The organism is Aquimonas voraii (assembly GCF_900101825.1).
Lineage (GTDB): Bacteria > Pseudomonadota > Gammaproteobacteria > Xanthomonadales > Xanthomonadaceae > Aquimonas > Aquimonas voraii.
In genome coordinates, this window is record NZ_FNAG01000003.1 from 115343 (window position 1) to 173013 (window position 57671).

Here is a 57671-nt window from a genome sequence, read left to right on the forward strand (position 1 = left end):
AGCGCTTCGATGACGGCGACCCCATCGACATGGCGCTGTTCGAGCGCGCGATCGGCACGGTCGAGCAGCGCCTGCCGCGCAGCGGCCTGCCCGGCCAGGGCCGCCTCAAGGAGGCTGCCCAGCTGCTGGCCGAGCTGACCCGCGCCGACAGCCTCGAAGACTTCATCACCCTGCCGGCCTATGGCCGCCTTGATCACGCCTGAGCTGTACCGCTTCGACACCCCCGACCCCGCGAATACGAAAAGGACACCGCCATGAGCCATCACCTGCCGACCGCCGAAGAACTGCAGCGCGACTGGGACACCAATCCGCGCTGGAAGGGCATCACGCGCAACTACAGCGCCGCCGATGTGGTGCGCCTGCGCGGCACCGTGCACATCGAGCACTCGCTGGCCCGTCGCGGCGCCGAGCGCCTCTGGCGCCAGCTGCACGAGATGCCCTTCGTCAATGCGCTGGGCGCGCTCACCGGCAACCAGGCCATGCAGCAGGTCAAGGCCGGCCTGCAGGCGATTTATCTCTCGGGCTGGCAGGTCGCGGCTGATGCCAACATCGCGGGTGAGATGTATCCCGACCAGAGCCTCTACCCGGCCAACTCGGTCCCGCAGGTGGTCAAGCGCATCAACAACTGCCTGGCCCGCGCCGACCAGCTGCACCACGCCGAGGGCAAGGACGACATCGACTGGTTCGCGCCGATCGTGGCCGATGCGGAAGCCGGCTTCGGCGGCGTGCTGAATGCCTTCGAGCTGATGAAGGCGATGATCGAGGCCGGTGCCGCCGGCGTGCACTTCGAGGACCAGCTGGCCTCGGTGAAGAAGTGCGGCCACATGGGCGGCAAGGTGCTGGTGCCCACGCGTGAGGCCGTGGAGAAGCTCAACGCCGCGCGTCTGGCCGCCGACATCATGGGTGTGCCGACGCTGATCGTCGCCCGCACCGACGCCGAAGCCGCCGACCTGCTGACCTCGGACATCGATCCGAACGATCGCCCCTTCACCACCGGCGAGCGCACGGTCGAAGGCTTCTTCAAGACCCACAATGGCCTCGACCAGGCGATCAGCCGCGGCCTGGCGTACGCGCCCTATGCCGACCTGGTCTGGTGCGAGACCGGCAAGCCGGACCTGGAATTCGCGCGCAAGTTCGCCGAGGCCATCCACGCGAAGTTCCCGGGCAAGATGCTCGCCTACAACTGCTCGCCGAGCTTCAACTGGAAGAAGAACCTGGACGACGCCACCATCGCCAAGTTCCAGAAGGAAATCGCGAGCTACGGCTACAAGTTCCAGTTCATCACCCTGGCGGGTTTCCACAGCCTCAACTACTCGATGTTCAACCTGGCCTACGGCTACGCACGCAACCAGATGAGCGCTTTCGTCGAGCTGCAGGAAGCCGAGTTCGCCGCCGCCGAGCGCGGCTTCACCGCGGTCAAGCATCAGCGCGAAGTCGGCACCGGCTACTTCGATGCGGTGACCCAGACCATCCAGGGCGGGCAGAGCTCGACCACGGCACTCAAGGGTTCCACGGAGGAAGAGCAGTTCCACGATGGGGCGAAGCGCGACGCGGCCTGAGCGGGCGCATTCGCCGGACGCCTGAACGGACCCGGTGACGCGCCTCAAGAGGTTTTCCCATCGCGCTGATGCGCAAGGCAAAGGGCGCCCTCGCGGCGCCCTTTGCATTCGTATGCGCTGGCGCGCGCGCATGGACATTCGCAGGACATCGCGCTGCGAGACACTTCCCAGGCGGATTCCTCTTGCTAGAATCCACGGCCCCCACGACAGCCACCTTGCCCACGCGCTCCGCGCGTTCGGGCCTGCCGCCGGTTTTGTCGAGTGCCGCTGCTGGAGCTTTCCGTGAACCTTCTCACCTTGCGCAATGAGTCCAACCAGGGCAGCGGACAGGACGCGGCGCTCGACGGCGAGGGCACCAGCGGTTCACCGCTGCGTAGTGCAGTCTCGCGCGCTGTTGCGCGCTACCTGAAGGACATGGACGACCACGCCAACGGCGACCTGTTCGCCCTGCTGATGGCCGAAGTCGAAGCGCCCATGCTGGCCGAGGTCATGCGCCACTGCGAGGGCAAGCAGGTGCGCGCCGCCGAGGTGCTGGGCATCAACCGCGCCACCCTGCGCAAGAAGCTGCGCCAATACGGGCTGGCCTGACACCCCACAGAATCCACCTCACGCGCTGCGCGATCGAGGTGCGGCGCGAAGGTCCCCCGCCTTTCCCTTCCGCCGAGTCCACCGATGACCGCTTCGCTGCAACCGATCCGCCGCGCCCTGCTCTCCGTTTCCGACAAGACCGGGCTGATTCCGCTGGCCCAGGCGCTGGCCAAGGCTGGCGTTGAACTGCTCTCCACCGGCGGCACCGCGTGCGCCCTGCGCGAGGCCGGGCTCGCCGTGCGCGATGTCTCCGAGCTCACCGGCTTTCCCGAGATCATGGACGGCCGCGTCAAGACCCTGCACCCGCGCGTGCACGGCGGACTGCTGGGCCGCGAGGGCATCGATGCCGACGTCATGGCCGAGCACGCCATCGCGCCGATCGACCTGCTGGTGGTGAATCTCTATCCCTTCGAGGCCACGGTCGCCAAGCCCGACTGCAGCTACGAGGATGCGGTCGAGAACATCGACATCGGCGGCCCGGCCATGCTGCGTGCCGCCGCCAAGAACCACGAGCGCGTGAGCGTGGTGGTGGACCCCGCGGACTACGTGCGCATCGAAGCCGCGCTCGCTGCCGGCGGCACTGACGCCGCGCTGCGACGCGAGCTGGCCGCCAAGACCTATGCCCACACCGCGCACTACGACGGCCGCATCGCCGAGTGGCTGTCGCGACGTGCCGCCGACGTGGCGGTGCCGGCCGAGTGGCCGAGCACCCTGCATCTCTCGCTCAAGCACGCGGCCAGCCTTCGGTATGGCGAGAACCCGCACCAGCGCGGCGCGCTGTATCTGGAGCCGAACGCCGGCGCGGGCCGCGTTGCGACCGCGCGCTTCCTGCAAGGCAAGGAGCTGTCCTACAACAACCTCGCCGACGCCGATGCCGCGCTCGAATGCGTGCGCCAGTTCGAGGCGCCGGCCTGCGTCATCGTCAAGCACGCCAATCCCTGCGGCGTGGCGGTGGCCGAGTCGCTGGGCGCGGCCTATGACCTGGCTTATGCGACCGATCCGACCTCGGCCTTCGGCGGCATCATCGCCTTCAATCGTGATCTGGATGCGGCCACGGCGGCCGAGATCCTGCGCCGTCAGTTCGTGGAAGTGGTGATCGCGCCGAACGTGGACGAGGCCGCGCTGGCCGAGTTCAAGAAGAAGCCGAACGTGCGCGTGCTGGCCTGCGGCGATCTCGCGGGTGCAGCGATGGGCCTCGAATACAAGCGCATCAACGGCGGCCTGCTGGTGCAGGACGCCGACACCGACGCGCTCACCGTCACCGACCTGCGCTGCGTGACGAAGAAACAGCCCGACGCGAAGCAGCTGGCCGACCTGCTGTTCGCCTGGAAGGTGGCGATGTACGTCAAGTCGAACGCCATCGTCTATGCGCGCGACCTGCGCAGCATCGGCATCGGTGCCGGCCAGATGAGCCGCGTGGTCAGCGCGAAGATTGCCGGACTCAAGGCGGAAGAAGCCGGACTGGTCGTGCCCGGCTCGGTCATGGCCTCGGACGCTTTCTTTCCTTTCCGCGATGGCATCGATGCCGCGGCGGCTGCGGGCATCGCCGCGGTGATCCAGCCGGGCGGCTCGATGCGCGATGCCGAAGTGATCGCGGCGGCGGATGAGCACGGCATGGCGATGGTGTTTACCGGGCGGCGGCATTTCCGGCATTGATCGTTGAGCCTCTCTCCCGAAGGGGGAGAGAGGGCGGGCTCGCCGCGAGCATTCAATCCCTCAAACAACCTGCCTTCGCTCCCAGCAAGCGAAGCCAAAAACAAGAGCGTCGCGCACGGGCCTCGCGCCCACACTGATTCGTACTTGAGGAGAGCGGCATGAAGGTTCTGGTGATCGGCGGCGGTGGCCGCGAACACGCGCTGGCCTGGAAGCTGGCGCAGTCGCCCAAGGTCAGCGAGGTTCTGGTGGCGCCCGGCAATGCCGGCACCGCGCGCGAGCCGCGCTGCCGCAACGTGGCGGTGTCGGCGACCGACATCGACGGCCTGCTGAAGCTGGCCAAGGAAGAGGGCATCGGCCTGACCGTGGTCGGCCCCGAGGCGCCGCTTGTGGCCGGCGTGGTCGATCGCTTCAGCGCTGCCGGCCTGCGCTGCTTCGGACCGAAGCGCATCGCCGCCCAGCTCGAGGGCAGCAAGGCCTTCGCCAAGGACTTCCTCGCGCGACACAACATCCCGACCGCACACTACGGCGTGTTCACTGAGCTGAAGCCCGCGCTGGCCTACCTGCACAAGGTCGGCGCGCCGATCGTGGTCAAGGCCGATGGGCTGGCCGCCGGCAAGGGCGTGGTGGTGGCGCTGACGCTGGCGGATGCCGAGCAGGCCCTGCACGACATGCTCGGCGCGCACTCGCTGGGCGAGGCTTCGGCGCGAGTGGTGATCGAGGAGTTCCTCGAAGGCGAGGAGGCCAGCTATATCGCGCTCTGCGACGGCCAGCACTACCAGCCGATGGCGACCTCGCAGGACCACAAGCGCCGCGACGAGGGCGACCTCGGCCCCAACACCGGCGGCATGGGCGCCTACTCGCCGGCGCCCGTGGTCACGCCCGAGGTCGATGCGCGCATCCGCCGCGAGGTGATCGAGCCGACGCTGGCGGCGATGGCCGCCGAAGGCGCGCCGTTTACCGGTTTCCTTTATGCCGGCGTGATGATCGACAAGACCGGCGCGCCCAAGGTGCTGGAGTTCAACGTGCGCTTCGGCGACCCCGAAACCCAGCCCATCATGCTGCGCCTGCGCTCGGACCTGGTCGAACTCGTCGAGGCCGCGCTCGATGCGCGCCTTGATCGGATCCAGGTCGACTGGGATCCGCGGCCCTCGCTGGGCGTGGTGATGGCGGCCGGTGGCTACCCCGCGCGTCCGCGCGGCGGCGACGAGATCCAGGGCCTTGACAACACGCTGCCGCTGGATGCCCAGGTGTTCCACTCCGGAACGGTCGAATCCGAGGGTCGCGTGCTGACCTCGGGCGGCCGTGTGCTGACCGTCTGCGCGCTTGGCGCGACCGTGGCTGAGGCCGCGGAGCGTGCGTACGGCGTGGCCCGCGGCATCCGCTTCGAGGGCGGCTTCTACCGTCGCGACATCGGCTATCGGGCGATTGCACGCGAGCGGGCATAGGGTGGGCCCCGGCCCACCATGAGCTCGACTCTCGCCCCGGTTTCGCTTGGTCGCTTGAAGCGAAGAGCAAGAGCTTTCGGTCCGTCCTTCGGCCGGCCCGAGTCACTTTTCTTTGAGTGGCCAAAGAAAAGTAACCAAAAGAAAGGCCACCCCTCGTCCGCGCCCTTCGCGCATCCGTGCGCGAAGGGTTCGCGTGAGTCGATCGGGGTTTTCGGACAGGCCGTCCTTGGCCTGTCGAAAACCTTGGCCGCATCCCTGCGGCCAACCCTGCGGGCTGATCGACCGCCTCCCGCCGCTCCCCAGGGGCCCCGTGGAAGAGCGCGGGCTCCTGCCCGCAAGAGCGCAGAGCTGAAGCGGAAAGCCGGAGTCTGAGCGCTCAGAGGGTGGGCCCTGGCCCACCATGAGCTCGACTCTCCCCCGGTCTCCATCGAAACCTGAAAGTCAGCGGCAAGGACAGCGGCATCGCCTCTGCCGAAGACAAGATCCGCCCCGAGCGTCCCTGCCCGGGTGCGGGGTGCTGCTGCGAGTCGCCCGTCCGCGGCGGCTCGTTCCGGTGCATTGCTTTCAAAGCAATCGACGTCCGCTGTCGCGCCGCAGTTCCGGCGGCGGCCCGTCCGTGGGCGGCGAGGTGCCGAACCTCGCCGCGGGTCGCATCCTGCGACCGCTGTGGAAACGGCGTTCGATGCAGGCGCCCCTGGGCCTGCGTCGAAGCGAGGTGTCAGGCGTTACCGTCGAAAGCGACCCGCTGCAGCTGTGCGCCGCGCAGGCCGCAGGTGCTTTCGGCGTAGCGCGGGCGCTCGTCGAGCAGCAGGGCGCCGTGCTGCGCCGCAGGCTCGGGCGGGGTGTGCGCAGGCTCGTTCGCCGGCAGGCCGCCGCTCAGCAGGGTCAGGACCAAGCCCAGTGCATTGAGGGCCAGCTGGTGCAGGACTTGGATCAGGGATTCGAACATGGCGGTGCTCCGCACTTGGGTGTCGAGCTCAGTACAGCAGCAACCGTGCCAACCTCGGCATCCCAGCTAAATCAATTGCTTGCGCTGCTGTTCGGCTGTCCGTCCGCGTTCGCCTGTCCGCCTCTGCGGACAGCGCGCTGCAGTGGGCGTCCGGATCCGGGCAAGCGCCCCGCACGCGGCAGGCGGGCGCCGTCGCCCGCCGCACCAGTTGCAGTCCGCTCCGTACAGGCGCGAACAGGCTGGATCATGGGGGGATGCACCGACACAATACGGGTCCGTCTGAAGAGCCGAAGGAGTGTCCATGGCCATCGTTGAAGCGCGCGTTCCCGATATCGGCAGCCACACCGATGTGCCCGTGATCGAGCTGCTGGTCGCGGTGGGGGATCGCGTCGGCAAGGACCAGGGCCTGGTCACGCTGGAATCGGACAAGGCGACCATGGAGGTACCATCCTCGGTGGCCGGCGTGGTCAAGGAGCTCAAGGTCAAGCTCGGCGACACCTTGTCGGAAGGTTCGGTGGTCGCACTGATCGAAGCTGATGAAGCCGGTGCTGCAGCCACCGCACCTGCCCAGCCCGCCGCATCTGCGCCCGCCAAGGTCGAGGCGCCCAAGGTCGAGGCGCCGAAACCCGAGCCGGCCAAGCCAGAAGCCCCCGAACCTGCCGCGCCCGCTGCTGCCGAAGCGCCGCGCAGCCCGCCGGTCAGCTTCAGCGCCGAGAGCGTGCTGCCGCAGAACGTTCCGCATGCCAGTCCCGCCGTGCGCCTGCATGCGCGCGAGCTCGGCGTCGATCTGTCCAAGGTGTCGGGCAGCGGCCGCAAGGGCCGCATCACGCGCGAGGACGTCAATGCCTTCGTCAAGCAGGCGCTGGCGCGTCCGGCGTCGGCGGCCTCCACCGCGACCGGCGGTGGTGGCCTGAACCTGCTGCCCTGGCCCAAGGTCGATTTCGCCAAGTTCGGCGCGGTCGAGACCCAGCCGCTGTCGCGCATCAAGAAGATTTCCGGCGCCAACCTTGCCCGCAACTGGGCGATGATTCCGCACGTCACCCAGTTCGAGCAGGCCGACATCACCGAGATGGAGGCCTTCCGCAAGCGGATGGGCGAGGAAAACCCCAACCAGAAAATCACCCCGCTGGTGTTCCTGATCAAGGCCGCGGTGGCTGCACTGAAGGCCTTCCCCAGCTTCAACGCTTCGCTGGACGAGAGCGGCGAAAACCTGGTGTTCAAGAAGTACTTCCACATCGGCATCGCGGTCGACACACCCGATGGCCTGGTGGTGCCGGTGATCCGCGACGCCGACTCCAAGGGGCTGCTGCAGCTGGCCGCCGAACTCGGCGAGATCTCGAAGAAGGCGCGCGACAAGAAGCTCGGCCCGGCCGACATGTCCGGCGGCTGCTTCTCGATCTCCAGCCTGGGCGGCATCGGCGGGACCAGCTTCACGCCGATCATCAACGCGCCCGAAGTCGCGATCATGGGCGTGTCGAAGAGCGAGATGCGGCCGCTGTGGAACGGCAAGGAGTTCGAGCCGCGGCTGATGCTGCCGCTGTCGCTGTCCTACGACCACCGGGTCATCGACGGTGCCGAAGCCGCGCGTTTTGCCAGCTTCTTCGCCAGGCAGCTCGGGGATATCCGCCGGCTGCTGCTGTAAGCATCCACGGCCAAGCCTGTCACCCGCGCGCCCGCCCGTCGTTTCGACCGGGCGGGCGTCTGCGTTCTGGAGTCTGGAAAAGCCCACTTCATCGCACTCTGTGGATCCGCGTTCCGCGAAGCGATTCCCTGTTTCCATGACCAAAGGCATACTCGCAGCGCCCTCCGCTGCCGCTGCAAGGCTGTGACGGAGGGTGGCCGCGGCGGCACGGAGCCACCGTCGCGGGGGGATCCGAGCGAGCGCATCACGCGAAGGCTGCAAGGCCCGGAACAGGGCGGGGCGGGGCGATGCCGGGGGGCGTCGAGTGCCGCAGGGGCCGGAGTGGATGCGCAGCGCCGGGGGTGGCTTCACTCACTCATGCTGCGGGGAATTCGGATGGAAAACATGTATCGACGTGGGCCGCGGGCCCACCGTCTGGCGGGCGCACTTCGTCTCGCCCTGATCAGCGGCTGCATCGTCGGCGCGGCGAGCCTGCTGCCGGCGTCACCGGCCCGGGCCCAGGACGAAGCACCGTCTGCGGACGAGGCCAAGTCGCTGGAGGTCATCTCGGTGCTGGGCTCGCGCAAGCAGCCGCGTAGCGAGGCCAACTCGCCGGTGCCGGTGGACATCATCAGCGGCGAGGAATTCCACAACCAGGGCCTGACCGACGTGCTGGACCAGATCCGCACCGTGGTGCCCTCGCTCAACGTCAACCTGCAGCCGATCAGCGACGCCGCCACCCTGGTGCGCCCGGCCAACCTGCGCGGCCTGCCGCCGGACAGCACGCTGGTGCTGGTCAACGGCAAGCGTCGTCACCGCTCCGCGGTCATCACCTTCCTCGGCAGCGGCCTCTCCGACGGCTCACAGGGCCCGGACCTGTCGGTCTTCCCCTCGATTGGCCTGTCCCAGGTCGAAGTGCTGCGCGATGGTGCGGCCGCGCAGTACGGCTCCGACGCCATCGCCGGCGTCATCAATTTCAATCTGAAGTCGGACAGCGAAGGCGGATCGCTGGAAGTCATGAGCGGCCAGCACTACGCCGGTGACGGCACCACCGCCCAGATTGCCGGCAACATCGGCCTGCCCTTCTCGCCGCAGGGTTTCGCCAACCTGAGCTTCGAGTACCGCGAGGCCGACCCCACCGACCGCAGCGTGCAGCGCGGCGATGCGGCCGAGGTCGCGGCCAGCGGCAATCCCTTCGTGCCCGACCCGGCCCAGGTGTGGGGCAGCCCGGAAGTCAAGCGTGACTTCAAGCTGGTCGCCAATCTGGGTCTTGAGCTGAACGATGACCTCGACTGGTATCTGTTCGGCAATGCCGCTTCGCGCGACATCGATGGCGGCTTCTACTACCGCAATCCGGTCTCGCGTGCCGGCGTGTTCTCGGGCGACGGCGGCGAGAGCCTGTTGATCGGCGATCTCAGCGGCGCCGGCTGTCCGAGCATCGCCCTGCGCGATGCCGCCGGCAACCTGCGGCCCTTCAGTGCGGTGAACGCCCAGGTCAGCGCCCTACCATCCAACTGCTACACCTTCTTCCGCGATTTCCCGGGTGGCTTCACCCCGCGCTTCGGCGGCGTGGTCCGCGACGGCTCGCTGGTCACCGGCGTGCGCGGCACCACGGCCGGCGGGCTGCGCTGGGACCTCAGCGCCTCGCAGGGCCGCAGCGAAGTCGACTTCTACATCTACAACACCGTCAACGCCTCGCTGGGCCCGAACCAGCCCGACGGCTATCGCTTCAATCCAGGCGCCTACGAGCAGACCGAAACCAACTTCAACCTCGACCTGGTCAAGGTGGTTGACGCCGCCTGGACCCAGTACGGCCTGAGCGTGGCCGGCGGTCTGGAATGGCGCGAGGAGCAGTTCGAGGCCTTCAATGGCGACCAGGCCAGCTTCGAGATCGGTCCGCTCGCCTCCCAGGGCTTCCTGATCGGTTCGAACGGCTTCCCGGGCTTCAGCCCGCGCGATGCCGGCAGCTGGAGCCGCAGCAACTACGCCGCCTATGTGGACCTGGAAGCCGACCTGACCGATCGCCTGCTGCTGGCGACTGCTGTGCGCTTCGAAGACTTCGAGGACTTCGGTACCACCACCAACTGGAAGCTCACGGGTCGCTTCCAGGCCACCGATGCCTTCGCCCTGCGCGGCGCGGTGAGCACCGGCTTCCGGGCGCCCACCCCGGGCCAGAGCAACGTCCGCGCGGTGACCACCCAGTTCATCGGCGGCGAACTGCGCGACACCGCCACCCTGCCGCCGACCAACCCGATCGCCCGCCGTTTCGGTGGCCAACCGCTGCAGCCCGAGGAGTCCTTCAATCTGTCCTTCGGCGCGGTCTACAGCCTCGATGCCTGGCTGTTCACCGCCGACTATTACCGCATCGACGTCGAGGATCGCATCGCCCAGAGCGCCAACTTCGCGCTCAGCGCGGAGGATCGCGCGGCCCTGGTCGCGCAGGGCGTGCAGGAGGCGATCAGCCTCGACAGCGTGCGCTTCTTCATCAACGACTTCGACACCAAGACCGACGGTGTCGACCTGGTGACCAGCTATCAGAGTGACCACTTCGGTGGTGACACGACCTACTCGCTGGCGATGAACTGGAACCGCACCGAGGTCACCGACTTCTCGCCCGAGATCATCGGCGAGGCGCGCGTGCAGATCCTCGAAGACGCGCTGCCGCGCACCAAGGGCAGCTTCAGCATCAATCACCAGCGCGAGCGTTGGCACGCGATGACGCGCCTCAACTACTACGGCAGCTTCTACGAGGACCACGTGGACAGCGGCTGCGTGGTCGGGCCTGACTGCCTGCCGATCTACGGTGACGCCGCCCTGATCGTGGATGCCGAGGTCGGCTACAAGTTCGGCAACGGCGTGTTCGTCAACGTCGGTGCGCAGAACCTGTTCGACAAGGAGCCCGAGCTGAACCCGTATGGCGAGGACGTGGTCGGGGCCAAGTTCCCGCCGCTCACCCCGTATGGCTTCAACGGCGGCTTCTACTACGTCCGCATGGGCTGGAGGTTCTGAGCCCACAGCCCACGGCGACGGCTTTGCGCCGTCGCCGTGGGCTGGCAGGATGCGGGGCCATGACCGCCGCCGACGCCAGCCCACTCGTCCTCTCCCTTGCCTGTGAGCCCGCCCACTTCGAGGGCATCCTCGATCTGCAGCGGCGCAATCTACGGCAGAGCCTGAGCGAGGCCCAGCAGGCGCAGGACGGTTTCGTCTACGTCGAGCACGACCTGCCCCTGCTCACCCGCATGGCCGCGCGATCGCCGCAGGCGATCGCGCTTGCAGATGCCCGCGTGGTCGGCTACAGCCTGTCGATGCGCCCCTCGATGGGCGAGTGGCTGCCGGCGCTCCAGCCCATGTTCGAGCAGTTCGAACGCATGCAGTGGCGCGGCCGGCGCCTGGGCGACTTCAGCTACGTGGTGGGCGGCCAGGTCTGCGTGGACCCGGCCTGGCGTGGCCGCGGTCTGATCGGCGCGCTCTATACCTGCATTCGCGATGCGGCAGGCCCCGACGTCGAGCTGTGCATGACCGAAATCGCGCTCCGCAATACCGTTTCGCGCCGTGCGCACGAGCGCATCGGCTTTGTCGAGGTCGGTCGCTATTCGGACGCCCACGAAGACTGGTCGGTGGTGGCCTGGCCCTGGTGGGATGCGCGCTGAAGTCTTCAGGAGGACGCGCCGCCGCGCTCGCGACTACAGGCGGATGTGCGGCAACAGGCCCAGCACGCCGACCACGATCAGGTAGATCGCGACGATGAAGGCCAGCAGCTTCGGACGGATCAGGATGAGGATGCCGGCGAGCAGGGCCAGCAGGGGTTGCAGGGGGATCGAGCCCACGAGTCGTTCCTTTGTCGGTGGAGGGGATTCAGCTGCGCAGGCCGACGCCGCGCTTGAGCAGGGCGAGGCCCAGCCAGCTGAGCGCCACGGTGAAGCCCAGCATCACCACGAAGCTCAAGGCCAGGTCGATGCTGCTGGAGCCCAGCAGGCCATGGCGGAAGGCAGCCACCATGTAGACGATCGGGTTGGCGAGCGTCAGGGTCTGCGCCCAGCCGGGCAGGGCATCGACCGAATAGAAGACACCGCCGAGATAGGTCAACGGGGTCAGCACGAAGGTCGGGATGATCGCGATGTCGTCGAACTTCTTGGCATAGACCGCGTTGACGAAGCCCGCCAGCGAGAACACCACCGCCGCCAGCAGCACGCTGGCGAGCGTCACCAGCGGATGCGGGATCGACACCTTGGTGAAGAACATCGCGATGACCAGCACGATCGCGCCGACCATCAGCCCGCGCAGCACGCCGCCCAGCACATAGCCGAGCAGGATCACCCAGTTCGGCATCGGGCTGACCAGCAGCTCTTCGACGTGACGGCCGAATTTGGCGCCGAAGAAGCTCGACGAGATGTTGCCGTAGGCGTTCTGGATGACGCTCATCATCACCAGGCCGGGGACGATGAAGTCCATGTAGCTGTGCCCGCCCATCTCGCCGATGCGGCTGCCGATCAGGCTGCCGAAGATCAGGAAATAGAGGGTCATGGTGATCGCCGGCGGCACCAGGGTCTGTCCCCAGATGCGCAGGATGCGGTTGACCTCGCGGCGGACGATGGTGTGCAGCGCGGTCAGGTTGGCCTGGGCGGTGGTGGGCGTCGACATCACGCGGCCTCCTGGCCGGTCAGGCGCACGAAGAGCTCTTCCAGACGATTGGCGCGGTTGCGCATGCTGCGAACCTGGATGCCGGCCGCGCTGAGCGCGGCGAAGATGGCGTTGAGATTGGCCGCGCGCGGGGTTTCGAGCTCCAGGGTGTTCTCGTCACTGCGTTCGATCTTGACGCCCGCGATCTGCGGCAGCGTGCCGCGGAAGGGCTCGGTCAGGTCGAGCACGAAGCCCTCGACGTCGAGCTTGGCGAGCAGCGACTTCATGCTGCTGTGCTCGACGATGCGGCCCCGATCGATGATGGCGATGTTGCGGCAGAGGTTTTCGGCCTCTTCGAGGTAGTGCGTGGTCAGGATCACCGTGGTGCCACGGGCATTGACCTCCTTGAGCGTCTTCCACATGCCGCGGCGGATCTCGATGTCGACGCCGGCGGTGGGCTCATCGAGGATCAGCAGCCGCGGCCGGGTGATCATGGCGCGGGCGATCATCAGCCGCCGCTTCATGCCGCCGGACAGGGTGCGCGACATCACATGCGCCTTCTCCCAGAGCTGGGCGGCGCGCAGCTCGGCCTCGGCGCGTTCGGCAGCCTCTTTGCGCGGCACGCCGTAGAAGCCCGCGTAGTTCACGCAGATGTCGAAGGGCTTCTCGAACATGTTGAAGTTGATTTCCTGCGGCACCAGGCCGATCTGGCGCATCGCTTCGCTGCGCTGCTTGACCAGGTCGATGCCGCAGACTTTCACTTCGCCGGCGCTGGCATTGACCAGCGAGCTGACGATGCCGATCAGGGTGGATTTGCCGGCGCCGTTCGGGCCGAGCAGGGCGAAGAAATCGCCTTCGGCGACGTCCAGCGAGATGCCCTTCAGGGCTTCCACGCCATTTGCATAGGTCTTGCGCAGATCGTGCACGGACAGCGCTGCGGTTGCGCTCATTCGACAACGGCCTTTGGGAGCCGGAGGGCTCTCGGGTCGGGGGAGGGGAATTCCGTGCAGGGCCCTCGCCAGGATGCGAACAGGCTGCACACGGGCGGCGGCTACTATACACCCCCGCTTCCGCGCCCCTTGAGAGGCTGAAGACACGATGATCGCGCCACCGCCCACCGTGCCGCTCCGGCTCGTCGACAGCCAATGGCTCACTGCCAGCGTCCGGCACTTCGCCTTCGAGCGCTGCGATGGCGAGCCCGTCGCCTTCCTGCCCGGGCAGTTCGTCCGGGTGCGCGTCAGCGAGGGCGAGGCGCCCGAATTCCGCAGCTACTCGATCGCCAATCCCAACGACCCCGGGCGCAGCGATGCGCGGCGCATCGAGCTGGTGGTGAGCTTCGTCGAAGGTGGCCTCGGCAGTGCCTTCATGCGCGCCCTGCAGCAGGGCGATGAGATCCATGCCACCGCGCCCAACGGCCGCTTCTGCCTGCTGCCTGAGGACGATGCCAAACGCTACGTACTGCTCGGCACCGGCACCGGCGTGGCGCCCTACCGCGGCATGCTGCCGCAGCTGGAAGCGCTGGCCGCGCGCGGTGTGCAGGCCCTGCTGCTGCTGGGCAACCGCACGCCCGCCGAGCAGCTCTATGCCGACGAGTTCCGCGCGGCAGCCGCACGAATCCCGGGCTTCACCCTGCGTTTCTGCCACTCGCGCGGGCTGCCGGAGACCCCGACCGAGCTGGACGTGCACGCCTACGTGCAGGACGCGCTGGACGCGTTTGCCATCGACCCCGAAGGCGACATCGCCTATCTCTGCGGCAACCCGCACATGGTCGATGCCGGCTTCGAGCGTCTGAAGGCCGCCGGCCTGCACCTGCGCCGGATCCGCCGCGAGAAGTATCAGACCCCGCGCCTGCCGGGCGCTGTCACACCGGCGCCCAAGCCCGGTCCCTAGTCGCAACCCGCGGCCGGGAGGGCTGCGGAAGGAGAGTCCGATGCAGTACCGATGGATGGGCCTTGCCGGCCTTGTCGCCCTGGCGCTCGCTGCACCCGCGCAGGCCCAGCGCCGCCTTGGCAGCCTGGAGTTCGAACCCTGCACGCTGACCGCGCCGCTCAGCGTGCTCAACGTCGAAGCGCAGTGCACGCGCTTCGAGGTCCCCGAGAATCCCGCCGAGCCCGAGGGCCGCACGATCGCGCTGGCGGTGGCCTGGGTGCCCACCGAAAACACCGCAGGCGCCGAGGATCCCGTCTTCATGATCGCCGGCGGCCCGGGGCAGTCGGCGCTGGAGAGCTATCCCTCCTTGCACAACGCGTTTCGCGAGATCCGCAAGAACCGCCACGTCGTTCTGGTTGACCAGCGCGGTACCGGCGGCTCGAACAAACTCACCTGCAGCACCGAGGCGGGTGAGCCCGGCGTTGTCGAAGACATGGCCGAGGACGACCCGGCCGCCTGGCGTGCCTTCGCCGAGCGCTGCCGCGACGCGCTGGCCGAGAAGGCGGACCTCAGCCAGTACACCACCAGCGTCGCCATCACCGATCTGGACGCGGTCCGGCAGGCGATCGGCGTCGAGAAGATCAATCTGCTGGGCGTGAGCTACGGTACCCGCGTCGCCCAGCAGTACATGCGTCGCTACCCGCAGCACACGCGCAGCGTGGTGCTCGATTCGGTCGTGCCGAACACGCTGGTGCTGGGCGCCGAGCACGCCCGCAACCTCGAGGATGCGCTGGACCTGCACTTCGCCCAGTGCAAGCAAGACCCGGCCTGCGCCACGCGCTTCGGCAGCCCGCGCGACGCGCTCAACACCCTGCTCAGCGAGCTGCGCGAGACGCCGCGGCCCGTGCACTGGCGGGATTCGATCAGCGGCGAAGAGAAGCACGGTGAGCTGACGGCCGGTCACGTCAGTGCGGTCGCGCGCATGTACGCCTACGCGCCGGCGCTGGCCGCCATGCTGCCGCTGTCGCTGCACGAGGCCGCGGAAGGGCGCGCCAGCGCGCTGATGGCGCAGGCCGAGATGATCACCGGCTCGCTGTCCGAACAGATCACTCACGGCATGCAGCTGTCGGTGCTCTGCGCCGAAGATGCGCCGAGACTGCAGCCGGACCCGCTGGACGCCACGCGTACCCTCGGCGACAGCATTACCCGCGTCACCGTGGAGCAGTGCGCGGTGTGGCCGCGCGGCGAAGTCCCGGCGGAGTTCAGCGAGCCGGTCAAGTCCGACATCCCGACCCTGCTGTTGTCCGGCGAGTTCGACCCGGTGACGCCGCCGCGCTACGGCGATGCGGTGGCCGAGCATCTCGGCAACGCGCGCCACCTGATCCTGCGTGGCCAGGCCCACAGCGTGGCCGGTGCGGGCTGCATGCCGCGCATCCTCGGCGAGTTCATCGACACCCTCGCGCCCAAGGACATCGACGCCGACTGCCTCGACACCCTGAAGCCCAATCCGCCGTTTGCCGGCTACTACGGCTGGGAGCCCTGAGATGCTGATCTGCGACAACCTGAGCAAGCAGTTCAAGACCAAGACGGGCGTGGTCAAGGCGGTGGATGGCGTCAGCTTCCGCGCCGAAGACGGCCAGATCACCGGACTGCTCGGCCCGAACGGTGCCGGCAAGACGACCACCCTGCGCATGCTCTACACCCTGATGCGCCCGGATACCGGCACCGTCAGCGTGGACGGCGTCGACATCTTCAAGGACCCGGAATCCGCGCGCCGACGCCTGGGCGTACTGCCCGACGCGCGTGGGGTCTACAAGCGCCTCACGGCGCGCGAGAACATCGAGTACTTCGGTCGCCTGCACGGCATGGAAGACGCGCTCATCCGCGAACGCACCGCGCGCCTGGTGGCCGCGCTGGGCATGGAGGAGATCCTCGATCGCCAGGCCGAAGGCTTCTCGCAGGGCCAGCGCACCAAGACCGCGATCGCGCGCGCGCTGGTGCACGACCCGAAGAATGTGATCCTCGACGAGCCCACCAACGGACTCGACGTGATGACCACCCGCGGGCTCCGCCATTTCCTGCAGCAGCTGAAGTCCGAAGGTCGCTGCGTGGTGTTTTCCAGCCACATCATGCAGGAGGTCGCAGCCCTCTGTGACCGCATCGTGATCATCGCCAAAGGCCGCGTGGTGGCCCAGGGCACGCCGGACGAGCTGCGTGCCTTGACCGCTGAATCCAACCTTGAGGAGGCCTTCGTCAAGGCCATCGGCTCGGAAGAAGGACTGTTCGCATGAAGGCCGCCTGGACCGTTCTGAAGAAGGAACTGCTGGACCTGTTCCGCGACCGCCGCACGGTGATGATCAGCCTGCTGATGGGCCCGCTGCTGGGTCCGGCGCTGATGGTCGGACTGATCACCCTGATCGCCAGCAAGGAAGTGGAGCGTGCAGAGAAGCCGCTGAAGCTGCCGGTGATCGGCGTCGAACATGCGCCGAATCTGGTCGACTGGCTGGCTTCGATGAATGTCGAGATCGAAGCTGCCCCGGCGGATCCCGATGCGGCCATCCGCAATCAAGACGAGGACGTGATCCTGCGGATCTCGCCCGATTTTGCCGAAGCCTGGCGAAAGAGCCGCCCCGCGCCGATCGAGATCCTGTTCGACTCGACGCGGCAGGATGCGCGCACGCCGGTGCGCCGGGTCGAGGGGCTGCTCGAGGCCTATGACCGCCAGATGGGTGCGCTGCGCCTGATCGCCCGCGGCATCAATCCGGCCGTGGGCACGCCCGTGCTGATCAACAAGCGCGATCTGTCGACGCCCGAAAGCCGCGCCGGCATGCTGCTGGCGTTCTTGCCGTACATCCTCATCCTTGGCGGCTTCCTCGGCGGCGCCCAGCTGGCGATGGACGCGACCGCCGGTGAGCGCGAGCGGCAGTCGCTGGAGCCGCTGCTGGCAACGCCGGCCGCCCGCGGCGCGATCATGAGCGGCAAGCTCGGTGCAGCGGCGGTATTCGCTCTGCTTTCGGCGTTCCTGACCCTGATCGCGTTCAAGGCCTGCTTCAGCTTCATCCCGGCGTCGGTGCTCGGCTTCAAGATCGACATCAGCTGGCTGGCGATGGCCAAACTCTTCGCCCTGATCCTGCCGATCGCGGTGTTCGGTTCCTGCCTGGTCACCCTGCTGGCCGCCACCACCAAGAGCATGAAGGAAGCGCAGAGCTACATGGCCCTGCTGATGCTGCTGCCGATGCTGCCGACCCTGGTGCTGATGGTCTCGCCGGTGAAGAACCAGCTGTGGATGTCGGCGGTGCCGCTGCTCGCGCAGAACCAGCTGATCCTGAAAGTCGTGCGCGGCGAAGTCGTCAGCGGCGCGGAATGGGGCATTGCGATGGGCGCGGGTCTGCTGCTCGCCGGCCTGGTCTGGCTGATCGCGGCCAAGCTGTACCACCGCGAGCAGCTGGCGATATCGGCTTGAGAGCCGGGAATCGGGATTTGGGATTCGGGATTCGTTAGAGCAGGGCGCGGCGAGGTTTCTCGCCGCGCCCTGACATAGGGTGGGCCCTGGCCCACCATGGCTTCAACGCTCGCTTCGGTCGTGGCCCCTCCTGCTTCGACCCGGCCACGCTCGGCCGTCATCCGATGGCCCGAGTTCGACAGACTCCGGCCACCTCCTCGTGCTGATCTTGCGCAGAGGTACGGACCACCGGTCCGCATGCGGGAGATTCGCCTTGAGCCTGCTGCTGTCGCACCTGATCTTCTTGTTGCTGCTGCCGCTGTTGATCCTGGGCTGGGGCAATCGGCACGGGACCGTGCCATCCACTGCGCTGCGATTCCTGCTCGTGGTGGTTCTCGTGTGGGGCTATCTGGTCGTTGCGCGCGTCCATCTCTTGGAGGCCCAGGTTGCCGCGGCCCGCTCTGCCGGAGCGCTGCAGGCCATCCACGACGGCGACGGTGCGAAGAACGCGTTTGCAGCGGTGTTGGGCTGGGTGCCCGGCGTCTTCGCGGCGACGCTCGCGTGGGGCGCAAGCCGGATGCTGCGGTCTTGGATCAGGCATCGGGACCGCTGAAGGAGCGGCCAAGAAGCCCGCGTTGCGGCGAGCCACCGTGAGGTTCAACCGCTCAGCGAGCATCGATGTTTGTTCGTGCAGCGGTGTCGAACTCACGGTGGGCCAGGGCCCACCCTATTGCGCTTGTCGCCGTTGTTGCGCTTGTCGCGCCTGTCGTCTGCGGCGCCGCCATCGGACCCAAGAGCCGAGCGGCTCGGAACGTGGCGCGGTGACAGGGCGCACACGTAGGGCGGTCTCCGGCCCACGGTGAGCTCGACACTCGCCGCGCAACGGGCTTTCTATTGTTGCCGTCGATCAGGCGCGCCAGTGGTTTGGCGTCGGCGATACCCGCCACCCTCGCCACCTCCACGTTCTGCATGGCACAGTGCAACGGTTTCGGTCGAGTCGTCCTGCCATGTGCCCATTGTCATCCCCCATTGCACGCCACCACGGGCCGCGCCCATGCGCCTGATCCGCAGCCCTCTGCGCGTGCTCACCATTCTGCGTGTGGCCCTGCGCTACCGGCTGGATGGCCTGCTGGAAGGCAGCCGCCTGGCCGGTCTGCTGCGGGTGCTGAAGCCCTTCGTGCCGGCGGCGCGGGGGGCGGCGAAGGAGCTTTCGCGCGGGGCGCGGCTGCGGTTGGCGCTGCAGGACCTCGGGCCGATCTTCGTCAAGTTCGGCCAGGTGCTGGCGACGCGGCGCGATCTGCTGCCGCCGGACATCGCCGACGAGCTCTGCCTGCTGCAGGACCAGGTCGCGCCCTTTCCAGGCGCGCAGGCGCGTGCGGCCATCGAGCGCGAGCTGGGCGGGCGGGTCGAGGACCACTACGCGCGCTTCGATGAAACGCCGCTGGCCTCGGCCTCGATCGCCCAGGTGCACGCGGCCGAGCTGCCCGATGGCCGCGCCGTAGTCATCAAAGTGTTGCGCCCGGGCATCGCCCAGACCATCGAAGCCGACATCGGGCTGCTGCGGACTGTCGCGTCGCTCGCCGAGCGCTTCGGCCCCGACCCCGAACGCACGCGTCCGGCCGAAGTGGTCGACGAAATCGCGCGCTCGCTGCGCGACGAGCTCGACCTGCAGCGCGAGGGCGCCAACGCCTCGGTGCTGCGCCGGCACTTCGAGGGTTCGAAGGACCTTTACGTGCCGCAGGTGTTCTGGGACCTCACCACCGAAGGTGTGCTGACCCTGGAGCGCGTGCACGGCGTGCGCAGTGACGACCTCGCCGCCATCGAGGCCGCCGGCATCGACCGCCGCACGCTCGCGGCCAAGGGCGTGCAGCTGTTCTACACGCAGGTGTTCCGCGACAACTTCTTCCACGCCGATGCGCATGCGGGAAACATCTGGGTCGACACCACCCGGGTGGAGGCACCGCGCTTCATCGCGCTCGACTTCGGAATCATGGGCTCGCTGCCCGAGATCGATCAGTACTACCTCGCCGAGAACTTCACCGCGATCTTCGAGCGCGACTACCGGCGCATCGCCCAGCTGCATCTGGATGCCGGCTGGATGCCGGGCACGGTGCGCATCGATGAGCTCGAAGGCGCGGTGCGCACGGTCTGCGAGCCCTACTTCACCCGGCCGCTGTCGGAGATCGCGTTGGGCGAGGTGCTGCTCAAGCTGTTCAAGGTGGCGCACCAGTACAAGCTGACCCTCCAGCCGCAGCTGATCCTGCTGCAGAAGACCCTGCTCAACATCGAAGGCCTGGGCCGCCTGCTCGATCCCAAGCTCGACATCTGGGCGGTGGCCAAGCCGGTACTGGCCGAGATCCTGCGCGAGAAGCGCAACCCGCAGGCGCTGCTGAAGCGCGCGCGCACACGCATCCCGCAGATCCTCGCGGCGGCGCCCGAAGTGGCCGAGCTGGCGCACGACTACCTGAAGCAGGCCGCCAGCGGTCGCGCCGCGCTGCGCTTGCACTCGGACGACCTGAAGCGGCTCGCCGATGCGGCCCAGGCAGGTCACCGGCAGACGGTGTTCGCGGTGATCGGCGTCGGCCTGATGCTGGTTGGCGCGGTGCTCTACGGCCTGCGTGCCGGCGGGCCGGAATGGCTGGGCGCACCGGCTGCGGTCTGGATCGCGGGGGCGGGTGCCGTCGGCGCCTTCTTTGCGGCGTGGCCGCGACGGGGCTGAAGCGCGCGCATTGCCTGCCGCACCGGCCTGGTGCAACAGCGGCTTGCCTCCGCTCATCGGCAGGTCGCGCCCGACAAGGGCGCTCGCTGGCAGACTCGACACCGCGAGCACGCACCCCGCCGCGCCTTCGAGCGCGGTACGAGGCGGCGCCTGCCCTGACCTTGCCACCCTTCCGATCCGCGTTTGTGCGGATCGGTCTTCGAGGAGCCCCGCATGAGCCTTCTGCGCTGCATCGCCTTCGCCATCGCATTCGCCGCCGCGTCCGTGCACGCATCCGCTGAGCAGCCCGCCGCCGAGCCGCCTGCCGAAGCCTCCAGCGAACCTACACAGGAACAGCGCCAGGCCCAGCGCGCTGAGTTCATCCGTCGCCAGATCGAGGTACGGCGAGCGCAGATGCGGCGCAACCTGGACGGCGAGGTCCGCAGCCTGCGCGAGCCGCTGTGGGACGGCTACGTACTGGAGTTCGAGCACAACCTGCTGTTCGAGGACGTGCGCGAGCAGGCCGGCTTCGACGTGCGCGAGTACGAGCTGGCCCTGCGTTTGGTCGAGCCCAGGGTGGCGCTGGCGACGCTGATGGAGCGCCTGCTGGACGCCGGTTTCACCGTCGAGGCGCCGATGGGTCCTCCGGATGCGCGCGTGCTTCGCTTCTGGCGCGAGGGCCGCTCGATGCAGGATGCGCGCTTCAGCGTGCATGTTGGCGAGCGCGCGCTGGGCACCAGGCCCAGTCCCGTCGAGCAGGGCGCCACCGGGGTGCTGATCCTGCGCCTCTACGAGCGCCGCAGCGACTGAATCGCCCGCGCCTCTCACGACGAATCCCCGTCACACTCTGGATGGACCGGCGTCCTGCGCCGGCTGCCCGGAAGGGGTCATCCTTCCCGCACCAGGACGCCGCCACGTGCGGTTCGCACCACCACGAGGACCGAAACCATGAATGACGCACGCAAGACCGTCGAGAACCTGTTCGGCGGCGGACGTCCGCCGAGGCCCGGCGGTGGTGGCGGTGGTACCCAGCTGCCAAAGATCCCGGGCGGCCTGATCGCGCTCGGCGTGGGCGCGGTGATCGCGCTGTGGGGCGTCGGCAGCGTGTTCTACACGGTGCAGCCGGAAGAGCGCGGCGTGGTGAAGCGCTTTGGCGAGGTGGTGAAGATCGCCGACCCCGGCCTGCACTTCAAGTTGCCCTTCGGCATCGACACCGTCCAGCTGGTGGCCACCGAGCGCGTGCTGAAGCAGGAGTTCGGCTTCCGTACGACCGGTGTCGACGCGGATGGTGCCAGCCAGTACTCCGATGGCGACCACAACGACGAGTCGCTGATGCTCTCGGGCGACCTCAACATCATCGACGTCGAATGGGTGGTGCAGTACCGCATCGCCGATCCGATGCAGTACATCTACTCGATGCGCGAGCCCACCCGCACCTTGCGCGACATCAGCGAGTCGGTGATGCGTCGCGCCGTCGGCAACCGGCTCGGCAGCGAAGTGCTGACGACCGCGCGCGTGGAAATCAGCAACCTGGTGCGCGATGAGGTGCAGCAGGCGATGGAGCGCTACGAGACCGGCATCCACATCGTCACCGTCGAGCTGCAGGACGTGGTGCCGCCCCGCGCCGTGCAGCCGGCCTTCAACGAGGTCAACGAAGCCCGCCAGGAGCGCGAGCGCATGATCAACGAGGCGCAGAAGCAGGCCAATCAGCAGATCCCGCTGGCCCGCGGACAGGCCAATCGCGTGATCGCCGAGGCCGAAGGCTATGCCACTGAACGGGTCAACCAGGCCCGCGGCGAGACCGCGCGCTTCTCGGCGATCCTCGCCGAGTACCGCACCGCGCCCGAAGTCACCCGCACCCGGATGTATCTGGAGACGCTGAACGGCGTGCTGCCCAAGATCGGCAGCGTGGTCGTGCAGCAGGATGGCCAGATCGCGCCGGTCCCGCTGATCAATCTCCGCGATGCCCAGCCGGCCGCCAAGGGAGAGCGTCGATGAAAAGCCCCCTCATTCTCGGTGCCATCGCCCTGCTGGGCCTGATCGTGGTGCGCGATGCGACCTTCGTGATCGATCAGGCCGAGCAGGCCATCCTGGTGCAGTTCGGCGAACCGATCGGCGAGCCGATCAACGAGCCGGGCCTGCACTTCAAGACGCCTTTCATCCAGGAGGTGCGTCGCTTCGACAAGCGCCTGCTGGCCTGGGACGGCGACGTCAGCCAGATCCCGACCCTGGGCCGCGAGTTCGTGATTGTCGACACCACCGCCCGCTGGCGGATCGCGGACCCGCTGCAGTTCATGCGCTCGGTGCGCGACGAATCCGGCGCGCGCACGCGGCTGGACGACATCATCGATTCGGTGGCGCGCGACATCGTCTCGGGCACCAACCTCGAGGAGATCGTCCGTTCGCGGGACTGGCAGGTCGACACCGAGAACGTGGATGAGGAGGAGGGCGTGGTGCGCGCCGACGTCGATCTCGACAAGCCCAAGAAGGGTCGCGAGCGGCTGGAGCAGGAAATGCTGTCGGCGGCCTCGCGGCTCATGCCCGAGCTCGGTATCGAACTGGTCGATGTGCGCATCAAACGCATCAACTACATCGACAGCGTGCGCCGCCAGGTGGAGACGCGGATGATCGCCGAGCGCCAGTCGATCGCCGAGCGCTTCCGCTCGGAGGGGCAGGGCAAGAGCCAGGAGATCCTCGGCGACATGGAGCGCCAGCTGCGCACCATCCGCTCCGAGGCCGAACGTCAGGCGGCGGAGATCCGCGGCCGCGCGGATGCCGAAGCCACCCGCATCTACGGTGAAGCCTACGGCGCCGATCCCGAGTTCTACGCCTTCTTCCGGACCTTGGAGAGCTACCGGAACCTGGGCGAGAACACCACCCTGATGATCGATTCGGATTCCGAATTCTTCCGCTATCTGGAGTCGACCCGCAGGCGCTAGCGCCTGCGGGTCGACGGGATTCGCGATCGGGGAGCGAAGAGGCGCGCTTGCGGACCATGGGTCCGCGCGCGGATGAGCGCCCGAGTGCTGCGCGCGAGGGCACGGATTCGCATCAGCAGGGCGCGGCGAGAATCATCGCCGCGCCCATAGGGTGGGCCCTGGCCCACCACGGCCTGCACGCTTGCCTCGGTCCGGCCGGCTGCATGGCGCGAGCGCTGATCCCGATGTCGTCCAAACCGAGTCGCGGAGCTCATGGTGGGCCAGGGCCCACCCTATGGGCTTGGCGCAATCTCGACCGTAGCCGATCCCCGGGGAATCCCTACCCAGCCCTCGCGCGCAGCGCTCGGGCGTTCGCCGACGCACGCGGCATGCCGCGTAAGCGCGTCGCCTCACCCCCAATCCCCAATCCCGGCTCCACCATGTACACGCCTGCTGCCTTCCAGCTCGATGAACCCGCCGCGCTCGCCCTGATCGACGCCCACCCATTGGCGACGCTGGTCTGCAGCGATGCCGAGGGCAGCGAGGTCAACCTGCTGCCGCTGCTGCGCGTGGGCGGCAGCGCGCTGATCGGCCACATCGCCCGGGCCAACCCGCTGTGGCAGCGCTTCGCCGAGGGTGCCCGCGCGCTTGCCGTGTTCCACGGCGCGCAGGGCTATGTGCATCCGGGCTGGTATCCGGCCAAGCGTGAACACGGCAAGGTGGTGCCGACCTGGAACTACGAGGCCGTGGTGGTGCACGGGCGGATCCGCTGGCAGCACGATGCAGCGACGCTGCTGTCGCGCGTGGAGGCGCTGACGCGGCACATGGAAGCGCCGCGCACCGAGCCCTGGCAGGTGTCGGACGCGCCCCCCGCGTACACCGAGGCCCTGCTGCGCGCCATCGTTGGCCTGCACATCGACATCGAGCGCATCGAGGCCAAGGCCAAGCTCAGCCAGAACCACCCGGCCGCCAATCGCGAGGGGGTGATTCAGGGGCTTGTCGATCCGGACGACCCGCGTGCCGATCCGGCACTCGCAGCCGCGATGAGCGCGCGTGCCTTAGATCGCTGACGATTTGCGAGGTGTGTGCACGGCCAAGTCCGCGATTGCGGCGGCGCGCCTGCTCTAGGTTGGGCCATGACCCACCCTATGCAGATCTCGCCATCGACGCTCCTATGTGTGGTGCAGGGCAGGAGACCTGCTGTGGAAGCCAGAGCGTCAGTTGACGACGAGGGCATTCCGAACGCCCGCAGCATCCGGGGCGTTTCGAAAGCTGTTAACGCGGGGAACGCTCAACGCCCGAACAGTTTGCCCGCCATCCCCATCAGGCCGTCCACGCCGCCGGCGGCCTCCAGCAGGCTGCCTCCGCTGCTGGCCTTGTCGATGATCGCGGGGATCGCCGCCTCCAGCCCCTGGGTGGCGCTGCCGACGTCGATGCCGAGCTGCTTGGCGAAGTCGCCGATGGCGCCGGCACCGAGCACCTGCATCAGCTGTGCGCCGCCGATCGACGCGTTCGCTCCATCGGACAGCCAGCTCTGCGCCAGGCTGGCGAGGCCGCCGCCGCTGAACTTCTGCACCAGACCCGCCAGATCGAGCTTGCCGCTGCCGTCCCCGAGCAGGCCCAGCAAGGCCTGGACGATGGCTTCAATCGGCAGCCCTTGGGCCGGTGCGCCGGCTTCCTTCTGGAAGAGCTGTGCGCCCATGCGCAGCAGAGAGTTCAGATCCATGGCGAGGCTCCTGGTTCAGGCCGGATTGGCGGGTCGAGTGTGACGCCCGCACGCGGCGCTGACCAGTCGCTCTATTCGAAGCCCGCCACCCACTCGCGCAGGCTGGCCTCGCTGAAGGCGCCGAACTTGCGCTTGGCGATGCGGCCCTCGGCGTCGATCAGCACCGAGTAGGGAAGCACCGAGTTGGCATTGCCCAGCGTGGTGGACAGATCCACGCGCCCCGGCTGGGCCAGGAACATCGGGAACCCCACCGGCAGCTCGCCCAGGAACTTCTCGACCGCGGCCGGATCGTCGAGCGCGATGCCGATCACCTGCAGGCCCTCGGGGCCGCTGCGCTGGTGCAGGGCATCGAGCAGGGGCAGCTCTTCGATGCAGGGCGGACACCAGGTGGCCCAGAAGTTGATCAGCAGAGGGCGGCCTTCGAAGTCGCTGAGCTTGGCGGTGCTGCCGTCAAGCCGACGCAGCTCGGCATCCGGACGTTTGGCGCCCTCCTCCAGCACCACGGTGCCCTGCGGCAGCGGCGGCGCAGTGGGCGTGGCGAAGTGGCGGCCCAGCAGCACGCCGCCGATGCCGCCGATGAGGGCGAAGCCCACGATCACCGCCATCTGTGCGCGCTTCATGGGGCGTCTCCGTTGAGTGCCGCCTGCACGCTGGCATCGGTGAGAATCGTTGGCAGCACGCGGCCGTCCGGCTCGCCGGCGCGGAACACCACGTACAGCGGCACGCCGACGGCGCCGTGCTGCTCCAGGAACTCGGTGATCGCCGGATCGACATTGGTCCAGTCGCCGACCATGTAGACCGCGTTCGCTTCGGCCAACGCGGCCTTGAATGCCGGCTGCGAGAGCACGCGGGCCTCGTTGGCCTTGCAGGTGACGCACCAGTCGGCGGTCATGTTGACGAAGACGGTGCGGCCTTCGCTGCGCAGCGCGGCGAGACGCTGCCCCGAGTAGGGTTCGACGCCTTCAGCCTGCGCCGAGGCGCCCGGCGTCGGCAGGCGTTCAACCATCAGCAGCGGCAGGGCAGACGCGGCGATCAGCAGCCAGGCCAGCGCGCGCGCTATGCCCTTCTCGGCGTAACGGCTGCGCTCGAAGGCCCACAGGCCGGCAGCCAGCACGACCAGGCCGATCAGCGCGAGCGCCACCGCATCCATGCCGCGCTGGTTGCCGAGCACCCAGAGCAGCCACACGGCGGTGAGGTACATCGGGAACGCCAGAATGTTCTTGAAGGTCTCCATCCACGCGCCCGGCTTCGGCAAGCTCTGCGCGAATGCAGGCACGAAGCCGATCAGCAGGAAGGGCAGCGCCAGGCCGAGGCCGAGCGCGAGGAACAGGGCAATGCCCAGCCAGGCCGGCGCGGTGAAGGCAAAGGCCAGGGCCGGGCCCATGAAGGGCGCGGTGCAGGGGCTGGCCACCACCACCGCCAGCACGCCGGTGAAGAAGTCGCCGGCCGGGCCGCTGCGCTGGGTCAGGCCCTGACCGACGCCGGCGATGCCGCCGCCCAGGGTGAACACGCCCGACAGCGACAGGCCGACCGCGAACATCACATAGACCACGAAGCCGACGAACAGCGGCTGCTGCAGCTGGAAGCCCCAGCCGAGCGCCTCGCCGGCGGCACGCAGGCCGAGCGCGAGTGCGCCGAGCGCCGCGAAGCTCACCAGCACGCCGGCGGTGTACCAGAGCGCATGCGTGCGCGCCTTGTGCGCGCTCTCACCGCTTTGCGCCAGTCCTATCGCCTTCAGCGACAGCACCGGCAGCACGCAGGGCATGAGGTTCAGGATCAGGCCACCGGCGACGGCCCCCAAGAGGGCCAGCAGCACCGCGCTCAGGCCGAGCTCGGTGGCCGGCGGCCGGGTCCGCGCGACATCTTCCGGCGGCAGCTCGCGGGCGGCTCCCGCCGGCAGTTCGATGGCGGCGCGGCGGGTCATCGGTGGGTAGCAGATGCCCTCGGTCTGGCAGCCCTGGAACTCGGCGACCACGGTGACGGTGGCGGCCGTGCCGGTGGCGCGGGCGATGGGCAGCTCGATCTCGACCGGATCGAAGTAGACCAACACCTCGCCAAAATGCTCGTCGCGGTGGCTCACGCCCGGCGGCCAGCGCGGCTCGCCGGCGGTGGCCTCCTCGCCTTCGATGCGGAAACCCGAGCGGTCGCGGTAGACGTAGTAGCCGCGCGTCGGCGTGATCCGCAGCAGCAGGGCATCGGCGCCGTCGGCAATTGCCTCGAACTGGAAGGCCTCGGCCTCGGGCAGTGGCGCGGACTCGACGCCGCTCGACTCGACCGTGAAGGGCGCCGGAGTGGCGGGCAGCAGGCTGCGCTCGCCGGTGATCGGGGTGAAGCTCGGCGCCGGCAGTCCGGGCAGGCCGCCCGCGGCTGGCGCTGCGGGAAGGCCGCTGGAGGTGGCTGCCGCGACCGGCAGCTGGACCTCGATGCGCTTCGTATGCGGGGGATAGCAGATGCCGCCATCGGCACAGCCCTGATAGCGCACCTTCAGCGGCAGACGCCCATCCGGCCCGGCGCGTACGCCATCGAGGCGGGCGACGAGCTCGCCTCGATAGGTCTCGACATCGCCGAAGAAATCGTCGGTGTAGGCGGTGCCCGGCGGCATCGCCAGTTCGCCGGCCGAGAGGCCTTCGCCGTCGGCTTCGGCGCCGGTGCGGTGGCGATACAGGTAGTAGCCCTCGGCGATCTGCCAGCGCAGCTCGACGGATTCGGCATCGAGTGCCCGCGCCTCCAGACGGAAGGCTTCATCGATGGGCAGCAGGTCGGTGTCGTCGATGGCGGGGGCGCTGCGGCTGGCGAGGAGCAGCAGCAGGCCGGCGAGGCGGAGGATCAGGGGCATGGTGTTCGCGTCGAGGCGGGGCGCGCGGCGGTCGACGCCTGACCGCGGCCGGTGCATTTGGTTCGCCCGAATGGGCGCGAGGGACGCGAAGCTTAGCGAATCGGCCCGCGGTGGGCCCGTGAGCGCCACCGGCCCCGCCCTGGAAGCGGACGGGGCCGGCCAAGGACGGCCCTCAGTTCAGGCTTTCGAAGCCGTTGCCGAAAATCTCGGTCGGCTGCGGCGTCAGCGGTTCGCATACGGCGGGCGTGGTGCTGGTGAACAGCGCCTCGGTGGCCCATTCCGGGTGGTCGATGAAGGGGTTGCGATTGCCCTGGAAGGATTGCACGACGTCGTTGCGCAGCACCTCCGCTGCATCCGGCGGGTCCGCCTGGTGCCAGGCCAGCAAGGTGCTCATCAGGCCCATGTAGGCCGGCGAGCTGCTGGTGATCTGGATCAGGTTGCGGTTGTCGGTCAGCTCGAGGTCGGGCTCGTTCTGGCCGGTGTTCGGATCCTGTCCACCTTCATAGCGGATCGCCATGTACATCACGGCCCGCGCGAGGTCGCCGCGGCGGGCCGACCACACCTGGAAGCTGCCCTGATTGCCGTTCGGGCCCTGGAACCAGTTGCTGTTGCCCGGGTACACCCCGGTGCCGCCACCGACGCCGTTGTTGGCTTCGGTGGGCCGTTCGGCGCAGCCGCTGACCTGGGTGCAGTCGGCGTAGGGCATGTTGCCGCGGTCGGCGTTGTAGCCAGTGTCAGTGAGATACAGCATGTGCGTATCGGTATAGGGCGCATTCGGCAGACCCAGGTTGCCGGTGGTGCTGCCGAAGCCCAGCGAATTCGGCCAGCTGTGCTCGCGGTTGTAGGTGATGCCGCTGCCTGTGCCTGCGCGGTCGCTGCCCTTGACGTACTTGCGATTGCGGTAGGCGTCGATGATCCGGGTCGGGTCGTTGGGGTCTTCCTCGGCCAGCTCCAGGATCGTCCAGGTGCTGGTGCCGCTGCCGGAATACGGATAGGCAGTGTGGCCGCGGATGGTCTGGTGCAGGGTGCAGCGCAGCTGCCCGGGGCTGCTGGTGTTGACCTGCGCGTAGTAGCTGCCGGCGCCCGCGCTGACCTCGAACTGCACGCTCACGTCCGCGGGCAGGTTCTGGCCGCCGCCGTCGGTAATCTGCGCCGCCAGGATGCGCAGGGTGCAGCGGTCGCCCTCGTCCAGCAGGGCCTGCGGCGACAGCGTGATGGTCTGGCCGCTGGCCGGATGGCTCAGCGCGATCGCGCCGGCGGCATCGCACTCGAGGCTGAAGGCCGGTGCTGCAAGGTTGACGGTCTCGCTGAACTGCACGCTCGGCGTGACCGCCGGGGCGACGTTGGTCGCGCCATTCGCCGGCGTGGTCGACACCACCGCCGGGGGCAGGTCGGCTTCGGTGCTGAAGGCGAGCACGATGTCGGCGGCGATGGGCTCGGAGGTGCCGTCGCGATCGGTGACCGCGGACGCCGGAATGTTGAGTGCACAGTTCGCCGAATAGGGCAGGGCGCTGTTCGGTGTCAGCACGATCTCGCTGGCCGGGCTGTTGCTGCTGAAAGCGACCGCATTGCCGCCGCAGCTGAAGCTCACCGCGGCCGCATTCAGATCGACGCTTTCGGAGAAGCGCAGGCGCGGCGCCTGGCTGACGGCGACGCCGCTGGCGTTGTCGACCGGCGTAGTCGACAGCAGCACCGGCGGCACGTCGGCCAGGGTGCCGATGACGAGGTCGTCGATGGCGAGACCGTCGTCGTTGCTGTTGGCGTTGAAGTCGATCCAACGAATCCACAGCACCTGGTCCGCGCCCCAGTTGAGCCCGGTGATTTCACCGCTGATGGCCCTGCGGTTGGCGGCGGCATTGCCGTCCAATGGACCCGGGGCTGCGCTTGTGTTTGGCGCAACAAAGCGCAGCGCGCTTACTGCGGTCCAGGTTCCGGTGGTGAGGCTGGTGGCGTCCAGGCTGTATTCGAAGTCGAGGCGGTCTTCGCGACCCGCCGTGCCCAAGCGCCACTGCTCGCCGGTGTAGGACAGGCCCAGCGAGGACAGTGCGCCGCCGCTGCGATTGACCAGCTGCAGGCCGAAGCGGCTATTGAGCGAGCCCGACAGCAGTGCGCCGAGCGCGCGCTCGCCGGAGCCGGTGCTGCCGTAGCTCCAGGTGTCGCCGCTGTTGCTGCTGCCGTCGCCGGCCTGGTACTGGCCGTTGTTGTTGCTGCTGGTGCCCGCCTCGGCGATCGCCCAGCCGGCCGGCAGTGTGGCGCTGCTGCCGCTGTTGGCCAGCGTGTCGAAGTCCTGGCTGTAGCCGCCAGTGAAATCCACCTGTGCGGTGGCGAGCTGCGGCAGGGCCGCACACGAAAACAGGAACGCGACCGACGCGAGCGCGCGGCCGAAGACGATGCGCATCTGGAACCCCCGAAGCATGCAGTGTGAGAGCCCGGCAACGGGGTCGGCGCGGCCGTCCATCCTTGACGGTGCGCGGCCTCGCGGTGGCGCCGCCCGCGCGTGCGGGTCGGCCCAAACGGGCGAAGGCTCCGCCAGGCGCCGTGCCTGAACGGAAGAGCCGCCAAGGATAGCGGCCGAATGCTGCGCTGTCTTTTCAACGCAAGGCCGTCGAGCATCATCCCGGTGGTTCACCGGCGGCGGGCGGCGTCACGCGAGAAGTGTCTCGCTGGGTGTTGTCGTTGCGATCAGCCCTGGGCTGTCGAGCACAACCTTCGATGCGTGCCTGGGGCGAGCCTGGAGCTCATGGTGGGCCGGGGCCCACCCGATGACGGCGAACACGCGGCAGCGCGAGGCGACTTCACGGACTCCGCTTCAGCCCGCCCTTACCGGCGGCGTCGAGCCGAAGCGCACCCAATCGAGATAGGCGGGCAGGCCGCCCTCGATTGGAATCGCGATCAGCTCGGGCAGCGCGTAGGGATGCAGGCGCGTGATCTCGTTCATCAGCGCGGGCAGGCTGCTGGCGCGGGTCTTGATCAGCAGCTGCACTTCGCGCGCAGTCTCCACCTGGCCCTGCCAGCGATACACCGAGGTCACCCCGGGCAGCAGGCTGACGCAGGCGGCGAGCTGGGCATCCACCAGGGCGCGGGCGATGGCCTCGGCGACCAGCGGATCAGGGGCGGTGGTGAGGACGAGCTGGAGTTCGGACATTGAAGGGCCGGGAGTCGGGGATCGGGAATGGAGAATCGGAAAAGCGGGCTCGGCGGGTTCTGGCGCTGAGGCGCTCGAGTCGGTGCCTGCTGCCGCCCGCGGCAAGTCGCGGGGCTGGGTCTGGCGGATCGAGAACTGCACCTCTGCGCCTTCCTCCCCCTTGAAAGCGCAGAACAGCCGCCCCATCTGTCACCCGCCCCGACGCTGACGTCGGTCGAGCAGCCTACCGCGGCTGGCATCGACGACGTCACATTCCGTGGCTAAACTTGGCACTCACCAACGACGAGTGCTAACAAAGCGCGTTGGACCATCGACAAATCAGTCACTTACCGAGGATCCACATGAACCTGAAACCCCTGCACGATCGCGTCGTCATCAAGCGCATGGAAGAAGAGAAGGTCTCTGCCGGCGGCATCGTGATCCCCGACAGCGCCACCGAGAAGCCGATCCGCGGCGAAATCGTCGCCGCCGGTGAGGGCAAGCCGCTCGACAACGGCAGCGTGCGCGCGCTGAAGGTCAAGGCCGGTGACAAGGTGCTGTTCGGCAAGTACGCCGGCACCGAAGTCAAGGTCGACGGCACCGAGTACCTGGTGGTGCGCGAGGACGACATTCTGGCCGTCATCGGCTGAAGCCGCTGACGGCGGGATTCGGGAGTAGGGATTCGGGATTCGTAGAAGCCAAGCGCTTCCGCCCTTCGAGGCGTATCGACCCCATCGCCCTGCCCAAGTCCCGCCACTGCTGATGTCGCGAATCCCGAATCACGAATCCCCAATCACGCTTTAGAGGTACATCCCATGGCAGCCAAAGAAATCAAGTTCGGCGAAGACGCCCGCGTCAAGATCCTGCGCGGCGTGAACATCCTGGCCAACGCCGTCAAGGCCACGCTGGGCCCGAAGGGCCGCAACGTCGTGCTCGACAAGAGCTTCGGCGCCCCGACCATCACCAAGGACGGCGTCTCCGTCGCCAAGGAAATCGAACTGCAGGACAAGTTCGAGAACATGGGCGCGCAGATGGTCAAGGAAGTCGCTTCCAAGACCTCCGACAACGCCGGTGACGGCACCACCACCGCGACCGTCCTGGCCCAGGCCATGATCCGCGAAGGCATGAAGGCGGTTGCCGCCGGCATGAACCCGATGGACCTGAAGCGCGGTATCGACAAGGCCGTGACGGCCGCCGTCGCCGAGCTGAAGAAGCTGTCCAAGCCCACCGCCGACGACAAGGCCATCGCCCAGGTCGGCACCATCTCGGCTAACTCGGATGAGTCGATCGGCAACATCATCGCCGACGCCATGAAGAAGGTCGGCAAGGAAGGCGTGATCACCGTTGAAGAAGGCTCGGGCCTGGAGAACGAGCTGGACGTGGTCGAGGGTATGCAGTTCGACCGCGGCTACCTGAGCCCGTACTTCATCAACAACCAGCAGAGCCAGCAGGTCGAGCTGGATGACCCCTTCATCCTGCTGCACGACAAGAAGATCTCGAACGTGCGCGAGCTGCTGCCGGTGCTGGAAGGCGTGGCCAAGGCCGGCAAGCCGCTGCTGATCGTGGCGGAAGAAGTCGAGGGCGAAGCCCTGGCGACGCTCGTGGTCAACACCATCCGCGGCATCGTCAAGGTCTGCGCAGTGAAGGCCCCGGGCTTCGGCGACCGCCGCAAGGCGATGCTGGAAGACATGGCCATCCTGACCGGCGGTACGGTCATCTCCGAAGAAGTCGGCCTGCAGCTTGAGAAGGCCACCATCAAGGATCTGGGCCGCGCCAAGAAGATCGTCGTCTCCAAGGAGAACAGCACGATCATCGACGGCGCCGGTGAGGCCGAAGGCATCCAGGCCCGCATCAAGCAGATCAAGGCGCAGATCGAGGAGACCTCCTCCGACTACGACCGCGAGAAGCTGCAGGAGCGCGTGGCCAAGCTGGCCGGCGGCGTGGCCGTCATCAAGGTCGGCGCTGCCACCGAAGTCGAGATGAAGGAGAAGAAGGCCCGCGTCGAAGACGCCCTGCACGCCACCCGTGCGGCGGTGGAAGAAGGCGTGGTGCCGGGCGGCGGCGTCGCCCTGATCCGCGCGCTGACCGCGATCGCTGACCTGAAAGGCAACAACGAAGAGCAGAACCACGGCATCGTGATCGCCAAGCGCGCCATGGAAGCCCCGCTGCGCGAGATCGTCACCAACGCCGGCGAAGAGCCCTCCGTCATCCTCAACAAGGTGGCCGAAGGCCAGGGCAACTTCGGCTACAACGCCGCCACCGGCGAGTTCGGTGACATGGTGGCCATGGGCATCCTGGACCCGACCAAGGTCACCCGCACGGCGCTGCAGAACGCCGCGTCGATTGCTGGCCTGCTGATCACCACCGAAGCCATGGTCGCCGAACTGCCGAAGAAGGACGCCCCGGCGGCCGACCACGGCCACGGCGGCGGCATGGGTGGCATGGACTTCTAAGTCCGGCTTCTCCAAGCGTCATGTGTTGAACAGAAGCCCCGCCTTGTGCGGGGCTTCTGTTTTTTTCGCTCCGCACGGCAAGAAGATCTCGAACGTGCGCGAGCTGCCGCCCGTGCTGGAAGGCGTCGCCAAGGCCGGCAAGCCGCTGCTGATCATCGCCGAGGAAGTCGAAGGCGAAGCGCCGGCGACGCTGCTCGTCAACACCATCCGCGGCATCGTCAAGGTCTGCGCAGTGAAGGCCCCGGGCTTCGGCGACCGCCGCAAGGCGATGCTGGAAGACATGGCCATCCTGACCGGCGGTACGGTCATCTCCGAAGAAGTCGGCCTGCAGCTTGAGAAGGCCACCATCAAGGATCTGGGCCGCGCCAGGAAGATCGTCGTCTCCAAGGAGAACAGCACGATCATCGACGGCGCCGGCGAGGCCGACGGCGCCGGCGATGCCCACGCCATCCAGGCCCGCATCAAGCAGATCAAGGCGCAGATCGAGGAGACCTCCTCCGACTACGACCGCGAGAAGCTGCAGGAGCGCGTGGCCAAGCTGGCTGGCGGCGTGGCCGTCATCAAGGTCGGCGCTCCTGAAGGGTGCCAACGAAGCGCAGAATCACGGCATCGTGATCGCCAAGCGCGCCATGGCGGCAGGCGCTAGTGTTGCTGCAGCCCCTCTCCGTTCAAGCGCTGCCGCCATGCCGTACACCCTTCATCTCTTCCATGCCGATAATCCGCTGGGCTCCGTGGCCGAGGCCGAGGCGCTCATCGAGCGAGCGGCCGCGGAGAAGCCGCGGGGACACTTGATCGGCCGCTACCAGTCGTTCCAGGGCGGCATGGTGTTGAACTGCCCGGACCTGAGCGAAGACGATCCTCGGGCCGACCGGCCCGACAACGCCTGGCCCTATGGCCTCACCGATCGCTTTGAGAGTGCGGTCTACAGCTTCTCGCCCAACGTGCAGATGCTCGAGATTGGGCTGCTCGGCCTGATTGCCGAGTCGGTGGCGCTGCATGGGCTGCACATGCTCGACCCGCAGACGGATCGCCTGTACCGGCCGGATCGCTTGGTGGTCGACCGTCTCGGCACGCGGAGCGGGCCACCACCGATGGCCGTTCCCGCGATTGCGCGCGCGGCGCTGATCACCTGGGATCAGACCGAGGCTGTCGTGAGGCCGCTGCAGCACGCGCTGCAAAGACGCCTCGCGCCCTTTGGTTTCCGCCCTCGCGAGCCAAACGAGGACGGCATCGGCCGGCGCGGCGTAATCCGCCATGTCGATCGGGTGATCCAGAACCTTCAGGTCACCGCCACCCACCGCACCGAGGGCGTCGTCACCCACGGCCGCTGGGCACTGTACGTGCCGGAGATCACCGCGCAATGGGTGCCGCCCTTGGCGGCCGAGTTCGCGCGCTATTCCGATGCGCTCCAGAAGCGCATGGGTGGGCGTGTGGATGCCTTCTGGCTCTACAGCGAAGACTTGATCGGTGAGGACGGCAAGGCCTTCGGCGATTCGGCCTTTCCGATCTGGCGTACGCGCGAGCCTCTGGCGCGCTGGTTTTCCGCCTACGGCGACCATGTGATCGACCGCGAGCTGCCGGTGCTTGATCGACTCGGCACGCCGCGCGCGCTCGCTGCGAGCCTGCTTGGCGATCGCCTGCGCTGGCGCCTTGAAACCGGTCGCGACCCGTCGATGGTCGAGGCCTTCGGACTGCTCGTGCTTGCGCGCTGCTTTGATCGCGCGAACTATCCGGACTGGCTGCGAGCCTTGCGCTCGATCAACAGCCTCCGCGTGCGCGGACAGGGCTGGGACGACCCCGCCGCCCTGCTCGACAGGCTCGCAGCCCACCTCGAATCACCCAACTACGATCCGACGAAGATCGGCGGCGATCCGGGCAGCTGAGCCGGAATCAGCGGCCGAGCGGCAACACCCCGCGCATCGCGCGAGCACATGAGAAGCGCGTGCGGGACAACCGGCCGAGGACAGCTGTATCGGGAGCTCGGTCGAAGTGAATGCGTTGAGGTTCTGCAGCCCTCAAGTCTCATCGCGAGGCACACCAAAGCGAAAAGCAGGCTGGGCCAACCGCAGGTTGGGCGAAGATCGCGCGTGGCTGGTCTGGAATGGAGTCCTGATCGAGGAGTGCGCTCTCGCATCGCCAAACCGTCCGAAGTCACCTGAACAGTCGGGCGGCATTGGAAGCGTGCTGTCCCTTCGTGCTGAGCCTGCCCCAAGGCGATTCGGGGCCTCCATGGGCAATGCATCGCCGCAAGCCCTACCATCGCCTGCCGCCCGAGCACCCCGGCAGGGGTTCTCTCTGCGCGCCAGCTCCAAGGAATCTCCATGCGCATCGCCCAGATCGATCTCTGGCACGTCGGCATTCCGACGCCTGCCCCCTTCTACCCGAGTTGGATACCCGGGTTTCCGCAGACGGAGAATCGCTTCACCCTGGTTCGCCTGCGCACGGAATCGGGTATCGAGGGCTGGAGTGCCGGGCCGGCCATGGGCAGGGAGCGCGCCGGGCTGGGTGATCTGCTGGGGCCCTATCTGCTCGGCGAGCGCGCGGACGACATCCTCTCGATCCATCAGCGCATCCGCGAGATGGGCTATCTCGGCTGGCGCCTCGGCTGGCTTGAGGCCGCCTGCTGGGACATCGTCGGCAAGGCGCGCGGCAAGCCGGTCTACGAGCTGCTTGGCGGCCACGGCGGCAAGGTCAAGCTCTATGCCTCGACCGGCGAAGTGAAGAAGGGGCCCGAGCGCATCAGGGAAGTCGAAGCGCGCATGAAGGAGGGCTTCGAGGCCGTCAAGCTGCGGGTGCACGACTGGACCCTCGAAGAGGATGTCGCGCAGATCCGCGAGACCCGCAAAGGTGTCGGCGACGACGTCGTGCTGGGCGTCGACGCGAACCAGGCCTGGCGGGTGGCGGTGGTGGCCGATGCGCCGCGTTGGGATTTCGAGCGCGCCCTCGCATTCTGCCGCGAGGCCGAGGCGCTGTCGTTCCGCTGGGTCGAAGAGCCGCTGGCGATGGACGACTACGAGGGCATCGCACGCTTGAGCGCGGCTGTCGACATCCACATCGCCGGTGGCGAGCTCAACAACCAGGGCCTGCCCGAGTTCAAGCTGATGCTCGAGAAGGGCTGCTACGACTGGTATCAGCCCGACGCCGTGTTCACCGGCGGCATCGCCGGCACTTGGCAGATCATCAAGCGGATCACCGCGGCCGGCCGCAAGTACAGCCCGCACAGCTGGACGAACGGCATCGGCTTCGCCATCAACCTGCAGCTGCACGCCGCCTCGCCCTCGCGCGAGCAGACCTGGCTCGAGTACCCCTACAACCCGCCTTCCTGGGTGCCCGAGGTGCGCGACGGCCTGCTGCGCGAGCCGTGGAGCCACGAGCGCGGCCTGCTCACCCTGCCCACGCGCCCGGGCCTCGGCTTCGAGATCGACGCAAGGGCGCTGCGCCGCTACGGCAAACATTTCTTCAAGGCGACCAGGACCCGCATGGCCGTGCATGCCGTGCTGGACAAGGGCCTCAGGACCGCCAGGGAGATCGGCGCGGTCCGCGATGCGCGCCTGCGCGCAAGGCATACCGAGCTGGAGCGGCTGATTGCCTCGGGCCTTGATCCGGCCCTGGCAGCGCTCGAATAGGCGCGACTGGCGCGGCGGCTGGCGTGCTCCAGCGGCAAGCAGGCGCTGACGGCGCGCTGTCGCCGGATGGCATCGGAGGCGTGAGTGTGCAGGCGCTGACACGCGCTGGCCCGCGTTCTCGTCATGCGCGGTGACAGGGCCGCACCGCGCCCGGGAGTTCGCCCCCCATGAGCCTGCCTCGTATCCCTCTGCGGCACCTCCTGCTCCTGCTGCTGACTGCCCTGGCTTCGGCAAGCATGGCCGCTGCCCAGACGCTGGGAACCGCGTTCACCTACCAAGGCTCGCTTGACGACGGCGGCAACCCGGCGCACGGCAGCTACGACTTCCAGTTCGCGCTGTTTGCCGGCGACAGCGGCGGCAGTCCACTGACGCCTCCGCTGACGCGCCCAGGCGTGCCGGTCGAGCGCGGCGTGTTTTCGCTCAGCCTCGACTTCGGCGACCAGTTCGTCGGCCAGCCGCGCTGGCTGGAGATCCAGGTGCGCCAGGCGGGCGCGCCGGCCTTCACCACGCTTGCACCGCGCCAGCCGCTGATGCCCACGCCCTTCGCCCTGCACGCGGAATTCGTCGCCGATGGCAGCGTGGTTGGCGCCAACGTTGTCGACCGCAGCCTGACCGGCAGCAAGCTCGCGCTCGGCACCGTCGGCAGCGGAGAGCTCGCCAGCGGCGCGGTGACCGCGCCCAAGATCAGCGCCGGCGCAGTGGGTAGCGCGGCGATCGCCGATGGCGCGGTGTCGGCGGCCAAGCTGGCCGATGGCGCAGTGGAGAGCGGCCGGCTTGCCGACGGGGCTGTCACTTTCCCCAAGATCGCCGACAACGCGGTGTTCGGCTCCAAGATTCCGGACGGCGCGATCGGCCGCAGCAAGGTCGATCCGGGCCAGGTGCAGCTGCGCATCGCGCAGCTGTGCCCGCGCGGCAGCCCGATGATCGGCGTCTATGCCGACGGCAGTCCGATCTGCGATGCGCCGCTGCGCACGCTCCCGTTCGCAAGCGCGCGGGTGTCGGTGGCGGTGCGTCCCGATGGCCGTCCGATCCTCGCTCGCGACGGCGGCAGCCTCTGGGACTGCGCCGATGTCGACTGCAGCAGCGGCACCTCGCGCAACCTCAACCTCGGCGTCGACGGCGCGATGGCCCTGCGCAGCGACGGCCTGCCGGTGGTGGCGGTCGGCAGCGGCTCCCACCAGCTTCTGGTGATCTGCAACGACGCCACCTGCACCAGCCGCACCCAGCGCACGCTCGACAGCGGCAGCATCGGCACCTTCAGCGGTATCACGGTGCGCGCCGACAACAGCCCGATGGTGAGCTACTTCGAGTTCGCCAGCGGGCAGTCGCGGCTGTACGCCTGCAACGATCCGGGCTGTGCCAGCGGCAGCGTGCGCACGCTGACTGCCGGGCCCGGGCTATCTCCCGGCGCGATCCGGATGCGCCCCAATGGCACCGCGGTGCTGGCGCTGCGCAACTACAACGGCGGCGCACACGGCCTGTACGACTGCAACGACGCCACCTGCAGCAGCGGCACGGTCCGCCCGCTGGGTGGCGGTAACTCGATCCGCTTTCTGCTGGGGCTGGCGGTGCGCGCCGACAACCGCCCGCTGCTGCTCAACAGCGGTCCGACCCTGCACGATTGCAACGATGCCGCCTGCAGCAGCGCCAGCGACCGTCCGCTCGACAGCGGTGAGCCGATCAGCGCCTCGGCGATCGCCCTGCGCGCCGATGGCCGGCCCTTGATCGTCTATGGAACCCAGTTGGGCGCGATCAAGGTTTTCGACTGTGCCAACGTGCAATGCAGCGGCGGCACCGCGCGCGCGGTCGACCAGGTGCCGAACGCATCGTTCTTCGACAGCGAAATCGCGCTCGCGCTGCGCGCCGACGGTCGGCCGGTGATCGCCTATCCCGGCAGCAGCGGCACGATCCGCCTGCTGTTGTGCAACTCGGCGAACTGCCAGTGAAGGCGTCCCCGTTCGGTCTCATGGTGCTGCTGGTCGCGGCGGCCGACCTCGGCGCGCAGTCCTACGATCTGCGCCGCGATGTGGTCGCCGCCGGCGGCGGGCGCAGCAGCGGCGGCACCTTCGTCCTGCGCGCTACGGTCGGTCAGCCCGAGGCGACATCCACGGCGGCCTCCGGCGGGACATTTCGCCTGCGCGGTGGCTTCTGGAGCGGGTTGGCAGAGTCGCGCCCCGATGCCCTGTTCGCCGACGGTTTCGAGGCTCCATGAGCACCGCACTGTCCAGATAGTTGTGCCATCGGGCGCTGCCGAAACGACTCGCGACGCCGGCGGGGCCAGCGCGCGTCGATGCTGTCGACGCGAACAGGGGCTGAGGCGCTCGCCCACGTCGGGCGAAGCGATGGGCCAGCGCTGGCCAGGAGCATTCGCTGCGGGCTCCGCCGCTGCCAGGCTCTGACACGTTCGTCGCCGCTTCGCCGTAAAACCCAGCCGCAGGGGCGCGCGGCGCCCCGATTCCAGCAGGAGTGGCGGGCGATGCGCATCGAGGCGGGAAACAAGGGACGGGGCCTTAAGGCGGGCCTGCTGTGGCTATGGCTCTGCACCCTGCTGGCTCCTGTGGCGCTGTGGGCGCAGTCGCAGCCGGCGCCGGGCTATGTGGTCCGGCTGCTGGACGGGCAGGACGATTTCGGTGAGCACCTGGCGGTAACGCCCTTCGTCAACACCGAGCAATGGACCGGCTTCCACTATCTGGCCAACGAGCGCGCCCTGTATGCCGGGCCCTGCGGCGATGGCTGCGCGCCCGAGATCCGTCTCACCGACGGTGACGACCGCGGTCGCTTCGTCAGCGCCGCGCGCCGCGGTGCCCTGACACAGCGTCCGTTCGCGGCCTTCTACAACGCGACCCGCGGTGACCTGGAGGCGGTCGACTGCTTCGATTCCTCCTGCAACTCGGCCATCCTGCGCGTGCTCGATACGGTCAACGACGTCGGCGTCGGCACCGCGACGGCGATCGACCCCGCCACCGGCTTCCCCTTCATCGCCTACTACGACGCCACGAACGGCGATCTGCGCCTGTACCGCTGCGCCAGCGCGGCCTGCGACAGTGGCAGCAGCATCGTCGTCGACGGCTTGGGCGATCGCGGCCGCAACCCGACGATGGCCTTCGCCAACACCGCCCTGTGGATCGCCTACGACGACAGCAGCAGCGGCGAACTGCGCCTGGCGCGCGGCGTCGCGCCGTTTGGCGCCGGCGACTTCCAATCCTTTTCGATCGGCCCCGGTGGAGATGCCTCGATCACCCTTGAAGCCGGCGTTTTCGTCGATCTGGTGTTCCGCGGCGGCGCCGCCGGCACGCTCGAGCGCCTGCGCTGCACCGACATCGTCTGCGGGCTGGCAACACAGTCGACGCTGATCGGGGCAGGTCGGGGCTTTGCGCCCTCGGCCACGCGGCTGCCGAACGGCAACCTGCTGGTCAGCCACCATCAGCCCGCCGCCGGGGCGCTCCTGGCCACGGTCTGCAACGACGCCTCCTGCAGCGCCCCGCAGCGTCTCATCTTGGAAAGCGGCCCCGGCTTCGGACCGACCAGCGTCGCCCTGGCCTATGCGGGCGGACGTCCGCTCATCCAGTACCAGGATGCCGTGCTGAGCGAGGTGCGCTCGGCCCAGTGCACCACCACGGCCTGCACCGCGCTGATTCGCCGCATCGCCAACGGCGTGCCGGCCTTTGCGCCCGATGTGGCGGTGCGTGCGGACGGCCGTCCGGTGGCGATCTGGACCAAGCTGCGCCGGCCGCGCATCGGCGTGTGCGCGGATCGCCTGTGCAGTTCGGTGAGCTATCGCGAGACTGGCGGTTTCAACGCCGATGCATCGAGGCCGTCGATTGCGATCCGCCCCGATGGCCGCCCCTTCGCCTACTACTCCAGCGTCGGCGGCAGCGCCGCCTGGGACTGCGCGGACGCCGACTGCAGCACGGGCACGCATCGGGAGGTGAGCGGTTCCGGCAACGGCACCGGCGACTTCACCGAGCTGGCGATCCGCCCCGACGGCCGGCCGCTGATGCTGTACATGAGCCGCAGCGCCAACACCGTGCATCTGTTCTCCTGCGCCGACGTGAACTGCAGCAGCGGGCAGACGCGACTGCTGGCCGACGAGCCGGATCCCTCGCAGCAGGCGACGTCGCTGTCCGGCTTGGGCCTCGCCATCGGCAGCGACGGCCGGCCGGTGGTGACCTGGAGCGTCTCCAGCCAGCCGACGCCGAGCACTTCGGCGGGAGCGCTGCGGGTGGCCCGCTGCGACGACATCGAGTGCAGCAGCGCCACCGTCCACAGCCCGGGCACGGAGCCGGTGTTCAACGGCGGCGCCATCGCGGTGCGCGCGGACCATCGCCCGGTGCTGCTGGAGAACACCTTCGCCGGCGCGCGAAACCTGCTGATCTGCGCGGATGCCAGCTGTTCGAGCGCATCGCGCATCGCCCTGCCGAATCCCTTCGATGTGGCCAGCCAGCTGGTCCTGCGCAGTGGAGACGTGCCGGCGTACGGCAGCGGTACGCTCGGCAGCGGCGGCTGGTGGCAGTGCAGTGACGCCGCCTGCGCCAGCAGCACGCGCAGCGAGATGATCCGCGACAGCGAGACCACCCAGCGCAGCCACGTCGGGCGCATCGCTTTCGGGCCCGATCCCCGACCGGTCGGTGCCTTCGCTGAGCAGCAGCTGTGGGATGTCTGGCTGGCCCTGCCGGTGCCGGTGTCGATCTTCGCCAATGGCTTCGAACCTTGAGGCGACGCTGAAGAATCCGGCGTTGCCGCGCGCCATGGAGGGCGCGCCCGCGGATCGAGCATGCGGTGCTTGATCCAGCGCGACCGAGCGAAGCGACGGCGTCGCCGTGGAGCGGCCGAACGCGTCGGGACCTGTGCCGGACTCGCGAGCACGGATCGAGGCCAGGAGAGGCTTGATCCGTGTTGCCGCATGTCGATGCCCGGCGCCCGCGTCAGTCCGGGCCTGCGTGTAGGGAATATCCCGGGCAGGAATTGATCGAACCGCGTGGACTCGGCGGCGGGCGCGGTCCACCATGGCGGCTCACGGGGAGCCGCATGAATACCCAGACCCAGTTCGACCTCCAGTGGGCGCTGCACTGCCTCGAGTACCTCGAGGAACTGGTCATGGTCACGGATGCCGAGCGCGGCGAGGCCGGCGCCGGCGGGCCCTACGTGCGCTATGTGAATGCGGCCTTCGAGCGCTGCACCGGCTGGCGGCGCGCCGAGGTGCTCGGCCAGCCCTTGCGGGCGCTAGGCGGCGCTGGCACTGCCCAGGCTACCCTCGCCCAGATCCGCGCCGCGTTTCTGCAGGGCCAGGCCACTGAGGTCGAGCTGGAGACGCGGCGCCGTGACGGTACGCCGCTGAGCCTGCGCAGCCGCCTGCTGCCGCTGCGCGGCGAGGCCGGGGGCCTGCGCGGCTTCCTGTTCCTGCAGGCCGACCTCACCGAAGCCCGCGCAGTGCGCAGCGAGCGCGCGCGCCTTGCCGAGTGGTTCGAGGGTGCGGCGGCCAGCGCGCTGGCGGCGCTGTACATCACCTCGGCGGTGCACGGCGAGGCGGGCGAGGTGCTGGATTTCCGGGTCGAGTATGCGAACCGCATGGGGGGCGAGCTGCTGCGGGCCGCGCCGGAGAGCCTGATCGGGCAGACCATCCGCGAGTGCGTTCCCGGCAGCCGCACCGGGGTGCTGATCGACAACTGCCGACGCGTGCTGGCCAGCGGCCTGCCCTTCGTCGAGGAGTTCGAGGTCGCCGAGCACCCGCCCGAGCTGCGCTGGATGCGCCATCAGATCGTGCCGCTGAACGACGGCGTGGCGATCACCGCCGAGAACATCACTGCGCGCAAGACGGCCGAACTCGACCTCAGGCAGCGCGAGACCATGCTGCAGGCCTTCCTCGACAACTGCCCGGGCTTTGCCTGGATCGGCGACGAGCAGGGCCTGACCCTGGCCGCCAACGAAGCCTACCTGCGCTTGATGCAGGAGCAGGGCGTGGGTGAATTGCCCATCGCGATGACGCGCGTGTTCGCGCCCGAACTCACCGAGATCTACCTGCGCAACAATCTTCGGGTGATCGAGTCGGGTCAAGCCGAGCGCATGCTCGAGCCGGGCCTGCGCGCCGATGGCAGCAGCGGCCTGTTCGAGACCTTCAAGTTCCCGCTGGGCGAGCGCAAGGGCGTGCGCCTGGTGGGCGGCATCTCGATCGACATCACCGAGCGCGAGGGCCAGCACCAGGCCTCCGAGCGGCTCGCTTCGATCGTGCGCAGCTCGGGCGATGCGATTCTCTCGCTGGATCCCAGCGGCCATATCGTCAGCTGGAACCATGGCGCCGAGCTGCTGTACGGGTTCCGCGAGTCCGAGGTGCTGGGGCGTCCGGTCGACCTGCTGGTACCCGAGGCAATGAAGGCGGATGCCGCGGCGCGGCTGCAGCGCGTGCTGGCCGGCGAAACCCTGCAGCACATCGAGAGCCGCCGTCTCTGTCGCGATGGCAGCGAGGCCTGGGTCCTGCTGTCGATGTCGGCGATCACGGATCGCGACGGCCGCTGCGTCGGTGTCTCGGAGATCGCCTCGGACATCGGTGAGCGCCATCGGCGCGAGCAGCAGAGCCGCTATTTCGCCGAGCACGATCCGGTCACCGGCGCGCTGAACGAGCGCGGCCTGCTGCTGGCCGCCCAGCGCTGGATGGAGCGCGGTCCAGCCTATCCGCTGATGTTGCTGCGCCTGCGCGTCGAGCGCTTCAGCGAGTTCCGCGAGGTGTTCGGCATGGCCCATGGGCACGCCCTGCTGGGCCAGGTGGTGGAGCGCTTGGCCGAATGTTTCCAGGGCATCGAACATCACGTTGCCCACTTCGGCCAGAACGAGTTCGCCCTGCTGATCGATCTCCCGGCCGGCGCCGAGGCGCGGGGCGATGCCCTGCAGTCAGAGGTGCTCGACCGGCTGGCCCGCGCCCAGTGCACGCCGCTGGCGGTGGTCGGCATCGAGTTCGATCTGGAGGTGCGCGCCGGCTTCGCCCGCTATCCGCGCGACGCCGCCGACGGCGAGGCCCTGCTGCGCTGCGCCGACCTCGCCATGGCCGGCGACGGGCGCGGGGTGTCGATCTACGACCCGACCATGGGCGAGCGCGTCGCCTACCAGGTGCGCCTGCAGCGCGAACTGGCGCGGGCGCTGGCGCGCGGACAGTTGCGCCTGGTACTGCAGCCGATCGTCGATGCGCGCCCACCCCATCGCGTGCTCGGCGTCGAGGCCCTGCTGCGCTGGCGCCATCCCGAGCTGGGCGAAGTGGCGCCGGCGCGCTTCGTGCCGGTAGCCGAGGAATCCGGTCTGATCGTGGCGATCGGCGGTTTCGTGATCGAGGAGGCCTGCCGGCTCAAGGCCTGGCTGCAGGCGCAGGGTCATGGCCGGCTGTTCATGAGCCTCAACGTCTCGCCCGACCAGTTCCGCCACGGCGATCTGCCGGTCCGCTTCGCCCACGCCCTGCAGAGCCATGGCCTCGACGGCCGCGGGATCGAGCTGGAGATCACCGAGTCCACCCTGATGGAGCACACCGAGGCCACGGCCGGGCAACTGCAGGCCCTGGCGGCGCTGGGGCTGGGCCTCAGCATCGACGACTTTGGCACCGGCTGGTCCAGCCTCGCCTACCTGCACCGCTTCCCGCTGACCAAGCTGAAGGTGGACCGCAGCTTCGTCGCCAATCTGCCGCAGGACCACGGCGCGGCTGCCATCGTCCGCAGCATCCTGACGCTAGCGCGCTCGCTGGAGCTGTCCACCTTGGCCGAGGGCGTCGAAACCGAAGCCCAGCAGGCCCTGCTGGGCGGACTGGGCTGCGCCCAGCTGCAGGGCTTCCTGCACAGTCGTCCACTGGAGCCGGAGGCGCTGCTCGACTGGCTGCGCGGGCGCGCCTGAGGGCGCGCTGAGGCGAGCCGGCGCGACCGGCTCCTGGGCGGGCGGATGCTCGGTGGGGAGGGGCTCCGCGGCACGCGCTCGCACGTCGACAGATGACGCCCTGCGTCACCCCTCGGGTCGCGCGGCGGACCCTTGCTGCGTGGCCGGGGGACCGCCGGCAGGCCCGCGGGCTGCGGCGGCCAAGACCGGCGCCGGCCTCGCCGCGTGTAGGTGTTTTCCCTACAAAAACCCGCCTTCCAGCGCCGGCGAGCGCCCAAATCACAATCGTTTGCCGGTTTTTCCGGCTCGGGCACACTGTGTGGCGCGATTCGTGCTGTCGATTCGCGCACAGTTCGCGCCCCGGGCAACGCCTCCTGAAGAAGGTCAGGCCCGATCCCCACCTCCCATCGGAGTCTGCATGCACCTGCCCGCCTTCCTGCACGGGGCCCCCCGGCCCCGCTCGACCGCGTTCGTTCCTCTGTTTCTGCTGCTGATCGCGCTGGCCTTGCCACTCGTCGCGCTCGCCGAAGGCAGCCGTTCGCTGTTCCCGGCAAGCTACCCCGCCGCGGGCGCGCGCGCGCCCATGGACCTCACCAACGACAATGCCTACGCCGGCGTGGCGAGGAACCGCCAGTTCCTCTACGTCTACGCGCAGGCGGGTGAGTTCATCCTGCTGGGCTCGCGCAACCGCAGCAATGGCGGCGACATCTTCGTCTACAACCCGCAGCCGTTCGGAGCGCGCGGCCTGGAATCGATTCCGGCCAGCGCGGACTTCACCTGTTCCTCGAACAGTCCGCCTGCCGGCAGCTTTGGCGGCACCGGCCGCGGCACCATCGCCACGCGCGCGGCCGAGCTCGCCGGCCCCAACAGCGCCGATGGCACGGTCACTGCCGCCGATGGCTGGCTCCCCTGCGCCTATCGGGCGCCGGTCAGCGGCATCTATGGCGTGCGCTTCACGGGGGCGACGTCGGGCACCCAGATCCTGGCCGCCACCCCTGCCCAGAATGCGCCGCAGATCCTGGCGAACCAGGTGTCGGCCTGGGAGGTTCAGGTGCGAGCTGCCGCCAATACCCGCACCGACATCAACGGTCGCCTGTTCACCTACGCCTGGATCGGCCGCACCGGCGGCAATGGCGTCGCTGGACGGGTGTTCCATGCCCTGTACTACATCACCGAGGACGGCTACCGCTACGAGCAGCGCATGAATGCGCTGGACCCGTTCGCCTACGCGCTCTACGCCAACCGTGCGGGGTTTCTCGACGGCGGGGCGCCGCTGTACAAGAGCGTGCGTGGTGACAACCAGCTGGCCACCAACATCCTGCCGGCCGGTAGCGGCGTGTCCGCGCAGGCGCCGCAGTACCCGATGTTCTTCTCGGACGTGCGCGATACCGGACCCAATGACGCCGAGGTCGAGCGCGTGCTCGGCGCCTTGGGGCTGCCCGCCGTGCCGCCGGTGCCCCAGCTCAGCAGCGTCAGCTTCACCGGCACGGTCAGCAATGACACCACCACCCTGGGGGCGGGCGGCGTCTTCACGTTCTCCACCGTCAATACGCTGACCTACGAGATCGTGGTCAGCCGCGACGGCGTCGATTTCGATCCGGCCAATCCCGTCAACAAAGTGCTGACCGGCAACGCCCTCTCCGGCACCCACACGGTGTGGTGGAACGGCCGCGACAACTCGGGCGCGCTGTTCCCGGTGGGCTCGGGCTATCGCTACCGCATTGCCGGCCGCAACGGCGAAGTGCACTTCCCGATCATCGACACCGAGGGCATGGCGCTGGGCGGGCCCACGGTGCGCAAGCTCAACGGCTCGCAGGACGCCATCGTCTATTTCGACGACCGTGGCTATGTGACCCGCAATGGCACGGCCGTGGGCCAGCTCAATGGCCACCTCTGTGGCGCCGGCAATCTGCAGGTGCAGCCGACGCCGAATCATTCGCTGCTTGGCGTGGACTCAAGCGATTCGAACTTCAACGGCGCCGGCATCTACTACCGCTTCTATCCCCAGGCCAGCAATGACCCGAACACCGACTGCGTGAGTGCTGCCGCGACCCACTTCGGCACTGCCAAGGGCCTGGACCTGTGGGCGCTGGAGCGCACGCCCTCGATCTCGGAGCCGGTGATCGTGGTGGGACCGGTGGTGGGGGCGGACGTGGGCACGGTGGTCACGGTCGACAACAGCGCCTTCCCTGGCCAGACCGTGTTCGGCACCCTGGTGTTCTTCAACGCGGGCGACACCGACGCGAACGGCGTGAGCTACACCGCGCGCATCGGCACCCCGGGGAACTGCCCCGCCAGCGTGAACTTCACCGCGCTGCCGCCTGGCGTCACGGTGGCGGGCTATGACCCGGCCACCTGCGTGGTCACCTTCGCGGGCATGCCCGCAACGCTGCCTGCCGCCATCCAACCCACCTCGCAGCTGGTGTTCGAGTTCAACTATCCGGCCCCCAACAGCGGGCCGCAGGTGGTGCAGACGACGATCAGCGCGACCAACGAGGCGCCCGGTCAGATCGCGCCGAACAGCGCCAGCGGCAGCACCGACATCATCGTGGCCGACGTGGCGACGACCGTGACTGTCCCGGCGTCGGCGGTCACTGGATCGACCGTGTCGGGAACGGTGAGCTTCAGCAACCTCGGTGCCGCGACCTCGACGGCCGACGGCCTGGTCTACAGCGTGACCATCGGCAGCCCCGGCAACTGTCCTGCGGGGATCGACTTCCCCGGCATTGCCCCCGCCACCTTCAGCCTTGACCCAGGCACCTGCGTGGTGAGCTTCACCGGCTTGCCGGCCAGCCTCGACCCGGGCGACGGCTTCAGCCTGAACTTCCAGTACACCGCGCCCGCTCCGGGCACCGTTCCGGTGTCGTCCAGCATCAGCACATCGACGCCGGAAACCAGCGCCACGAACAACACGGCGAACGGCAGCACTCTGATCCAGGCTCAGCCCGAAGTGGTGGTCAGCAAAGTCGCTGCCCCCGTCACGGGCACCGCGGTTTCGATCGGTGGCTCGATCACCTACAACGTGCAGGTAGTCGTCAGCGGTGGCAGCCTCGTCAGCAGCTTCCAGCTCGCCGACACTCTCGGCACGGGGCTCACGCTGGGCACCGTGACGGCGGGGCCCTTCACCTGCAGTGGCGCGAATCCGCTGCTGTGCAGCCTGCCTGCCGGCACCGCTGTGGGTACTTACGCACTGTCCTACACGGCCACGGTGAATGCCTCGGCGGTGGGCTCGGTGGCCAACGCGGTCGTGATCACCGGCAACGGTGGTGACCCGGATCCGGTCTGCTCCCCCTGCAGCACCACGCACCCCGTGATCGCACCCCAGCTGACCCTGGTGAAGACCGCCAGCGCCGCCAGCTTCACCGTCGGTGTGCCGGCCAGCTACACCTTGAGCTTGAGCAACACCAGCAGTTCACCGACCACGGCGGCGGCGACGATCACCGACACCATTCCCAGCGGCCTGACCCTCGGCACGCCGCCCGCTGGCTGCTCGGCCGCGGGCCAGACGGTGACCTGTACGGTGCCCGCGGGTCTTCCTGCTGGCGCCAGCACAAGCTTCGTGATTCCGGTGACGCCGACGCTGGCCGCTGTTCCAAGTGTGAGCAACACGGCGACGGTCAGCGGTGGCGGTGATCCGACCTGTCCTGCGGCGGCGCGCTGCAGCAGTACGGTGGTGACACCTGTGGATGCACCGCAGCTCACGATCACCAAGACGGCCAGCGCGGCGAGCTTCGTGGTCGGCACGCCAGCCAGCTACACGCTGAGCGTGCAGAACACCGGCACGGCGGCCACCACCGCAGTCAGCACAATCACCGACACGATTCCGAACGGCCTGACGATCGGCACCCTGCCTGCCGGCTGCACAGCCGCAGGCCAGACCGTGACCTGTACGATTCCGGCGAGCCTCGCCGCGGGCGGCAGCGCGAGCTTCGTGATCCCGGTGACGCCGACGGTGTCGGCCGTTCCGAGTGTGAGCAACACGGCGACGGTCAGCGGCGGCGGTGATCCGACCTGTCCTGCGGCGGCGCGCTGCAGCAGTACGGTGGTGACGCCTGTGGATGCACCGCAGCTCACGATCACCAAGACGGCCAGCGCGGCGAGCTTCGTGGTCGGCACGCCGGCCAGCTACACGCTGAGCGTGCAGAACACCGGCACGGCGGCGACGACAGCCGTGGCGACGGTGACCGACGTGGTGCCGGCGAGCCTGACGATTGGCACGCTGCCGGCCAACTGCTCGGCAAGCGGCCAGACGGTGAGCTGCACGATCGCAGCGGGTCTGGCGGTCAACGCGACGGTCAGCTTCGTGATTCCGGTGACGCCGACGGCAGCCGCGACTCCGAGCGTGCAGAACACGGCCAGCGTGGGCGGCGGTGGCGATCCGGGCTGTCCTGCGGCGGCGCGCTGCAGCAGCACGATCGATACCCCGGTGAACTCGCCGGCGCTGACGATCACCAAGACGGCCAGCGCGGCGAGCTTCGTGGTCGGTACGCCTGCGAGCTACACGCTGAGCGTGCAGAACACCGGCACGGCGGCGACGACAGCCGTGGCGACGGTGACCGACGTGGTGCCGGCGAGCCTGACGATTGGCACGCTGCCGGCCAACTGCTCGGCGACCGGCCAGACGGTGAGCTGCACGATCGCAGCGGGCTTGGCGGTCAACGCGACGGTCAGCTTCGTGATCCCGGTGACGCCGACGGCAGCCGCGACTCCGAGCGTGCAGAACACGGCCAGTGTGGGTGGCGGTGGCGATCCGGGCTGCCCGGGCCTGCCGCGCTGCACGAGCACGATCGACACCCCGGTGAACTCGCCGGCGCTGACCATCACCAAGACGGCCAGTGCGGCGAGCTTCGTGGTCGGCACGCCGGCCAGCTACACGCTGAGCGTGCAGAACACCGGTACGGCCGCCACCACGGCCGATGCCACGGTGACCGACGTGGTGCCGGCGAGCCTGAGCCTGGGCACGCTGCCGGCGGGCTGTACGAATGTCGGCCAGACCGTGAGCTGCACGATCGCGGCGGGTCTCGCGGTCAACGCGACGGTCAGCTTCGTGATCCCGGTGACGCCGACGGCGGCAGCGATTCCGAGCGTGCAGAACACGGCGACGGTGGGCGGCGGTGGCGACCCGGGCTGCCCGGCGGCGGCGCGCTGCAGCAGCACGATCACCACGCCTGTTCCCGGCCCGAACGTGACGCTGGCGAAGACGGCCAACCCAGCCAACGGCAGCCTGGTCGTGGTAGGCAACACGATCACCTACACCCTGCAGGCGACGGTCTCGGATGCGCCGCTGACGGCGGCCTTCCAGCTTACCGACACCCTGGGCGCAGGTCTGCTGCGCGGCGCGGTCACGGCCGGCCCGTTCACCTGCGGCGCAGGCGAGCCGCTGGTCTGCAGCCTGCCGGACGGCACGCCGGTGGGCAGCTACAGCCTGAGCTACACGGCGACGGTTCAGGCCGGTGCGACCGGCACGGTCACCAACAGCGTCACGATCAGCGGCAACGGTGGCGACCCCGATCCGGTCTGCTCGCCTTGCACGACTGCGCATCCGCTGGCGCTGGCGGACCTGCAGGTCATCAAGACGCTGGACCAGATGACGCCGAGCTTCGGCCAGGTCATCAACTTCACCGTGCAGGTGCGCAACAACGGCCCGGATGCGGCGACGAATGTGGTGGTGACCGACGCCTTGCCCTCGGGCTACGACCTGCTGGGCGTCACGCCCAGCCGTGGCAGCTACAGCGCGCCGCTGTGGACGCTGGGCAACCTCGCCGTGGGCCAGACCGAGACCCTGGTGATGCAGGTGCGGGTGCGCGCGTTCGGCAACTACCTCAACGTGGCGACGGTGCGCGCCGACCAGTTCGATCCGATCGATCCGAACAACGAGGACAACATCGGCCCCACACCGCCCTCGAATCCGCGCCCCGCGATGGTGCCGGTGGATGCGCCCTGGGCCCTGTTGAGTCTGGTACTGCTCATGTTCGGTGTCGCCGGACTGCAGCTGCGGCGGCGCGGATGAGCCGCTGACAACCGTCATGCGCAAACACACAGCCCCGCCTTGAGCGGGGCTGTGTGTTTCTGTCGTCGCAGCGTGACCGTGGCGACACGGGGCCGCCCTTGCACATGATCGACCAGGACCTGCGCAGCAAGGGCATCCCTGCTTCGACTGCGCGCTCAGCCCAGCGCGAAGCCCGTGCCCGCCTCGTGCGCCAGCAGCCAGCGCTTGATCTCGATACCCCCGCCGAAGCCGGTCAGTGCGCCGTTCGCGCCGATCACGCGATGGCAGGGCAGCACGATTGGCAAGGGGTTGCGGCCGTTCGCGGCGCCCACGGCGCGGGTGGCCGCGGGCTTGCCCAGGGCCGCGGCCTGCTGGGCATAGCTGCGGGTCTCGCCAAACGGGATTGCGGCCAGCGCCTGCCAGGCGGCGCGCTGGAACTCCGTGCCCTGCGGCGCCAGCGGCAGTTCGAACCGGCGACGCCGGCCCGCGAAGTATTCGTGCAGCTGATCCGCGGCGTGCCGCAGCAGCGGCGTTTCGCCGCTGACCCAATGGGCGCGGGGCTGCGCATGGCGGTTGTGCTCGAACTCGATGGCGTGCAGCGCGGTCGCGCTGGCCGCCACGGTGAGCCGGCCGATCGGGCTTGCCAGGCTCAGGTAGTGGATGGGCATGTCAGTCTCCATGGGCCGCCGCCTGCCAGAGGTGGATCACCGCGTAGCTGCGCCATGGGCGCCAGGCGTCCGCGCGGCTCGCCAGCGCGGCCGCCGACAGACGGCCGCCGTCATTCGGCAGCGCCTTCTGCAGCACCAGGTCGCCGCTGGGAAAGGCATCGGGATGTCCCAGCGCGCGCAGCGCCAGGTAGTGCGCCGTCCACGGGCCGATGCCAGGCAAGGCGACGCAGCGTTCGATGAAGGGTTCAAGCGGCTGGCTGGGATCGAAATCGAGGCGCCCCTCGACGACGGCCTGCGCCAGCGCCCGCAGGGTGCGCTGACGTGCGCCGGTCAGACCCAGGCCCTCGAGATCCGCTGCGGCGAGCTCGGCGGGTCTCGGAAAGCGATGGCTGAAGCCTTGCGCCCGCAAGGGCTCGGGCAGGGGCTGCCCGCAGCGCTGCAGCAGCCGCTGGGTCAGGGTGCGCGCGCCGGCCACGCTGATCTGCTGGCCGATCACCGCACGCACGGCGATTTCGAAGCCGTCCCAGCCGCTGGGCAGCCGTAGCCCGGGCCGCGTCTGCAGCAGCGGCGCCAGACGCGCATCGCGACCCAGTACCGAAGCGATGGCGGCGGGTTCGGCGTCCAGGTCGAACATCCGCCGCACCCGCTGCACGACCTCGCGCAGCGCGCTGGCCGGCACGCCGTGCAGCTCGAGCCGCAGCGCATCGCTGACCGCCGTCGCGGCCGAGACCTGCAGCCAGGCACCGCTTCCGACGTCGATCTCGCGCGCATAGCGGCTCGCGTCCACCTGCTCCAGCCCGTCCAGGGCACGGCCCCGCAGGAAGGCCAGAGTGGCCGCGAAGTCGTAGGGCGGCCGGTAGTTAAGGCGCAGGACGAGTGGGCCGCCCGCAGACGCTTCGCCGGCGCTGTCCTCGGCGCGTCGAAGCCGGCTGGGTGCCAGCCCGTAGGCCTGCAGGAAGGCCGCATTGAAGCGGCGCAGGCTGGCGAAGCCCGCGGCCAGGGCGACCTCGGTCACCGGCAGCGCGGTTTCGGTGAGCAGCTGCTTGGCGAACAGCAGGCGGCGGGTGCCCTCGACCTGCAGCGGTGAAACGCCCAGCGAGCGGGTGAACAGTCGTCGCAGCTGGCGTTCGCCGACGTGCAGCCGCTCAGCCAGCGCAGGCACGCCGGCCCCTTCGAGCGCGCCTTGATCGATCAGGCGCAGGGCCCGGCCCAAGACCGCCTCGCCGCGTCGCCACGGGCCCGCAGCGGGCGACAGCTCGGGCCGGCAGCGCAGGCAGGGGCGGTAGCCATCGGCTTCGGCGGCGGCCGCGCTGGCGTAGTAGCGGACGTTGCGGGGCTTTGGCGGCGGCGCCGGGCACACCGGCCGGCAATAGATGCCGGTCGAGCGCACGGCAGTGAAGAACAGCCCGTCGAAGCGCGCATCGCGTGACAGGCGGGCCTGTTCGCAGACGGCATCGGGCGGGGGCGGAAGGGATGGCATGGGCACAGCCTAAGGCCAGTCGCCGCCACCGACTCGCCGGATTCGGACCCCGTTGCCCGCGGGCTCAGCGGGCGATGCCGGCCTTCAGCTTGGCCAGCATGCCGGCGCGTGGGGTGGCAGGCGCCGCCAGCGCCGGCCGCGCGTGCACCGCCTCGTCCGCTCGCCAGCGGAAATGGCCTTCGATGCGGTAGGCGAAGAGCACGTCCTCCTCGCGGGTGCCGTCGCCGATGTTGTGCAGGATCAGCGGCCGGCCGTCGCTGCGCTGGTCCGAGACGATGCCGATGTGCGGCAGGCCGCCCGGCAGCCGCCAGCTGACGATGTCGCCGGGCTGATAGTCGGCGGGATCCGCAGACACCGGCAGTGCCGTGCCCTGACGGTGCAGCCAGGTTTCCAGGTTGGGCACGCGGCGGTGGTCGATATTGCGATCGGGGCCGCGTAGTCCCCAGTGTTGCGGGTAGTGCGCGAAGTGCGCGCGCATGTCCTCGTGCACCGCGACCTGCAAATCGAGGCCGAGCGCGCGGAAGGCGCGGACCACGACATCGGTGCAGACGCCGGTTTCGATCGCCACGTCACCGCCCGGATAGTCGAGGCGGCGGTAGCTGCCGTCGTAGCCGAGCGTGACCCCAACCTGCGCACGCGCAGCGTCGACCAGGGTCGCTTGCGGCGCAGGGGCCTGGGCGAGGGCGGCGGGTCCGAGCACGAGCACGAGCACGAGCACGAGCACGAGCACGAGCGAAAGACCTGAGGTCCACGGGCGATGCAGGGCGGGTCTGGTCATGCGACGCAGGCTACCGCCCACTCGAGATCCGTGCCGGCGGTCCCGTGAGCGCCATTCAGCGGGCGCTGGCCGGGCTGATCAGACCCTCAACGCGGGCGATCCGGTCCAGGGGGAAGCCGCCCAGTTCGGCGTGACGGCGGATCAGGGCTTCGTTCTCGGCGCGGTAGACGCAATACACGCGCGAGCCGGTCACGTAGCTGTGCAGCCATTCAATCCCGGGGCCGAGTGCGTCCAGCACGCGGCAGGACGTGCTGGCGATGCCCTGCAGGTCTGCGGGGCTGAGGTCGCCGGCGCCGGCGATGTCCCGTTCGATAAGGAAAGTGTGCATGCGGTGTCCTCGGAGTCGCGTGGGGGGCGGTGAAGGCGTGTCGCGCGGATTTCCTGCCGCGTCACTCGAAGCCGTCGCCAAACAGCGCATCGCCGAGCGGGCTCACCGCGAGGCTGATGCCGTCAAACCAGCCGTTGATGGCGGCGGGGCTGGTGACGCCGACATCGACCACGACCAGGCTGACCGTCAGCGAGCTGTTCGGCGTCCAGGCCACGTCCGGCAGCTGGATGTCGGCGGGCGTGGCCGGCTGCGTCCAGCTCGCGCTGCTGGTGAGGAAGTGATCGCCAGAGACGTCCGCGTTGCCCTGGGTGCAGTTCTCACCCCCGTTGTGGCGCAGCTGCCAGTGCAGCAGGACGGAGTCGCGCGTGCTGATCGTGGCGCCGACCGAGCGGCCCCAACCGTTCAGCGCATAGCGACCCGGGCCGGGCAGGTGCACGCACTGCTGGCGCACCGTGACTCGCGCCTGCGGGATGTTGCCGAGACTTGCTTGGAGGGCGCCGGAGCCCGCGCTGCCGCTGGCGTTCTGCGCGTCGCTCCAGACCGAGGCGCCTGCGGTGGTTTCCGGCCACAGGCCGAGATCGCCCGCGACATCGAAATCCCCGAACAGCAGCAGCGGCGCGAGGCTCTGCCGCTCCAGTGCGCCGAGATCGCGCGGACCGCGCGGGAAGTTCGTGCGGATGGGCAGGTCGACATCGCGCGGCTGTCCGCGCGCATCGCGGTCGGCGCTGCCCGTGGCGGGGGCGTAGTCGACCGCGGGCGACCCGGCGCGCAGGCGGTAGTCGTCGCGCGCCGGGTCGACGAAACGCGGGTTGGCCTGGGTGACGAACGCCAGGAAGCCGGTGTCGATCGAGGCGCTTTCCTGGGTGACCACGTCGACCACATCGCGTGTCGCCGTGCCCTGCATCGACAGCTTGCCCGGCTGCCAGAGCACCGACCGGCGCAGGCTGGCGGCGCCCTGCAGATTGAAAATGGCCGAGCCGCTGATCGTGTTGCCGGCGATGGTGAGGTCGCCGAGCTCGAACTGCGGGCAATTGCCGCTGACCACGTGCGTGCTCACGATGTTGCCGGTGATCAGGGCGTTGTTCAGGCTCAGCAGGCACTCGTCGCCGCGGAACAGCGGGCCGACGTCGTTGTCGCGGATCCACGGCCCGCCGCGGTCGATGGTGTTCGGCGCGCCGCCGGCGACGCGCAGGCTGCCGAGTTCGCGCACGCGTACGAGTGCGCCGCTTGACGGCAGGCTGGCCGCGTTGAGCGCGGCATTGCCTTCGATCAGCGAGCAGTGGTCGCCGACCGGACAGACCGAAGCAAGAGTGCCGTGATCGATCTCCACTTCGGCGCCAGCACCCGGGCTCCCGCTCGCGATGTCGGTATCGATGTAGATCGCCGCGCCGTCGGGTGCGATGTTGTCGTACAGCCGCACGTTCGCCAGCCGCGCGATGGCCAGGCTGTTCTGCGTGCCGTCGTAGGGCTTCAGATAGATCGCCCCACCCGCCACGTCGGCGCTGTTGGCCTGGAAGGCGCTGCGCTGACTGGACGCGGCTTCGAGCAGCGCGGTCTCTGCGCTGCCCACCTCCGCGAGCACGGCCACGCCGCCGCCGTAGCGCGCGCGGTTGCCCTGAACCTTGGCGAGCCCGTTGGCGCCTGCGCCGCGCAGGCTGGCGCTGGCGGAGCTCATGCCGGCGCGGATCAGCAGGCCACCCCCATAGCCGCGACCGTCGCTGCCTTCGGCGCGGTTGTTGAACAGCAGGCTGTCGGCCGCGTGCATCTCGAGGCTGGCCTGGTCGAGATAGATGCCGCCGCCGTCCGAGCTAGCCGTATTGCCGATGATCTGGCTGCCGGCGCCCAAGACGATGCGAGCGGCACCGTTGATGCCGGCCACATGCAGGCCACCCCCGCGGGTGGCGCTGTTGCCGCTGAGGACGGTGCGCAGCAGCTGCAGCTGGCCGGCGCCGCTGAACTGCAGGCCGCCGCCATTGCCGGCGGTCGATGTGCCCGTGGCGTCGCCGCCGCTCAGGGTGAGGTCGCTGAGCGATACGCTGCTGTTGGTGCCGGAGGTGCCGACTCTCAGGACGGAAGCCTGCGCCCCGCCGGCCCCGCTGATGGGGGTGCGTACACCATCGGGCGTGGCGTCGGCGCAGGCCGCATAGCCACCGCGGATGTCGATCGTCTGGTTGGTGACGCTCAAGGTCAGCGCCTGTTCCGTCCAGTTCCCCGAGCGGGTGATCAGAACGACATCGTTCTCGGCGCTGGCGGCGGCCGCATCCAGTGCGGACTGGATGCTGGCATGCGTGCAGCCCACGCCGACTCCGACCCGATAGGTCGCCGCCTCAGAGGGGGCGCTGAGGCCAAGAGCGATGAGCAGGCAGGGAGCGGCGGCGATGCGCGATGCAGGCATGGGCGTGACCTCGGTGGGGGTACGCCTCGATGAACGCCATTTGCCGCAAAACTGCGACATGCCCCGTTCGAGCGGCGCGGCGACCGCCGCCACCGCCACCGCCGCCTCGCGCGTCAACCGCCCTGCAGCTCCGCGATCACCTGGCGGGTGCGCTCGGGCAGTTCGGCTGGCGCCACGCCCAGCGCCTCGACGTCGCGGAAGGTCTGCGCCATGCCGGTGCGGTCGCCGAGATCCCGCTGGATCCGCGCCTTGTCGACCAGGATCATCAGCGCGCGGACACGGCCCTCGGGCTCCAGTGCACGCCAGTCGGCATAGGTGCGTTCGATTTCGGCGAGGCCGTCCTGTGAGCGCCCGCCCAGATGCAGGGCCTGGGCATAGCCGTGCCGGATCAGTGCGGCCTCTCGTGAGCGGCCGTGCCCGATCCGCTCGAGCAGGTCGAGCGCGTCGCGGGCGAGCTGCTGCGCCGCGGCGTAGTCCTGCCGCCGCGTGGCGACGTTCGAAAGCGTCGACAGCGAGTAGGCGATGGTGGGGTGGTCCTCACCGAACAGGCGTCGCCGCTCGGCCAGCGCTTCGCGCATCGCGGTCTCGGCTTCATCGAGGCGATCGGCCCGATAGAACACCTGGCCCAGATTGTTGCGCGAGCGGGCGCAGACATCGTCGCGAACGACCAGCTCCGCACACAGTTCGAGCGCCTGCCGATAGAGCGCGATCGCCTCCTCCTGGCGCTGCTGGGCGCTCGCCAGAGCGCCCAAGGCATCGAGGGTGATGGCGATCTCCACATGGCCGCGTGGATACACCACGCGCTGCATCGCCAGCGCTTCTTCGAACAGACGCCGCGCCTCCTCCGGCCCGGGACCGCGCGCCAGTGCCTGGCCCAGCGCCCGCTGGGCGCGGGCGATGGCCGCATGCGGCGCGCTGTGGATGCGCTGGCGCAGCGCCAGCAGCTCGCGCTGCCGCGTGACGCTGTCGGACAGGTCGCCGATGCCGTCGCGCGCCACGGCGAGGCTGGCCAACGCGCGCACATAGCGGTCGTCTTCCGGAAGTCCGGCGTCCCG

At 68.9% G+C, this 57671-nt stretch carries 42 protein-coding genes and 1 pseudogene (2 of these 43 running past the window's edge); 28 read left to right on the plus strand and 15 right to left on the minus strand.

Features of this window, described 5'->3' with window-relative positions:
• The 5 genes from aceB to purD all read left to right on the plus strand — a co-directional run.
• On the plus strand, positions 1-203 hold the end of the coding sequence (aceB, locus tag BLP83_RS08100; RefSeq protein WP_245679987.1) for a malate synthase A. 1396 nt of this gene lie to the left of the window's left edge; 203 of the gene's 1599 nt are visible here — the last part of the coding sequence; its start codon lies beyond the left edge, outside the window; the stop codon is at positions 201-203.
• A gap of 51 nt (positions 204-254) precedes the next feature.
• Complete coding sequence (gene aceA, locus BLP83_RS08105) at positions 255-1559, plus strand: isocitrate lyase (protein ID WP_091241119.1); 1305 nt, start codon at positions 255-257, stop codon at positions 1557-1559.
• Positions 1560-1856: 297 nt separating this feature from the next.
• Positions 1857-2147: a helix-turn-helix domain-containing protein gene (locus tag BLP83_RS19000; protein WP_425388990.1), complete on the plus strand. Its 291-nt coding sequence runs from the start codon at positions 1857-1859 to the stop codon at positions 2145-2147.
• 84 nt (positions 2148-2231) lie between these two features.
• Entirely contained in the window at positions 2232-3803 is a 1572-nt protein-coding gene (purH, locus tag BLP83_RS08115; protein ID WP_091241122.1) for a bifunctional phosphoribosylaminoimidazolecarboxamide formyltransferase/IMP cyclohydrolase, read from the plus strand.
• Positions 3804-3961: 158 nt separating this feature from the next.
• Positions 3962-5248 (plus strand): phosphoribosylamine--glycine ligase, encoded by a 1287-nt coding sequence (purD, locus tag BLP83_RS08120; RefSeq protein WP_091241125.1) that lies wholly within the window; start codon positions 3962-3964, stop codon positions 5246-5248.
• Positions 5249-5966: 718 nt separating this feature from the next.
• Here purD and BLP83_RS08125 read toward each other — a convergent pair.
• Positions 5967-6197, minus strand: a complete 231-nt coding sequence (locus tag BLP83_RS08125; RefSeq protein WP_091241128.1) for a hypothetical protein — start codon at positions 6195-6197, stop codon at positions 5967-5969.
• Positions 6198-6498: 301 nt separating this feature from the next.
• Between BLP83_RS08125 and aceF the strand changes: the two genes are divergently transcribed.
• From aceF to BLP83_RS08140, 3 genes are all read left to right on the plus strand, one after another.
• A complete protein-coding gene (gene aceF / locus BLP83_RS08130) occupies positions 6499-7839 on the plus strand; it encodes a dihydrolipoyllysine-residue acetyltransferase (RefSeq protein WP_091241130.1) in 1341 nt (446 codons plus the stop codon).
• A 384-nt stretch (positions 7840-8223) separates the two neighbouring features.
• The gene (locus BLP83_RS08135; RefSeq protein ID WP_245679988.1) at positions 8224-10827 is read left to right on the plus strand and encodes a TonB-dependent receptor plug domain-containing protein; all 2604 of its coding nucleotides are present in this window, start codon (positions 8224-8226) and stop codon (positions 10825-10827) included.
• 59 nt (positions 10828-10886) lie between these two features.
• Complete coding sequence (locus tag BLP83_RS08140) at positions 10887-11468, plus strand: GNAT family N-acetyltransferase (protein ID WP_091241135.1); 582 nt, start codon at positions 10887-10889, stop codon at positions 11466-11468.
• Between the two features lie 33 nt (positions 11469-11501).
• Here BLP83_RS08140 and BLP83_RS08145 read toward each other — a convergent pair whose 3' ends face one another.
• From BLP83_RS08145 to BLP83_RS08155, 3 genes are read right to left on the minus strand one after another with little or no spacing between them, the layout of a single operon-like run.
• Positions 11502-11645 (minus strand): DUF3096 domain-containing protein, encoded by a 144-nt coding sequence (locus tag BLP83_RS08145; protein WP_091241138.1) that lies wholly within the window; start codon positions 11643-11645, stop codon positions 11502-11504.
• Between the two features lie 28 nt (positions 11646-11673).
• Positions 11674-12459: an ABC transporter permease gene (locus tag BLP83_RS08150; protein ID WP_091241141.1), complete on the minus strand. Its 786-nt coding sequence runs from the start codon at positions 12457-12459 to the stop codon at positions 11674-11676.
• A complete protein-coding gene (locus BLP83_RS08155; RefSeq protein WP_091241145.1) occupies positions 12459-13388 on the minus strand; it encodes an ABC transporter ATP-binding protein in 930 nt (309 codons plus the stop codon). The genes BLP83_RS08150 and BLP83_RS08155 overlap by 1 nt, the downstream gene beginning before the upstream one ends.
• A 148-nt stretch (positions 13389-13536) precedes the next feature.
• On the opposite strand from BLP83_RS08155, the gene BLP83_RS08160 reads away from it, so the two are divergent.
• From BLP83_RS08160 to BLP83_RS08205, 10 genes are all read left to right on the plus strand, one after another.
• Entirely contained in the window at positions 13537-14328 is a 792-nt protein-coding gene (locus BLP83_RS08160) for a ferredoxin--NADP reductase (RefSeq protein WP_091241147.1), read from the plus strand.
• Positions 14329-14368: 40 nt separating this feature from the next.
• On the plus strand, positions 14369-15850 hold the full coding sequence (locus tag BLP83_RS08165; RefSeq protein WP_091241149.1) for an alpha/beta hydrolase: 1482 nt from the start codon (positions 14369-14371) through the stop codon (positions 15848-15850).
• Between the two features lies 1 nt (position 15851).
• Complete coding sequence (locus BLP83_RS08170; protein ID WP_091241152.1) at positions 15852-16598, plus strand: ABC transporter ATP-binding protein; 747 nt, start codon at positions 15852-15854, stop codon at positions 16596-16598.
• A complete protein-coding gene (locus tag BLP83_RS08175; RefSeq protein ID WP_091241154.1) occupies positions 16595-17770 on the plus strand; it encodes an ABC transporter permease in 1176 nt (391 codons plus the stop codon). Before BLP83_RS08170 ends, BLP83_RS08175 begins: the two co-directional genes overlap by 4 nt.
• A 253-nt stretch (positions 17771-18023) precedes the next feature.
• On the plus strand, positions 18024-18362 hold the full coding sequence (locus BLP83_RS08180) for a hypothetical protein (protein ID WP_091241157.1): 339 nt from the start codon (positions 18024-18026) through the stop codon (positions 18360-18362).
• A gap of 450 nt (positions 18363-18812) precedes the next feature.
• Positions 18813-20468 carry a ubiquinone biosynthesis regulatory protein kinase UbiB gene (ubiB, locus tag BLP83_RS08185; RefSeq protein WP_091241477.1) on the plus strand — a complete coding sequence of 552 codons (1656 nt, stop codon included), beginning with the start codon at positions 18813-18815 and terminating at the stop codon, positions 20466-20468.
• 213 nt (positions 20469-20681) lie between these two features.
• A complete protein-coding gene (locus BLP83_RS08190; RefSeq protein ID WP_091241160.1) occupies positions 20682-21257 on the plus strand; it encodes a hypothetical protein in 576 nt (191 codons plus the stop codon).
• Positions 21258-21395: 138 nt separating this feature from the next.
• On the plus strand, positions 21396-22445 hold the full coding sequence (gene hflK, locus BLP83_RS08195) for an FtsH protease activity modulator HflK (RefSeq protein ID WP_091241162.1): 1050 nt from the start codon (positions 21396-21398) through the stop codon (positions 22443-22445).
• A complete protein-coding gene (gene hflC / locus BLP83_RS08200) occupies positions 22442-23386 on the plus strand; it encodes a protease modulator HflC (RefSeq protein WP_091241164.1) in 945 nt (314 codons plus the stop codon). Before hflK ends, hflC begins: the two co-directional genes overlap by 4 nt.
• 419 nt (positions 23387-23805) lie before the next feature.
• Complete coding sequence (locus BLP83_RS08205) at positions 23806-24435, plus strand: FMN-binding negative transcriptional regulator (protein WP_091241165.1); 630 nt, start codon at positions 23806-23808, stop codon at positions 24433-24435.
• A gap of 221 nt (positions 24436-24656) precedes the next feature.
• Here BLP83_RS08205 and BLP83_RS08210 read toward each other — a convergent pair whose 3' ends face one another.
• The 5 genes from BLP83_RS08210 to cutA all read right to left on the minus strand — a co-directional run bounded on the left by BLP83_RS08210 (position 24657) and on the right by cutA (position 31072).
• Positions 24657-25091, minus strand: coding sequence for a YidB family protein (locus BLP83_RS08210; protein ID WP_091241168.1), 435 nt, complete (start codon positions 25089-25091; stop codon positions 24657-24659).
• Between the two features lie 71 nt (positions 25092-25162).
• Positions 25163-25711: a TlpA family protein disulfide reductase gene (locus BLP83_RS08215; RefSeq protein ID WP_091241171.1), complete on the minus strand. Its 549-nt coding sequence runs from the start codon at positions 25709-25711 to the stop codon at positions 25163-25165.
• Positions 25708-27927, minus strand: a complete 2220-nt coding sequence (locus tag BLP83_RS08220) for a protein-disulfide reductase DsbD family protein (RefSeq protein ID WP_091241478.1) — start codon at positions 27925-27927, stop codon at positions 25708-25710. Before BLP83_RS08220 ends, BLP83_RS08215 begins: the two co-directional genes overlap by 4 nt.
• A 172-nt stretch (positions 27928-28099) precedes the next feature.
• Complete coding sequence (locus tag BLP83_RS19005) at positions 28100-30325, minus strand: endonuclease (protein ID WP_245679989.1); 2226 nt, start codon at positions 30323-30325, stop codon at positions 28100-28102.
• Between the two features lie 411 nt (positions 30326-30736).
• Complete coding sequence (gene cutA, locus BLP83_RS08230) at positions 30737-31072, minus strand: divalent-cation tolerance protein CutA (RefSeq protein WP_091241172.1); 336 nt, start codon at positions 31070-31072, stop codon at positions 30737-30739.
• A 341-nt stretch (positions 31073-31413) separates the two neighbouring features.
• Here cutA and groES point away from each other — a divergent pair, with 341 nt between their 5' ends.
• From groES to BLP83_RS08280, 10 genes and pseudogenes are all read left to right on the plus strand, one after another.
• On the plus strand, positions 31414-31701 hold the full coding sequence (gene groES / locus BLP83_RS08235; protein WP_091241175.1) for a co-chaperone GroES: 288 nt from the start codon (positions 31414-31416) through the stop codon (positions 31699-31701).
• A gap of 165 nt (positions 31702-31866) precedes the next feature.
• The gene (gene groL / locus BLP83_RS08240) at positions 31867-33504 is read left to right on the plus strand and encodes a chaperonin GroEL (protein ID WP_091241177.1); all 1638 of its coding nucleotides are present in this window, start codon (positions 31867-31869) and stop codon (positions 33502-33504) included.
• 61 nt (positions 33505-33565) lie between these two features.
• Positions 33566-34144, plus strand: a pseudogene (gene groEL, locus BLP83_RS08245) (chaperonin GroEL); the annotation flags it as partial.
• A 43-nt stretch (positions 34145-34187) separates the two neighbouring features.
• Positions 34188-35387, plus strand: a complete 1200-nt coding sequence (locus BLP83_RS08250) for a hypothetical protein (RefSeq protein WP_091241179.1) — start codon at positions 34188-34190, stop codon at positions 35385-35387.
• Positions 35388-35825: 438 nt separating this feature from the next.
• Entirely contained in the window at positions 35826-37130 is a 1305-nt protein-coding gene (locus BLP83_RS08255) for a mandelate racemase/muconate lactonizing enzyme family protein (protein ID WP_091241182.1), read from the plus strand.
• A gap of 167 nt (positions 37131-37297) precedes the next feature.
• Positions 37298-39076, plus strand: a complete 1779-nt coding sequence (locus tag BLP83_RS08260) for a hypothetical protein (RefSeq protein WP_091241184.1) — start codon at positions 37298-37300, stop codon at positions 39074-39076.
• Positions 39073-39342, plus strand: a complete 270-nt coding sequence (locus BLP83_RS08265; RefSeq protein WP_143006610.1) for a hypothetical protein — start codon at positions 39073-39075, stop codon at positions 39340-39342. The genes BLP83_RS08260 and BLP83_RS08265 overlap by 4 nt, the downstream gene beginning before the upstream one ends.
• A 264-nt stretch (positions 39343-39606) precedes the next feature.
• Positions 39607-41844: a hypothetical protein gene (locus BLP83_RS08270; protein ID WP_091241189.1), complete on the plus strand. Its 2238-nt coding sequence runs from the start codon at positions 39607-39609 to the stop codon at positions 41842-41844.
• 314 nt (positions 41845-42158) lie between these two features.
• A complete protein-coding gene (locus tag BLP83_RS08275) occupies positions 42159-44999 on the plus strand; it encodes a sensor domain-containing protein (protein ID WP_091241192.1) in 2841 nt (946 codons plus the stop codon).
• A 397-nt stretch (positions 45000-45396) separates the two neighbouring features.
• Entirely contained in the window at positions 45397-50988 is a 5592-nt protein-coding gene (locus tag BLP83_RS08280) for a DUF11 domain-containing protein (RefSeq protein ID WP_091241194.1), read from the plus strand.
• 155 nt (positions 50989-51143) lie between these two features.
• Here BLP83_RS08280 and BLP83_RS08285 read toward each other — a convergent pair whose 3' ends face one another.
• The 6 genes from BLP83_RS08285 to BLP83_RS08310 form a co-directional block, all read right to left on the minus strand.
• Entirely contained in the window at positions 51144-51635 is a 492-nt protein-coding gene (locus BLP83_RS08285; RefSeq protein ID WP_425388981.1) for a methylated-DNA--[protein]-cysteine S-methyltransferase, read from the minus strand.
• Between the two features lies 1 nt (position 51636).
• The gene (locus tag BLP83_RS08290; protein ID WP_091241482.1) at positions 51637-53115 is read right to left on the minus strand and encodes a DNA-3-methyladenine glycosylase 2 family protein; all 1479 of its coding nucleotides are present in this window, start codon (positions 53113-53115) and stop codon (positions 51637-51639) included.
• A gap of 64 nt (positions 53116-53179) precedes the next feature.
• On the minus strand, positions 53180-53893 hold the full coding sequence (locus BLP83_RS08295; RefSeq protein WP_091241199.1) for a DUF1287 domain-containing protein: 714 nt from the start codon (positions 53891-53893) through the stop codon (positions 53180-53182).
• A 55-nt stretch (positions 53894-53948) separates the two neighbouring features.
• A complete protein-coding gene (locus BLP83_RS08300; RefSeq protein WP_091241203.1) occupies positions 53949-54221 on the minus strand; it encodes a DUF4242 domain-containing protein in 273 nt (90 codons plus the stop codon).
• Between the two features lie 61 nt (positions 54222-54282).
• Positions 54283-56616 carry an autotransporter outer membrane beta-barrel domain-containing protein gene (locus BLP83_RS08305; protein WP_143006611.1) on the minus strand — a complete coding sequence of 778 codons (2334 nt, stop codon included), beginning with the start codon at positions 56614-56616 and terminating at the stop codon, positions 54283-54285.
• Between the two features lie 113 nt (positions 56617-56729).
• A protein-coding gene (locus BLP83_RS08310; protein ID WP_091241212.1) for a serine/threonine-protein kinase crosses the window boundary here: on the minus strand, positions 56730-57671 show its final stretch. The gene runs 1845 nt beyond the window's last position; 942 of the gene's 2787 nt are visible here — the last part of the coding sequence; its start codon lies off the right edge, out of view; the stop codon is at positions 56730-56732.

Bases quoted from the DNA above. Each gene is read 5' to 3' on its own strand.
- aceA (WP_091241119.1), top strand. From the start codon at position 255: ATGAGCCATCACCTGCCGACCGCCGAAGAACTGCAGCGCGACTGGGAC.
- purH (WP_091241122.1), top strand. From the start codon at position 2,232: ATGACCGCTTCGCTGCAACCGATCCGCCGCGCCCTGCTCTCCGTTTCC.
- purD (WP_091241125.1), top strand. From the start codon at position 3,962: ATGAAGGTTCTGGTGATCGGCGGCGGTGGCCGCGAACACGCGCTGGCC.
- BLP83_RS08125 (WP_091241128.1), bottom strand. From the start codon at position 6,197: ATGTTCGAATCCCTGATCCAAGTCCTGCACCAGCTGGCCCTCAATGCA.
- aceF (WP_091241130.1), top strand. From the start codon at position 6,499: ATGGCCATCGTTGAAGCGCGCGTTCCCGATATCGGCAGCCACACCGAT.
- BLP83_RS08135 (WP_245679988.1), top strand. From the start codon at position 8,224: ATGTATCGACGTGGGCCGCGGGCCCACCGTCTGGCGGGCGCACTTCGT.
- BLP83_RS08140 (WP_091241135.1), top strand. From the start codon at position 10,887: ATGACCGCCGCCGACGCCAGCCCACTCGTCCTCTCCCTTGCCTGTGAG.
- BLP83_RS08150 (WP_091241141.1), bottom strand. From the start codon at position 12,459: ATGTCGACGCCCACCACCGCCCAGGCCAACCTGACCGCGCTGCACACC.
- BLP83_RS08155 (WP_091241145.1), bottom strand. From the start codon at position 13,388: ATGAGCGCAACCGCAGCGCTGTCCGTGCACGATCTGCGCAAGACCTAT.
- BLP83_RS08160 (WP_091241147.1), top strand. From the start codon at position 13,537: ATGATCGCGCCACCGCCCACCGTGCCGCTCCGGCTCGTCGACAGCCAA.
- BLP83_RS08165 (WP_091241149.1), top strand. From the start codon at position 14,369: ATGCAGTACCGATGGATGGGCCTTGCCGGCCTTGTCGCCCTGGCGCTC.
- BLP83_RS08170 (WP_091241152.1), top strand. From the start codon at position 15,852: ATGCTGATCTGCGACAACCTGAGCAAGCAGTTCAAGACCAAGACGGGC.
- BLP83_RS08175 (WP_091241154.1), top strand. From the start codon at position 16,595: ATGAAGGCCGCCTGGACCGTTCTGAAGAAGGAACTGCTGGACCTGTTC.
- BLP83_RS08190 (WP_091241160.1), top strand. From the start codon at position 20,682: ATGAGCCTTCTGCGCTGCATCGCCTTCGCCATCGCATTCGCCGCCGCG.
- hflK (WP_091241162.1), top strand. From the start codon at position 21,396: ATGAATGACGCACGCAAGACCGTCGAGAACCTGTTCGGCGGCGGACGT.
- hflC (WP_091241164.1), top strand. From the start codon at position 22,442: ATGAAAAGCCCCCTCATTCTCGGTGCCATCGCCCTGCTGGGCCTGATC.
- BLP83_RS08205 (WP_091241165.1), top strand. From the start codon at position 23,806: ATGTACACGCCTGCTGCCTTCCAGCTCGATGAACCCGCCGCGCTCGCC.
- BLP83_RS08210 (WP_091241168.1), bottom strand. From the start codon at position 25,091: ATGGATCTGAACTCTCTGCTGCGCATGGGCGCACAGCTCTTCCAGAAG.
- BLP83_RS08215 (WP_091241171.1), bottom strand. From the start codon at position 25,711: ATGAAGCGCGCACAGATGGCGGTGATCGTGGGCTTCGCCCTCATCGGC.
- BLP83_RS08220 (WP_091241478.1), bottom strand. From the start codon at position 27,927: ATGCCCCTGATCCTCCGCCTCGCCGGCCTGCTGCTGCTCCTCGCCAGC.
- BLP83_RS19005 (WP_245679989.1), bottom strand. From the start codon at position 30,325: ATGCGCATCGTCTTCGGCCGCGCGCTCGCGTCGGTCGCGTTCCTGTTT.
- cutA (WP_091241172.1), bottom strand. From the start codon at position 31,072: ATGTCCGAACTCCAGCTCGTCCTCACCACCGCCCCTGATCCGCTGGTC.
- groES (WP_091241175.1), top strand. From the start codon at position 31,414: ATGAACCTGAAACCCCTGCACGATCGCGTCGTCATCAAGCGCATGGAA.
- groL (WP_091241177.1), top strand. From the start codon at position 31,867: ATGGCAGCCAAAGAAATCAAGTTCGGCGAAGACGCCCGCGTCAAGATC.
- BLP83_RS08250 (WP_091241179.1), top strand. From the start codon at position 34,188: ATGCCGTACACCCTTCATCTCTTCCATGCCGATAATCCGCTGGGCTCC.
- BLP83_RS08255 (WP_091241182.1), top strand. From the start codon at position 35,826: ATGCGCATCGCCCAGATCGATCTCTGGCACGTCGGCATTCCGACGCCT.
- BLP83_RS08260 (WP_091241184.1), top strand. From the start codon at position 37,298: ATGAGCCTGCCTCGTATCCCTCTGCGGCACCTCCTGCTCCTGCTGCTG.
- BLP83_RS08270 (WP_091241189.1), top strand. From the start codon at position 39,607: ATGCGCATCGAGGCGGGAAACAAGGGACGGGGCCTTAAGGCGGGCCTG.
- BLP83_RS08275 (WP_091241192.1), top strand. From the start codon at position 42,159: ATGAATACCCAGACCCAGTTCGACCTCCAGTGGGCGCTGCACTGCCTC.
- BLP83_RS08280 (WP_091241194.1), top strand. From the start codon at position 45,397: ATGCACCTGCCCGCCTTCCTGCACGGGGCCCCCCGGCCCCGCTCGACC.
- BLP83_RS08285 (WP_425388981.1), bottom strand. From the start codon at position 51,635: ATGCCCATCCACTACCTGAGCCTGGCAAGCCCGATCGGCCGGCTCACC.
- BLP83_RS08290 (WP_091241482.1), bottom strand. From the start codon at position 53,115: ATGCCATCCCTTCCGCCCCCGCCCGATGCCGTCTGCGAACAGGCCCGC.
- BLP83_RS08295 (WP_091241199.1), bottom strand. From the start codon at position 53,893: ATGACCAGACCCGCCCTGCATCGCCCGTGGACCTCAGGTCTTTCGCTC.
- BLP83_RS08300 (WP_091241203.1), bottom strand. From the start codon at position 54,221: ATGCACACTTTCCTTATCGAACGGGACATCGCCGGCGCCGGCGACCTC.
- BLP83_RS08305 (WP_143006611.1), bottom strand. From the start codon at position 56,616: ATGCCTGCATCGCGCATCGCCGCCGCTCCCTGCCTGCTCATCGCTCTT.